This is a genomic window from Nocardia higoensis (genome assembly GCF_015477835.1).
In the GTDB taxonomy this organism is placed as follows: domain Bacteria; phylum Actinomycetota; class Actinomycetes; order Mycobacteriales; family Mycobacteriaceae; genus Nocardia; species Nocardia higoensis_A.
Map to the genome: position 1 here is coordinate 169820 of NZ_JADLQN010000005.1, position 55753 is coordinate 225572.

The 55753-nt window shown below is 69.7% G+C and carries 59 protein-coding genes (2 of these 59 cut by a window edge); 34 read left to right on the forward strand and 25 right to left on the reverse strand.

Annotated features, from left to right (window positions below):
* Positions 1-604: the 3' portion of an AAA family ATPase gene (locus IU449_RS23425; protein WP_195004302.1), read on the forward strand. The gene continues 8 nt to the left of window position 1, outside the view; 604 of the gene's 612 nt are visible here — the last part of the coding sequence; its start codon lies beyond the left edge, outside the window; the stop codon is at positions 602-604.
* Between the two features lie 138 nt (positions 605-742).
* Here the strand turns inward: IU449_RS23425 and IU449_RS23430 are convergent, their stop codons facing one another.
* Positions 743-1882 (reverse strand): lipase family protein, encoded by a 1140-nt coding sequence (locus tag IU449_RS23430; RefSeq protein ID WP_195004303.1) that lies wholly within the window; start codon positions 1880-1882, stop codon positions 743-745.
* Between the two features lie 480 nt (positions 1883-2362).
* On the opposite strand from IU449_RS23430, the gene aceA reads away from it, so the two are divergent.
* From aceA to metE, 3 genes are all read left to right on the forward strand, one after another.
* On the forward strand, positions 2363-3652 hold the full coding sequence (gene aceA, locus IU449_RS23435) for an isocitrate lyase (RefSeq protein ID WP_195004304.1): 1290 nt from the start codon (positions 2363-2365) through the stop codon (positions 3650-3652).
* Positions 3653-3858: 206 nt separating this feature from the next.
* Complete coding sequence (locus IU449_RS23440; protein WP_195004305.1) at positions 3859-4728, forward strand: 3-hydroxybutyryl-CoA dehydrogenase; 870 nt, start codon at positions 3859-3861, stop codon at positions 4726-4728.
* Positions 4729-4916: 188 nt separating this feature from the next.
* Positions 4917-7226: a 5-methyltetrahydropteroyltriglutamate--homocysteine S-methyltransferase gene (gene metE / locus IU449_RS23445; RefSeq protein ID WP_195004306.1), complete on the forward strand. Its 2310-nt coding sequence runs from the start codon at positions 4917-4919 to the stop codon at positions 7224-7226.
* Between the two features lie 95 nt (positions 7227-7321).
* Here metE and IU449_RS23450 read toward each other — a convergent pair whose 3' ends face one another.
* Both IU449_RS23450 and IU449_RS23455 read right to left on the reverse strand, forming a co-directional pair.
* The gene (locus IU449_RS23450; RefSeq protein ID WP_324188397.1) at positions 7322-8728 is read right to left on the reverse strand and encodes an AI-2E family transporter; all 1407 of its coding nucleotides are present in this window, start codon (positions 8726-8728) and stop codon (positions 7322-7324) included.
* A gap of 81 nt (positions 8729-8809) precedes the next feature.
* Complete coding sequence (locus IU449_RS23455; RefSeq protein WP_195004307.1) at positions 8810-9865, reverse strand: NAD(P)-dependent alcohol dehydrogenase; 1056 nt, start codon at positions 9863-9865, stop codon at positions 8810-8812.
* A gap of 106 nt (positions 9866-9971) precedes the next feature.
* On the opposite strand from IU449_RS23455, the gene IU449_RS23460 reads away from it, so the two are divergent.
* Entirely contained in the window at positions 9972-11126 is a 1155-nt protein-coding gene (locus IU449_RS23460; protein WP_195004308.1) for a S1C family serine protease, read from the forward strand.
* An 85-nt stretch (positions 11127-11211) separates the two neighbouring features.
* On the opposite strand, the gene IU449_RS23465 is transcribed toward IU449_RS23460, so the two are convergent.
* Together IU449_RS23465 and IU449_RS23470 are read right to left on the reverse strand one after the other, a co-directional pair.
* Positions 11212-11778 carry a vitamin K epoxide reductase family protein gene (locus tag IU449_RS23465; protein ID WP_195004309.1) on the reverse strand — a complete coding sequence of 189 codons (567 nt, stop codon included), beginning with the start codon at positions 11776-11778 and terminating at the stop codon, positions 11212-11214.
* Positions 11775-12524 carry a DsbA family protein gene (locus tag IU449_RS23470; protein ID WP_195004310.1) on the reverse strand — a complete coding sequence of 250 codons (750 nt, stop codon included), beginning with the start codon at positions 12522-12524 and terminating at the stop codon, positions 11775-11777. Before IU449_RS23470 ends, IU449_RS23465 begins: the two co-directional genes overlap by 4 nt.
* Positions 12525-12816: 292 nt before the next feature.
* Between IU449_RS23470 and lexA the strand changes: the two genes are divergently transcribed.
* Complete coding sequence (gene lexA, locus IU449_RS23475) at positions 12817-13470, forward strand: transcriptional repressor LexA (RefSeq protein ID WP_195004311.1); 654 nt, start codon at positions 12817-12819, stop codon at positions 13468-13470.
* A 46-nt stretch (positions 13471-13516) separates the two neighbouring features.
* Here the strand turns inward: lexA and IU449_RS23480 are convergent, their stop codons facing one another.
* The 8 genes from IU449_RS23480 to IU449_RS23510 form a co-directional block, all read right to left on the reverse strand.
* Positions 13517-14362, reverse strand: coding sequence for a PPK2 family polyphosphate kinase (locus tag IU449_RS23480; RefSeq protein ID WP_195004312.1), 846 nt, complete (start codon positions 14360-14362; stop codon positions 13517-13519).
* Positions 14363-14401: 39 nt separating this feature from the next.
* Positions 14402-15115 (reverse strand): ESX secretion-associated protein EspG, encoded by a 714-nt coding sequence (locus IU449_RS23485; protein WP_195004313.1) that lies wholly within the window; start codon positions 15113-15115, stop codon positions 14402-14404.
* Positions 15112-15759, reverse strand: a complete 648-nt coding sequence (locus tag IU449_RS23490; protein WP_228805579.1) for a hypothetical protein — start codon at positions 15757-15759, stop codon at positions 15112-15114. The genes IU449_RS23485 and IU449_RS23490 overlap by 4 nt, the downstream gene beginning before the upstream one ends.
* A 4-nt stretch (positions 15760-15763) precedes the next feature.
* Positions 15764-15946: a hypothetical protein gene (locus IU449_RS29225; RefSeq protein WP_228805580.1), complete on the reverse strand. Its 183-nt coding sequence runs from the start codon at positions 15944-15946 to the stop codon at positions 15764-15766.
* A complete protein-coding gene (locus IU449_RS23495) occupies positions 15943-16332 on the reverse strand; it encodes a hypothetical protein (protein ID WP_195004314.1) in 390 nt (129 codons plus the stop codon). Before IU449_RS23495 ends, IU449_RS29225 begins: the two co-directional genes overlap by 4 nt.
* 142 nt (positions 16333-16474) lie before the next feature.
* Positions 16475-17755, reverse strand: coding sequence for a saccharopine dehydrogenase family protein (locus tag IU449_RS23500; protein WP_228805581.1), 1281 nt, complete (start codon positions 17753-17755; stop codon positions 16475-16477).
* A gap of 23 nt (positions 17756-17778) precedes the next feature.
* On the reverse strand, positions 17779-19197 hold the full coding sequence (locus IU449_RS23505; RefSeq protein WP_195004315.1) for an ABC1 kinase family protein: 1419 nt from the start codon (positions 19195-19197) through the stop codon (positions 17779-17781).
* Positions 19198-19330: 133 nt separating this feature from the next.
* Positions 19331-19996, reverse strand: coding sequence for a TetR/AcrR family transcriptional regulator (locus IU449_RS23510; RefSeq protein ID WP_324188398.1), 666 nt, complete (start codon positions 19994-19996; stop codon positions 19331-19333).
* A gap of 145 nt (positions 19997-20141) precedes the next feature.
* On the opposite strand from IU449_RS23510, the gene IU449_RS23515 reads away from it, so the two are divergent.
* From IU449_RS23515 to IU449_RS23535, 5 genes are all read left to right on the forward strand, one after another.
* Positions 20142-21488, forward strand: a complete 1347-nt coding sequence (locus IU449_RS23515; protein WP_195004316.1) for a DUF445 domain-containing protein — start codon at positions 20142-20144, stop codon at positions 21486-21488.
* 110 nt (positions 21489-21598) lie between these two features.
* Entirely contained in the window at positions 21599-22042 is a 444-nt protein-coding gene (locus IU449_RS23520; protein WP_195004317.1) for a helix-turn-helix domain-containing protein, read from the forward strand.
* Positions 22039-22737, forward strand: a complete 699-nt coding sequence (locus tag IU449_RS23525; RefSeq protein WP_195004318.1) for a heparin-binding hemagglutinin — start codon at positions 22039-22041, stop codon at positions 22735-22737. The genes IU449_RS23520 and IU449_RS23525 overlap by 4 nt, the downstream gene beginning before the upstream one ends.
* 90 nt (positions 22738-22827) lie before the next feature.
* Positions 22828-23124 (forward strand): DUF2516 family protein, encoded by a 297-nt coding sequence (locus tag IU449_RS23530; RefSeq protein WP_067861605.1) that lies wholly within the window; start codon positions 22828-22830, stop codon positions 23122-23124.
* A gap of 93 nt (positions 23125-23217) precedes the next feature.
* Positions 23218-24270 carry an alpha/beta fold hydrolase gene (locus IU449_RS23535; protein ID WP_195004319.1) on the forward strand — a complete coding sequence of 351 codons (1053 nt, stop codon included), beginning with the start codon at positions 23218-23220 and terminating at the stop codon, positions 24268-24270.
* A gap of 24 nt (positions 24271-24294) precedes the next feature.
* Here IU449_RS23535 and purU read toward each other — a convergent pair whose 3' ends face one another.
* Together purU and IU449_RS23545 are read right to left on the reverse strand one after the other, a co-directional pair.
* A complete protein-coding gene (gene purU / locus IU449_RS23540; protein ID WP_195004320.1) occupies positions 24295-25185 on the reverse strand; it encodes a formyltetrahydrofolate deformylase in 891 nt (296 codons plus the stop codon).
* 69 nt (positions 25186-25254) lie between these two features.
* Positions 25255-25824, reverse strand: coding sequence for a GNAT family N-acetyltransferase (locus IU449_RS23545; RefSeq protein ID WP_195004321.1), 570 nt, complete (start codon positions 25822-25824; stop codon positions 25255-25257).
* 146 nt (positions 25825-25970) lie between these two features.
* Here IU449_RS23545 and deoC point away from each other — a divergent pair, with 146 nt between their 5' ends.
* Positions 25971-26639 (forward strand): deoxyribose-phosphate aldolase, encoded by a 669-nt coding sequence (gene deoC / locus IU449_RS23550; protein ID WP_195004322.1) that lies wholly within the window; start codon positions 25971-25973, stop codon positions 26637-26639.
* A gap of 8 nt (positions 26640-26647) precedes the next feature.
* Here deoC and IU449_RS23555 read toward each other — a convergent pair whose 3' ends face one another.
* Positions 26648-27367, reverse strand: coding sequence for a DUF2993 domain-containing protein (locus tag IU449_RS23555; protein WP_195004323.1), 720 nt, complete (start codon positions 27365-27367; stop codon positions 26648-26650).
* A gap of 98 nt (positions 27368-27465) precedes the next feature.
* Between IU449_RS23555 and IU449_RS23560 the strand changes: the two genes are divergently transcribed.
* Positions 27466-28074, forward strand: a complete 609-nt coding sequence (locus tag IU449_RS23560) for a type IV toxin-antitoxin system AbiEi family antitoxin domain-containing protein (protein WP_195004324.1) — start codon at positions 27466-27468, stop codon at positions 28072-28074.
* 34 nt (positions 28075-28108) lie between these two features.
* On the opposite strand, the gene IU449_RS23565 is transcribed toward IU449_RS23560, so the two are convergent.
* The 3 genes from IU449_RS23565 to IU449_RS23575 are packed head-to-tail and all read right to left on the reverse strand — an operon-like array spanning position 28109 to position 29937.
* Positions 28109-28912, reverse strand: coding sequence for a class I SAM-dependent methyltransferase (locus IU449_RS23565; protein WP_324188399.1), 804 nt, complete (start codon positions 28910-28912; stop codon positions 28109-28111).
* Positions 28882-29403 (reverse strand): DUF2505 domain-containing protein, encoded by a 522-nt coding sequence (locus tag IU449_RS23570; RefSeq protein WP_195004325.1) that lies wholly within the window; start codon positions 29401-29403, stop codon positions 28882-28884. The genes IU449_RS23565 and IU449_RS23570 overlap by 31 nt, the downstream gene beginning before the upstream one ends.
* Before the next feature lie 48 nt (positions 29404-29451).
* The gene (locus IU449_RS23575; RefSeq protein ID WP_195004326.1) at positions 29452-29937 is read right to left on the reverse strand and encodes a DUF2505 domain-containing protein; all 486 of its coding nucleotides are present in this window, start codon (positions 29935-29937) and stop codon (positions 29452-29454) included.
* Positions 29938-29962: 25 nt separating this feature from the next.
* Between IU449_RS23575 and IU449_RS23580 the strand changes: the two genes are divergently transcribed.
* Positions 29963-31303 carry a UDP-N-acetylmuramate dehydrogenase gene (locus IU449_RS23580; RefSeq protein ID WP_416382231.1) on the forward strand — a complete coding sequence of 447 codons (1341 nt, stop codon included), beginning with the start codon at positions 29963-29965 and terminating at the stop codon, positions 31301-31303.
* 108 nt (positions 31304-31411) lie between these two features.
* Here IU449_RS23580 and IU449_RS23585 read toward each other — a convergent pair whose 3' ends face one another.
* Positions 31412-32146, reverse strand: a complete 735-nt coding sequence (locus IU449_RS23585; protein ID WP_195004327.1) for an SDR family NAD(P)-dependent oxidoreductase — start codon at positions 32144-32146, stop codon at positions 31412-31414.
* A 72-nt stretch (positions 32147-32218) separates the two neighbouring features.
* On the opposite strand from IU449_RS23585, the gene IU449_RS23590 reads away from it, so the two are divergent.
* The 8 genes from IU449_RS23590 (at position 32219) to IU449_RS23625 (ending at position 41571) form a co-directional block, all read left to right on the forward strand.
* On the forward strand, positions 32219-33040 hold the full coding sequence (locus tag IU449_RS23590; RefSeq protein WP_195004328.1) for an alpha/beta fold hydrolase: 822 nt from the start codon (positions 32219-32221) through the stop codon (positions 33038-33040).
* A 388-nt stretch (positions 33041-33428) separates the two neighbouring features.
* The gene (gene mshA, locus IU449_RS23595) at positions 33429-34793 is read left to right on the forward strand and encodes a D-inositol-3-phosphate glycosyltransferase (RefSeq protein WP_195004409.1); all 1365 of its coding nucleotides are present in this window, start codon (positions 33429-33431) and stop codon (positions 34791-34793) included.
* Positions 34790-35329: a YbjN domain-containing protein gene (locus tag IU449_RS23600; RefSeq protein ID WP_195004329.1), complete on the forward strand. Its 540-nt coding sequence runs from the start codon at positions 34790-34792 to the stop codon at positions 35327-35329. The genes mshA and IU449_RS23600 overlap by 4 nt, the downstream gene beginning before the upstream one ends.
* Before the next feature lie 187 nt (positions 35330-35516).
* A complete protein-coding gene (locus IU449_RS23605) occupies positions 35517-36410 on the forward strand; it encodes an ROK family protein (protein ID WP_195004330.1) in 894 nt (297 codons plus the stop codon).
* Positions 36411-36458: 48 nt separating this feature from the next.
* Positions 36459-37196, forward strand: coding sequence for a phosphoglyceromutase (locus tag IU449_RS23610; RefSeq protein ID WP_195004331.1), 738 nt, complete (start codon positions 36459-36461; stop codon positions 37194-37196).
* 256 nt (positions 37197-37452) lie between these two features.
* Entirely contained in the window at positions 37453-39507 is a 2055-nt protein-coding gene (locus IU449_RS23615; protein ID WP_195004332.1) for a CocE/NonD family hydrolase, read from the forward strand.
* Between the two features lie 142 nt (positions 39508-39649).
* The gene (locus tag IU449_RS23620) at positions 39650-40885 is read left to right on the forward strand and encodes a sensor histidine kinase (protein ID WP_195004333.1); all 1236 of its coding nucleotides are present in this window, start codon (positions 39650-39652) and stop codon (positions 40883-40885) included.
* The gene (locus IU449_RS23625; RefSeq protein ID WP_195004334.1) at positions 40882-41571 is read left to right on the forward strand and encodes a response regulator transcription factor; all 690 of its coding nucleotides are present in this window, start codon (positions 40882-40884) and stop codon (positions 41569-41571) included. Before IU449_RS23620 ends, IU449_RS23625 begins: the two co-directional genes overlap by 4 nt.
* Positions 41572-41647: 76 nt before the next feature.
* Here the strand turns inward: IU449_RS23625 and IU449_RS23630 are convergent, their stop codons facing one another.
* The 4 genes from IU449_RS23630 to IU449_RS23645 form a co-directional block, all read right to left on the reverse strand.
* Positions 41648-41983 (reverse strand): hypothetical protein, encoded by a 336-nt coding sequence (locus IU449_RS23630; RefSeq protein ID WP_228805582.1) that lies wholly within the window; start codon positions 41981-41983, stop codon positions 41648-41650.
* Positions 41984-42078: 95 nt separating this feature from the next.
* Positions 42079-42516: a hypothetical protein gene (locus IU449_RS23635; RefSeq protein ID WP_195004336.1), complete on the reverse strand. Its 438-nt coding sequence runs from the start codon at positions 42514-42516 to the stop codon at positions 42079-42081.
* Between the two features lie 9 nt (positions 42517-42525).
* Positions 42526-43008 carry a hypothetical protein gene (locus tag IU449_RS23640; RefSeq protein WP_195004337.1) on the reverse strand — a complete coding sequence of 161 codons (483 nt, stop codon included), beginning with the start codon at positions 43006-43008 and terminating at the stop codon, positions 42526-42528.
* 125 nt (positions 43009-43133) lie between these two features.
* Entirely contained in the window at positions 43134-43994 is an 861-nt protein-coding gene (locus IU449_RS23645) for a hypothetical protein (protein ID WP_195004338.1), read from the reverse strand.
* Positions 43995-44060: 66 nt separating this feature from the next.
* Between IU449_RS23645 and IU449_RS23650 the strand changes: the two genes are divergently transcribed.
* The 9 genes from IU449_RS23650 (at position 44061) to IU449_RS23690 (ending at position 52967) form a co-directional block, all read left to right on the forward strand.
* A complete protein-coding gene (locus IU449_RS23650) occupies positions 44061-45086 on the forward strand; it encodes a Ppx/GppA phosphatase family protein (protein ID WP_195004339.1) in 1026 nt (341 codons plus the stop codon).
* Complete coding sequence (locus tag IU449_RS29230) at positions 45086-46879, forward strand: hypothetical protein (RefSeq protein ID WP_228805645.1); 1794 nt, start codon at positions 45086-45088, stop codon at positions 46877-46879. Before IU449_RS23650 ends, IU449_RS29230 begins: the two co-directional genes overlap by 1 nt.
* A 106-nt stretch (positions 46880-46985) precedes the next feature.
* Positions 46986-47906 (forward strand): sugar phosphate isomerase/epimerase family protein, encoded by a 921-nt coding sequence (locus IU449_RS23660; RefSeq protein ID WP_228805630.1) that lies wholly within the window; start codon positions 46986-46988, stop codon positions 47904-47906.
* 123 nt (positions 47907-48029) lie between these two features.
* On the forward strand, positions 48030-48950 hold the full coding sequence (locus IU449_RS23665; RefSeq protein ID WP_195004340.1) for a thioesterase family protein: 921 nt from the start codon (positions 48030-48032) through the stop codon (positions 48948-48950).
* A gap of 44 nt (positions 48951-48994) precedes the next feature.
* Positions 48995-49816 carry a pyrroline-5-carboxylate reductase gene (gene proC, locus IU449_RS23670; RefSeq protein ID WP_195004341.1) on the forward strand — a complete coding sequence of 274 codons (822 nt, stop codon included), beginning with the start codon at positions 48995-48997 and terminating at the stop codon, positions 49814-49816.
* A 275-nt stretch (positions 49817-50091) separates the two neighbouring features.
* Positions 50092-50382 carry a helix-turn-helix domain-containing protein gene (locus tag IU449_RS23675; protein ID WP_228805631.1) on the forward strand — a complete coding sequence of 97 codons (291 nt, stop codon included), beginning with the start codon at positions 50092-50094 and terminating at the stop codon, positions 50380-50382.
* Between the two features lie 180 nt (positions 50383-50562).
* Positions 50563-50664 carry a 30S ribosomal protein bS22 gene (locus tag IU449_RS23680; RefSeq protein WP_003402602.1) on the forward strand — a complete coding sequence of 34 codons (102 nt, stop codon included), beginning with the start codon at positions 50563-50565 and terminating at the stop codon, positions 50662-50664.
* Positions 50665-50883: 219 nt separating this feature from the next.
* Positions 50884-51945 carry an NAD-dependent epimerase/dehydratase family protein gene (locus IU449_RS23685; RefSeq protein ID WP_228805583.1) on the forward strand — a complete coding sequence of 354 codons (1062 nt, stop codon included), beginning with the start codon at positions 50884-50886 and terminating at the stop codon, positions 51943-51945.
* Entirely contained in the window at positions 51942-52967 is a 1026-nt protein-coding gene (locus IU449_RS23690; protein WP_195004344.1) for a lysophospholipid acyltransferase family protein, read from the forward strand. The genes IU449_RS23685 and IU449_RS23690 overlap by 4 nt, the downstream gene beginning before the upstream one ends.
* Positions 52968-52989: 22 nt before the next feature.
* Here IU449_RS23690 and IU449_RS23695 read toward each other — a convergent pair whose 3' ends face one another.
* The gene (locus IU449_RS23695) at positions 52990-54012 is read right to left on the reverse strand and encodes an HAD family hydrolase (RefSeq protein WP_416382232.1); all 1023 of its coding nucleotides are present in this window, start codon (positions 54010-54012) and stop codon (positions 52990-52992) included.
* Between the two features lie 88 nt (positions 54013-54100).
* On the opposite strand from IU449_RS23695, the gene IU449_RS23700 reads away from it, so the two are divergent.
* The 3 genes from IU449_RS23700 to IU449_RS23710 form a co-directional block, all read left to right on the forward strand.
* Positions 54101-54385: a glutaredoxin family protein gene (locus tag IU449_RS23700; protein WP_195004412.1), complete on the forward strand. Its 285-nt coding sequence runs from the start codon at positions 54101-54103 to the stop codon at positions 54383-54385.
* A 242-nt stretch (positions 54386-54627) separates the two neighbouring features.
* Positions 54628-55491: a redox-sensing transcriptional repressor Rex gene (locus IU449_RS23705; protein WP_195004345.1), complete on the forward strand. Its 864-nt coding sequence runs from the start codon at positions 54628-54630 to the stop codon at positions 55489-55491.
* A protein-coding gene (locus IU449_RS23710; protein WP_195004346.1) for a glutamyl-tRNA reductase crosses the window boundary here: on the forward strand, positions 55488-55753 show its 5' end (the start). Its footprint extends 1168 nt past the window's final position; only the first 266 of its 1434 coding nucleotides appear in the window; it begins with the start codon at positions 55488-55490; its stop codon lies beyond the right edge, outside the window. Before IU449_RS23705 ends, IU449_RS23710 begins: the two co-directional genes overlap by 4 nt.

Consider the following 55753-nt stretch of genomic DNA (forward strand, 5'->3'; position numbering starts at 1 on the left):
GTACGCCGATCCGTTGCCCGCGCGCCCGGAACGTGTGCTGGTGGCCGGGGTGTCGGGGGTGGGCAAAACCACTCTCGCGGCCAGGATCGCCGAGATCACCGGTGGCGCGCACACCGAGATCGACGGGCTCTTCCACGGCCCGGGATGGACACCGCGCGGCGCTTTCCTCGACGACGTGCGCGCCCTCGTGGCCGCGCCCGCGTGGACCACCGAGTGGCAATACGGCATCGCCCGGCCGATCCTCGCCGGCCGCGCCGACCTGCTGGTCTGGCTCGACCTGCCTTTCTACCGGGTGACCCTGCCCGGCGTGGTGCGGCGGACACTGCGCCGCAGGCTGCGGCGCGAAGAGCTGTGGAACGGCAATGTCGAAGGGCCGCTGCGTCATTTCTTCACCGACCCCGAACACATCGTGCGCTGGGCGTACCGGACGCGGAACAAGTACGCCGAACTGGTGCCGTCGCTGGCGCGGACTCACCCTCGGCTCGCGGTCGTGCGGCTGCGCAGTCGAGGCGAGGTCGACACCTGGGTCACGGGCCCGCTCTCCCGAGCCTGCTGCCGCACCCCCGGCCCGGACGTCACTGATCCGGCGGACCCGACGAGCTGAACCGGGCCCGCCGCCGAACCCCGTTCGACCGCCGCGATCTCCTGCTGGAGCCGACCGCGACCCGCGCCGCCCGAAGCCGTGCACGGTCCGCGCCGGATCGGCTGTCGTCGAGCCCGCGTCGATACGCCGTCGCGGTGCTCAGCCGAAGAGAGCCCGCACGAACGGGATCGAGTCGACGAGCGAGGCGTTCACCGCGCTGCTGTGGTCCTCGTCGTAGACCTTCACCGTGACCGGCTCGCCGCGCGCCATCAGGGTGGCGGCGAAGCGCAGGGTCTGCGGAGTGAGCACGTCGGTGTCGCGCAGGCCGTGACCGAGGAACAGCGGGCGGTCGTAGCCGGATTCGGGCAGGCCCAGGTAGCGCGCGAGCAGGCCGTGCGCATCGGGCAAGGAGTTCAGCGGGCGGGCGAACAGGGTGCCGAGCACGACGTTGTTCGCGCTGAGTTCGTTGCCGAAGTCCTCGAGGCACACGCTGCGCCCGCGCTCGACCCAGTCGCGGCCCGCATCGGTCAGCAGGGTCTCGATGCCCAGCTCGGGATGGGCGGTCTGCAGGCCGGCGAGCAGATACAGCACATAGGCGCTCAGATGCGGGCCGAGTTCGATCGGCGGCACATTCGGGCCGAGGAATTGCAGCGCGTCTTCGATGTAGGCGGGCACCCCGGTGCCGACCGCCCCCCGATAGTCCAGGTCCGAACCGCCGAGCTCGGTGGCGTGGCGCGCGGTGAACACCGCTGCCGCACCACCCTGCGACTGACCGACCACGACCCACTTGCGCGACAGGGACGGGTACTGGGTGGTGGCCGCGCGGACGGCGTCGACGATGTTGTGCGCCTCGACCATGCCGTCGAGGTAGGGGTGCTCGCCCGGCGTGCCGAGCCCGGCGTAGTCGGCGGCCACCACCGCGTAGCCCTGGTCGAGCCAGGCGCCGAGGTAGGCCCAGTCGCGTTCCCGTGCGCCCGGCCCGGCGAGGCTGTAGGCGCAGTCGTCGCCGATGCCCACGGTGCCGTGCGCCCAGGCGATCACCGGCCAGCCACCGGCGGGCGGTTCGCCCTGCGGGAAGTAGACCGCCGCGCTCGCGGTGGTGGGGGTGTCCCCGACGGTCGTCGAGCCGTACAGCAGGCGGGCGCCCGCCCCGGCCGCGGGCGGGGTCGCGATCGCGGCGAGCGGCTGGACCGACTCGACGGCTCCGGGCGGCGGCGCGGCCTGCGCCACGATGGGCGCGACGAGCGGGGGGATGGCGCAGCCTGCGGCGACGGCCGCGGCGGCGAGGAATCTGCGCATCGGGGTGTCTCCTGTCGGAGCGGAGTCTCGGCGGGCCGCTCGAGCCCGCACGACCAGTCTCGCGCATCCGGCTACCCGCGCGCGGCAGGCTCGAGCCGGTGGCACGGGCCACAGGGGAGGCAGCCGCCCGCCCTTGTGAAACGACTCACAACATCGCTACTACGGGTCGTCGTGCGGGGTCCCCCGCGTGAAGCCAAAACAGTACGGGCGTTATGGTAAAACCGCACGTCAGGGCTACCTGTGGGTAGTATTCACGCCTGCTATCCGCAGGCAAATTTTGCAAAGTTAGCAATGGGGCCCGCAAAGCTAGCTGGATTTCACACAAAGAACAGGTAGACGGCTATTTCTTCGTATGCCATCGTTTGTGAGTACACCCCGAAGGCATAGCAAGCCTGCAAAGCGCCGCCCTAGCAGTTCGAGCGTGAAGCTCGGTCTCACAGCGGCCGACCTACCGACCTACCGAAGGAAGTGGAGTCAGGAATGTCGACCACCGGCACCCCGAAGACCGCCGAGGAAATCCAGAAGGATTGGGACACCAACCCGCGCTGGAAGGGCGTCACCCGCAACTACACCGCCGAGCAGGTTGTCAAGCTCCAGGGCAGCGTCGTCGAGGAGCACACCCTCGCCCGCCGCGGCTCGGAGATCCTGTGGGACCTGGTGAACAACGAGGACTACATCAACTCCCTCGGCGCCCTCACCGGCAACCAGGCCGTGCAGCAGGTCCGCGCCGGCCTGAAGGCCATCTACCTGTCGGGCTGGCAGGTCGCCGGTGACGCGAACCTCTCCGGTCACACCTACCCCGACCAGAGCCTGTACCCGGCCAACTCGGTGCCGCAGGTCGTGCGTCGCATCAACAACGCGCTGCTGCGCGCCGACGAGATCGCCAAGGTCGAGGGCGACACCTCGGTCGAGAACTGGCTGGCCCCGATCGTGGCCGACGGCGAAGCCGGCTTCGGTGGCGCGCTGAACGTCTACGAGCTGCAGAAGGCCATGATCGCCGCCGGTGTCGCCGGTTCGCACTGGGAAGACCAGCTGGCCTCGGAGAAGAAGTGCGGCCACCTCGGTGGCAAGGTGCTCATCCCCACCCAGCAGCACATCCGCACCCTGACCTCCGCGCGTCTGGCCGCCGACGTCGCCGGCGTGCCGACCGTGGTCATCGCCCGCACCGATGCCGAGGCCGCCACCCTGCTGACCTCCGATGTCGACGAGCGCGACCGCGAGTTCCTGGACGGCACCCGCACCGCCGAGGGCTTCTACGGCGTGAAGAACGGCATCGAGCCCTGCATCGCCCGTGCCAAGGCCTACGCCCCCTACGCCGACCTCATCTGGATGGAGACCGGCGTGCCGGATCTCGAGGTCGCCAAGAAGTTCGCCGAGTCCGTCCGCAGCGAATTCCCCGACCAGCTGCTGGCCTACAACTGCTCGCCGTCCTTCAACTGGAAGGCGCACCTGGACGACTCGACCATCGCGAAGTTCCAGAAGGAACTGGGCGCCATGGGCTTCAAGTTCCAGTTCATCACTCTGGCCGGCTTCCACTCGCTCAACTACGGCATGTTCGACCTGGCGCACGGCTACGCCCGCGAGGGCATGACCGCCTTCGTCGACCTGCAGGAGCGCGAGTTCAAGGCCGCCAAGGAGCGTGGCTTCACCGCCGTCAAGCACCAGCGTGAGGTCGGCGCCGGCTACTTCGACACCATCGCCACCACCGTCGACCCGAACACCTCGACGGCCGCGCTGAAGGGCTCCACCGAAGAGGGTCAGTTCCACTGAGCCGAAACGGCCGGTGACAACTCCGGTTTCGTGACGGGACCACCCATGCCCCGTCCGCGGACCAGTCGTCCTCTACGCCAGTAGGGGTGTACTGCCCTCCCTCGCTGAACAGCCCCAGCGAGGGAGGGCATCCCTATACCTTGGGACCAGCCAGACCAGCCCAGCAAGACCAGACCCCAGCCACACCAGACCAGCAGGAGCGGGACGTGAGCAGCGAGAAGATTCAGCGTGTCGGAGTCATCGGCGCCGGACAGATGGGTGCCGGAATCGCGGAAGTGTGCGCCCGTGCGCACGTGGACGTGCTCGTCTACGAACAGACCAGGGAACTGGCCGCAGCGGGCCGCGCCCGCATCCTGCGTTCGCTGGATCGCGGCGTCAGCAGTGGCAAGATCACCGAACGCGAACGTGAGCAGGCCGCCTGGCGGCTGCGTTTCACCTCCGATCTCGCCGACTTCGCCGATCGTCAGCTGGTCGTCGAGGCCGTGCTGGAGAACGAAGAGGTGAAGACCTCGATCTTCGCCGAACTCGACAAGGTCGTCACCGATCCCGACGCGGTGCTGGCCTCCAACACCTCCTCCATCCCGATCATGAAGGTCGCCGTCGCCACCGCCAACCCCGAGCGGGTGATCGGCATGCACTTCTTCAACCCGGTGCCGGTGCTGCCGCTGGTCGAGCTGGTCACCACCCTCAAGACCAGCGCGGCCGTGTCCGCGCGCGCGGAAGCCTTCGCGAGCGAGGTGCTGGGCAAGCAGGTCGTGCGCTCGGCCGACCGCTCCGGTTTCGTCGTCAACGCGCTGCTGGTGCCCTACCTGCTCTCGGCCATCCGCATGGTCGAGTCCGGCTTCGCCACCAAGGAAGACGTCGACAAGGCGATGGTGCTCGGCTGTGCGCACCCCATGGGTCCGCTGGCGCTGACCGACCTGGTCGGCCTGGACACCGTCAAGTCCATCGCCGACTCCATGTACGCCGAGTTCAAGGAGCCGCTGTACTCGGCCCCGCCGCTGCTCATGCGTATGGTCGAGGCCGGTCTGCTCGGCAAGAAGTCCGGCGCGGGCTTCTACCAGTACAACAAGTAACCACCCAGGTCTGCCGCGGGTTCGTGACGCACCCCGTTACCGCCGCGTGCGGTAGCGGGGTGTAGCGCACCTCGGCGCTTCGCGGTGCTTCCCGCGGCGGCCGACATAAGCTGCAAGGACGAGAGCGCAACGCTGTGCGTCGCCGTTCGGCGGTTCACGCGCAGCCGATCGAAAGAAGGTTCCCGCGCATGGTCAACGTCACCGAGGGCTACGGATCGAGCATCCTGGGCTACCCCAGGATCGGACCGCACCGGGAACTCAAGCGGGCGCTGGAGTCCTACTGGCACGGCACGCTCAGCCGCGAGGAACTGCTCGAGGTCGGGCGCGACATCCAGGACCGCCAGTTCCGCGAGCTGGCCGCGACCGGTCTCACCCAGGTCCCCGGCAACACCTTCTCCTTCTACGATCACATCCTGGACAACGCGCTGCTCTTCGGCGCGGTCCCGCAGCGCTTCCGGGCCCACCAGGACGGGATGGACCCGCTGGACTTCTACTTCCTGATGGCGCGCGGCCGCCCCGATCTACCGCCGCTGGAGCTGGTGCGCTTCATCGACACCAACTACCACTACCGTCAGCCCGAACTCGAGCCCGACACCGAGTTCTCCCTGCACCCCGAGGCGCTGCTCGACGAGTTCGACCGCGCGATGGCCGCGGGCATCGAGCTGCGCCCGGTGATCGTCGGTCCCGCCTCGCTGCTGCTGTTGTCCAAGGCCGGCGCCCAGCCCGGTGAGGCCGGCTTCGACACCCTGAGCCTGCTCGACAAGCTGCTGCCGTACTACGAGGAGCTGTTCGAGATCCTCGCCAAGCGCGGCGCCACCTGCGTGCAGCTCGACGAGCCCGCCTTCACCAGCGAACGCACCGAAGCCGAACTCGCCGCCTTCGAGCGCGCCTACCAGCGGCTGTCCAAGGCCCCGCTGCGTCCGCGCATCCTGGTCACCGGCCAGTACGGCGATTTCCGCCCCGCGCTGGACATCCTGGCGGCCACCGGCGTCGAGGCCATCGGCCTGGATCTGGCCAGCTACCGCATCGACCCCGACGAGCTGGCGAAGGTGCCCGGCATCCGCCGCAAGCGGCTCTACGCGGGCGTCATCAGCGGCCGCAACGTCTGGCGCGCCGACCGCTACGTGACGCTGGAATACCTCAACGCGCTGACCAAGGTCTGCCCGGATCTGGTGGTCTCCACCGGCAGCACCCTGCTGCACGTGCCCTACGACCTGCTCGTCGAATACGACATCGACGGCAATGTCGCCGACCGGCTCGCCTTCGCCAAGCAGAAGGTCGGCGAGGTCGTCTCGCTGGCCAAGGCGCTCACCGAGGGCCCGTCGGACAAGTGGCGCAAGCGCCCGCGCGAGGTGCACTTCAAGCAGAAGCACGCCGTGCGCCAGCGCGTCTACGCCGTCACCCCGGAGATGCGTTCGCGCGAGCCCTACGAAGAGCGTCGCGCCGCCCAGCAGGCCAGGCTGAACCTGCCCCCGGTCCCGGCCACCACACTCGGCTCGTTCCCGCAGACCGATCGCATCCGTCAGGCCCGCTACGACCTCGGCGAGGGACGGCTGTCCTACGAGGAGTACCGCAAGCGCATCGAGGCCGAGATCGAGGCCACCATCCGCCTGCAGGAGGACATCGGCCTCGACGTGCTCGTGCACGGCGAGCACGAGCGCAACGACATGATCCAGTACTTCGCCGAACTGCTGGACGGTTTCGCCACCACCCACTTCGGCTGGGTGCAGGTCTACGGCTCGCGGTGCGTGCGCCCGCCGATCATCTACGGCGACGTCTCGCGTCCCGCGGCGATGACGGTGGACTGGATCAGCTACGCCCAGTCGCTGACCGACAAGCCGGTCAAGGGCATCGTGACCGGCCCGGTCACGATGATCGCGCGGTCGTTCGTGCGCCAGGACCAGCCGCTCTACGAGACCGCCGACCAGGTGGCGCTGGCCATCCGCGACGAGGTCGCGGACCTGGAGAAGGCGGGCATCGCCATCATCCAGGTCGACGAGCCCGCAATTCGCGAGATGCTGCCGCTGCACGACCGCGGCCGTGCCGAGTACCTGCGCTGGGCGGTCGGCGCGTTCCGCCTGGCGACCTCGGGCGTGCGGGCCGACACCCAGATCCACACCCACATCGGCTACTCCGGCCGCACCGAGATCGTCGACGCCATCGAGGAACTCGACGCCGACGTCACCGCCATCGTGGCCACCCGCTCCACCGAATGGGTGCTCAAGGCGCTGAAGGAGGATGCCGCGGGCGGTCACGGCCTCAGCCACGGCGTCGGCCCCGGCGTCTACGAGAGCCGGTCGGCGCGCATCCCGGACATCGACGAACTCGACGAGCTGCTCTCGGCCGCCGCCGAAGCCGTCACCCCGGAACGGTTGTGGGCCAACCCCGACGGCGGTCTCAAGACCCGCCACTACTGGCAGCTCGAGCCGTCGCTGCGCAATATGGTCGCCGCCGCTCGGCGCGTCCGGCGCAGGGCAGCCGCCGCCGCGGACCGATGAGCCCGCACCGGGTTCACCGGTGCTACTCGAGTATCACAACGGATCGTCAGTGCTACTTTTCAGGCGGAAAGTAGCACTGATATCCCGAGACGTCGTCAGCTGTTCCTTTTCGGAGGTCGCTTGCCCAGAGTGTCCGCGGGGCGCCCCGCCGAGGGGAGGAAGCGCGTCCAGCGCTTCTTGCGGGCGGGTTTCGCGCCGGGCTCGGGTGTGCCGGTGTCCTCGGCCTGGACTTCGTAGGTGCGGATGTAGGCGCCCGCGAAGGCTTGGACGGTGGCGGTGACGGGGATGGCGAGCAACGCGCCTGTCGGGCCGAGCAACGCGGCGCCCGCGAGGACGGCGCCGAAGGCGACGGCGGGGTGCATGTCCAGGGTGGTGGCGGTGATGCGCGGCTGCAAGATGTAGTTCTCGAACTGCTGGTAGACGACGATGAAGCCGAGGATCCACAGGGCCGAGCGCGGGTTGTCCACGAGGGCCACGATGACGGGGACGGCGCCGGCGAGATAGGTGCCCACGGTGGGGATGAACTGGGACATGACGCCGACCCACAGGGCCAGGGCCAGCGCGGAGGGGATGTCGAGGACGCGCAGGGCGGCGTAGTGGGCGACGGCCGAGCAGAGCGCGAGCAGGCCGCGGGAGTAGATGTAGCCGCCGGTCTTGTCGACGGCGATATCCCAGGCACGCCGCACGTGCACCTGCTTCTGGGGCGGCAGCAGGGAGCAGACCGCATTGCGGAAACGCGGGCCGTCGGCGGCGAAGTAGAAGGTGAACAGCAGGATGCCGAGAATCTGGAACAGCGCGCCCACGGCGGCGGTGCCGATGCCCCAGGCGTTCTCGGCGAAGCCGACGAGATAGCCCTCGAGCTGGCCGCTCCACTCCGTCGCGTACTCGCGGATGTCGTCGGCGGACAGCTCGGTACCGAAGGTGCCGTTGACCCAGTCGACGACCTGCACGGCATTGGTCGGCGCGTTCTGCACCAGGGAGGTGATCTGGTCGACCAACAGGGTGCCGAGCGCGCCGAAGAAGGTGACTACGATGGCGATCAGTCCGAGGAACACCAGCCCGGTGGCCAGACCGCGCCGCATGCCGCGCCTGGCCAGCTGGTTAACCGCGGGCTCGATCGCGAACGCCAGGAAGAGCGAGACCAGCAGAATGGTGAGCAGGCCCCGCAGGCGTTCGAGCATCCACAGGCCGACCAGTAGACCGCAGATGGTCGCCGCGCCGAGAAGGAACACGCGCAACAGCCACGGCGGCGCCGCGATGTCGACCTCGGTGCGCATGGCTCTCCTCGCCCGCGCCGAAGCCCCGGCCGCCGGGGAACCCGGCCGGTCCGTGGCTTCGTCGGCGGGCGCAGGACCGGCGGTGATCTCGCTGGGTGCGGTGCCGACGGGAATGCCGCCGGGCGCAGGACCGGCGGTGATCTCGCCGGGAGCATCCGCTCCGGGAGAAGCCGTGCCAGAAGATTTCTCCTGGGCGGCGTTCGAGTCGGTCTCGTTGTCGGCCACAGCACAAACGTAGCGATCGGGCCGGACCCGCGCTCACCCCGTGCCGGGCCCGGTCATGTTGCGGCGGCTACCTGGTGGCGCCTACATCGTGGCGGCGTCGATGACGAAGCGATAGCGCACGTCGCTGTCGACCACCCGGTCGTAGGCGTTGTCGATCTCGTCGGCGGAGATGACCTCGATCTCGGCGCCGATCCCGTGCTGGGCGCAGAAGTCCAGCATCTCCTGGGTCTGGGCGATGCCACCGATCATGGAACCGGCCAGCGAGCGCCGCAAGGCGGCCAGGTGGAAGCTGCGCAGCGTGGTCGGGTTCTCCGGCATTCCGAGTTGGACGAAGGTGCCGTCGAGGCGGAGCAGCCGCAGGTACTTCTCGACGGGCAGGTCGGCGGAGACGGTGTTGAGGATGAGATCGAAGCGGTTGCGAAGATCGCGGAAGGTCTGGTCGTCGCTGGTGGCGTGGTAGTGGTGGGCACCGAATCGCTTGCCGTCCTCCTGCTTGCTCAGCGAATGGCTCAGCACGGTCACCTCCGCGCCCATCGCCGCGGCCAGCTTCACGCCGATATGGCCGAGACCGCCCATGCCGACGATCGCGACCCGCTTGCCGGGGCCCGCGTTCCAGTGCCGCAGCGGGGAGAACAGGGTGATGCCCGCGCACAGCAGCGGCGCGGCCACATCCAGGCCGATGCCGTCGGGGATGCGCAGCACGAAATTCTCCGTGACGACGATCTGCGTGGAGTAGCCGCCGAGGGTGTAGCCACCCGGCTGCACGGACTCGGCGACCGGGTGGTTGTAGGTCATGACCGAGCCGCGCAGGCAGTACTGCTCCTCGTCGGCGACGCAGTTCTCGCACTTGCCGCAGGAGTCGACCAGACAGCCGACACCGACCCGGTCCCCCGCGGCGAACCCGGTGACCGCGCTGCCGACCGCGGCGACGATGCCCGCGATCTCGTGACCGGGCACGCACGGATAGTGCGCGCTGCCCCACTCGTTGCGGGCGGTGTGGATGTCGGAATGGCAGATCCCCGCGTACTTCACGTCGATGAGCACGTCGTGCGGGCCCAGTTCGCGGCGTTCGATGGTGATCTTCTGGAACGCGCCCTCCGGCGAGGGCAGGGCGTATGCGGCGGCAGCGGTGCTCATGCGTACATGCCTACCGGCGCATGCACCGGTTTGCCAACCGATCGGCGCGGTCGACCTCCACAATGGGACGGGTTCCGGTCGTCGGACCGGGGGAGGCGGAGGGCGCATGCACGACGATCGGCGTGGCGGCGGCGGCGCGACCGCTGTACTCGTGATCGTCGCCGTGGTCGTGACCGCGTTCCTCGGGTTCGGCGGCGGGTGGCCGTTGCGGGAATCCGGCACCACGACCGCGACAAGCACCAGGCCGCCCGCGCCGCCGCTGGATCAGGCCGAGGTCGCCGCCGCGCTGAGCCCGGCGATGGTCCACATCACCACCCGCACCCGCGCCTTCGGACAGGGCACGGCGGGCTCGGGGATCGTGCTCACCGCCGACGGGCAGGTGCTGACGAGTCATCACGTGATCAAAGGAGCCGAACAGGTCAGCGTCGTCTCGGTCGCGACCGGCGAGGAGTTCGAGGCCACGGTGCTCGGTTACGACTCGACCGCCGACATCGCGCTGCTGGCGCTGACCGGCGCCGAGGATCTGCCGACCGCTCGGCTGGGTGATTCCTCCGGGTTGCGGGTGCGCGACGAGGTGCTCGCGCTCGGGAACGCGGGGGGCGCGGGCGGCACACCGACCGCGACGCCGGGGCGGATCACCGCGCTCAACAGCACGATCGTGGCGCTCGATGCCGCCGACTTCTCACGCAAAGCCCTGCGCGGCATGGTCGAGATCGAGGCGCCGGTGAGTGCGGGCCAGTCCGGTGGCGCGCTCGCCGACTGGCAGGCCATGGTGGTGGGCGTGGTGACCGCCTCGTCCGGGGAGGCAGGCCAGGAATCCGGGCCCACCGCGCCCGCGAGTACCCCACCGCGGCGGCCGATCCCCGCACCGTCGAGCACCCGGTCCGCACCGACGCGGGCGGGCGGGTACGCGGTGCCGATCGACACCGCCATGAGGGTCGTCGAGCAGATCCGGTCGGGCATCCCCAGCGACAGCGTGCACGTCGGGCAGACCGCCACGCTGGGCGTGCTGATCTCCGACGCCCGGCCGAGCGGCGCCCGCGTCGACGTCGCGCTCTACGGAATGCCCGCCTACGGCGCCGGGATCAGGGACGGGGAGACCATCGTCTCGCTGGACGGGCGGGCGATCGGCACCTCGCGCGCGTTGCGCACCGCCATCGACAAGCGGCGTCCCCGGGAGACGGTGCGGATCGGCGTGGTCGGCACGGACGGGGTCGAGCGCATGGTCAGCGTCGAACTGGGGCTCGGCACGCCGAACTGACACCCGCCGCGCCACCGGGGCTCGTCGGGCCGGGGCCGCCGTCCACGGCCGGACGCTCGCCGGTGCCGGAACTCCCCGTCCCAGGTCAGGCGAGGCTCAGCCAGTAGTCCTGGAAGCGCAGGAAGACCAGCAGCAGCACCACCGCGAAGAACACCGCGACGATGGTCCAGCGCCATTCGGCCAGGATCCCCAGCGGGCCGCCGGTCCGGCCCCACAGCAGGTCGGTGAGCACCGCCAGCAGCGGGGTGACGACCGCCCACACCACCATGCAGTACGGGCACAGCGCGCCGATCCGGTAGAGGCTCTGGAAGATCAGCCAGCAGACGAAGACGACACCGAGCAGCATGCCCACCCACAGCCCGCCCCAGATCCAGCGCGGCATCCCGACATGGGCGACGGCGAGCACGCCGAGGGTCACCACCACCGAGAAGCCGACGATGCCCATCAGCGGGTTGGGGAACCCGAAGACGGCGGCCTGCTCGGTCACCATCACCGAACCGCAGGACAGCACCGGGTTCAGGCTGCACGTCGGGGTGTAGGCGGGGTCCTTGAAGATCATGAATCGCTCGATGGTGAGAGTCACCGAGGCGATCCAGCCCGCCAGGCCGAGCAACAGGATCAGCCAGGCGGAACGGGCGGGCGCGGCGATCACTGTCCGGCCGCCGCCTCGGCGATGGCCTGCTCGAGCTCGGTCGGCGTGATCTTCTTGCCGTCGACGAACACCGTCGGCGTCGAGTTGACGCCTTCGCCGAACACGGCCTGGGTCTTGTCGGACACGAACGTCGCATAGGTGCGGTCTTCGATGCAGCCCGCGACGGCGTCGGTGTAACCGGCCTCCACGGCGATCGCGACGAGCTGCTCGTCGGTGTGGCCGGGACCGCCCTCGGCGGGTTGCTGGGCGTACATGCGGCCCAGCCAGCCCTGGAACTTCGCCGGATCCTGCTCGGCGACGCAGTAGGCGGCATTGGCCGCGCGGCTCGAGTACTCGTTGGTGGAGGCGCGGTCGAGGAAGGAGATGACGTTGTACTCGACGGCCGCGACGCCGCTGTTCACGGCGTCCTCGAGGACCTTGCCGTAGGCCGCCTCGAAGTTCTTGCACGCCGGGCACTGCAGGTCGGCGACCACCCGGACGGTGACACGGGCGTTGTCCTTGCCCACGCGCACGGCACCGCTGTCGGTGATCGAGCCGGTCACCGCACCCGCGACGGGATCGCTCGGAGCCGGAATGGTCGGGGTGGCGGCCGGACCGTCGTCGCCGCGCATGGCGATACTGATGCCGATCGCCGCGATGAGGGCGATCAGCACTACGGCCACACCCGCTTGGATGGCGATCTTGCGCCTGCGGTCGGCTCGGTCGGCCTCGTGCAAGAGATTGCGCCGTCCCGGATTGTTGCTCACCGTGCGTTCACCACGCCTTTCGCTTGCCTGACGATGGGGCCTGCTCCGACGATGCTAATGGCGTGCGCGTCGCCGGGCGGTCGGGCACGGCCCATCATGGTCGGTGAACCTGAGAGAACACGAAACGAGACGCGGGTCGGTGGCCTTCGTCGGTGTCCGCCCGTGGCCGAGGTCTGCGCTCGCCGTGGCCTTGGTCTGTATCGGGTAGGTCCGTTCGGCCCGGATCTGCCGGTCGGTCTGTGCCGAGGCTCACTCCGCTCCGGCCTGCTGGGCGAGGGCCTACCATGCCCCGGTGACCGACTACGACTCCGAACATCTGGATACCTCGACCTTGCCCGAGCGGCAGCGCCGCATTCTGGAAGTGATCCGGGACCGGGTGGTCGAGCACGGGTACGCGCCGAGCACGAGGCAGATCGGCGAGGCCGTCGGGCTGCGCTCCACCTCGACGGTGACCCGGCATCTGCGCGCGCTCGAGGAGCGGGGCTTCCTGCGCCGTGGGACGGCGGTGGCCCGGCCGATCGACGTGCGGCTGTTCCTGCGGGCCGAGCCCGGCGCGGCGAGCGGCGAGAACACGGTGACCGTGCCGGTGGTCGGCGACATCGCCGCGGGCACGCCGATCCTGGCCGAGGAGCACTGCGACGACACCCTCACCCTGCCACGCGAACTGGTGGGCCGGGGAACGGTGTTCGCGCTGCGGGTGCGTGGCGACTCGATGATCGACGCGGCCATCTGTGACGGTGACACGGTGGTGGTGCGTAGTCAGCAGGAGGCGCAGTCCGGGGACATCGTCGCGGCGATGATCGGCGAGGAGGCCACCGTCAAGGTGCTGCGCCGCCGGGGCGGGCACACGCTGCTCGAGCCGCGCAATCCGGCCTACCCGGTCATCGACGGCGACGAAGCGGTGATCCTCGGCAAAGTCGTCTCGGTCATGCGCCGGATCGGGTAATCGTCGCGGCGACACGGCAGGCCGCGACGACGCGGCGCCGAACCGGTCAGGAGGCTTCGAGGCGGCGCTTCTCGGCTTCGATATCGAACCGGGCATCGGGCCAGTCCAGATCCAGACCCGACAGGGTGTGGATGAGCAGCTCGTTCACGGCCAGGCGGGAGTACCACTTGCGGTCGGACGGGATGACGAACCAGGGGGCGTGCTCGGTGCTGGTACGGTCCAGCATGTCCTGGTAGGCCTCGCGGTATTCCGGCCAGAACGCGCGTTCGTCGATGTCGGAGGGGTTGAACTTCCAGTACTTGTCGCGGCGTTCCAGGCGTTCGCGCAGACGGCGCTTCTGCTCGTCGAGGGAGACGAACATCGCCACCTTCACCAGGGTGATGTCCTCGTCGCGCAGTTCCTCCTCGAAGTGGTTGATCTCGTCGTAGCGGCGCTCCCATTCCCGGATCGGCACCAGCTCGCGCACCCGGGCGACCAGCACCTCTTCGTAGTGCGACCGGTCGAACACGCCGAGCTGGCCCGCGCGCGGCAGCGCCTTGTGGATGCGCCACAGGTAGTGGTGGCGCTTCTCCTCGGGGGTCGGCACGCCGAAGGCCGCGTGGTCGACGCCCTGCGGGTCCACCGCGCCGATCACCGAGCGCACGATGCCGCCCTTGCCCGCGGTGTCCATGCCCTGCAGCACCAGCAATACGCTGCGCGGGTCGCCGGACCTGCCGTTGGCGAACAGCTTCGACTGCAGATCCGACAGCACGGCGGAGCGTTCGGTGAACAGTTCCATCCCCTCGACCTTGGTCCCGTCGAAACCCGGGGTGGCCGATGTGTCCAGGTCGGCGACCCGTACGCCGTCGGCGCGCAGCAGTTCGGCGACCTTCCCGGACCAGTTGTTCGGCATCGTCCACAGGTACCACAGAAACGCGGCCCGTCAGGCCGATCAACGGATGTGCGCGAGCCTCAGCAGATGCTGGGCGAAATCCTCGTCGGAGGCGGGGGTGAGGATCAGGTCGTGCGAGGTGGTGAGCAGGTAGCGGCCGTCGCCGGCGACGTCGAGCCAGCTGCAGTGCCGGGTCGGCGGCGACATCGGGTTCTCCGGATCGACGGTGACGGTGATGAAACCGCGCCCGTCCAGCGGCTTGCGCAGGGTGTTGCGGAATCGCTCGGGGCCGTCGCCGGGCGGCGCGCCCTTGGTCAGCTCGCCGAGCACCATGTCGCGCGGCTCCCGCATGGTGCCGAGCCTGCCCGGCTGGGCCGAGCCGATCGCCTGCACCAGGCGCGCGCCCAGCGTGCGGGCGTGGCACATGAGCACCGTCATCTTCTCGGGGCTCGCGATCAGGATGCTCGCGTGGTGGTGGACCACGGCGGCGAAGATCAGCACACGGTTCTCGCCGCTGCCGTTGCGTCCGGGGAAGGTCCGTTCGCCGGAGACGGTGACGGTGGTGGCGTCGTTGCGGGCGCACAACATCAGCGCGGCCGCGAGGTCGGGATCGGCCTGCCGGGCGAAACGCTGCGGCAGCCGCAGCGCCGCGTGCTCGGCCTCCGTGCGCACCAGCGAGGCGGGCATCATGTTCACCGGATACGGCCTGCGGTCCAGGTTCGTTTCGCTTTCCCAGACGTGGGTGAACTCGTCCGGAGTGAGGACCCATCTCACCGTGCGGCGCTCCCACCCGCCGGGCCTGGATCGGGTGGTCCGAACCGGGGCACCCGGTCACCGGTGGCGGGCATGGTGGGCGAGTAGACGTAGGTCATGATGTCGCGCACGTCGGCCTCGACCTCGGCGGCGGCGCGTTCGTGCTGCATCCGCCGCCGTCCGCCCAGCACGACCTCGGCCACCGGATCGGCGAGCGGGACGTAGCGGGCGGGCGGCGGGATGGCGGCCCGGATGGTCTGTGCCACATCGCGATCGAGCTCGATCAACCGTTGCACCGTGCGGCACACCTCGTGCGCCTGGGTGCCGAGGGTGACGAACGAGCGGGTCGCCCGGCTCGCGGCCTCGGCGGAACTGCCCGACCAGCGGGCGAATTCGCGGGCGGTGGCATCGGCGAAGGTCTGGAACGCCTCGGCGAGGGTGTCGGCGCCGGTGCGCCATGCCTCGGCGGTCTCGCCCAGGGCGGCGGGGTCGAGGGCCTCGCGCACCTGCTGCCAGATCTCGGCGTGGGTGTAGGCGGCGAACCGCTCGCGCTCCGGAGCGTAGGCGGGTTCTGTTCCCGCGCCCGAGGTCTCGGCGGCGTCGGCCAGCGCGCGGCCACGCGCGAGAATCTCTTCGGCGGCGGCTCTGGCGTCGGGGTCGGCCATCGGATCACCGCGCCGTCGAGAGGCGTCGCGCGCCGATCGCCGCGTACCCGGCGTTCGTGGCCGCGTCGCTGTGGTCCGGCGCGAGGGTGTGGTCTGCCGAGACACCCGCGCGACGGGTGGCGCGTTCGCGACCGGTGGCGCGGTGACGGTACGGCGCCGATCGCACGGCCGCGGGCGCGCGGTTCATCGCTGGTCCAGATAGTCGGCGACCGCCAGCAGGGCGTCGCGATGGGCGGCTTCGGCTTCGGCCAGGCGCTGGCCCGCGGCGAGATAGGCGGCCTTGAACAGCAGGGCTGTCTCCTGGAAGGCCGCGACGGTGGCGCGTAACTGGGTGCCCTTGTGCGCGAAGCCCGCGCTGAGCGCACGGCCGGTGGGCAGATCGGGGAAGCCGGTCACCGTGCTCGCGGCATCGCCCGCGGTGAGCGCGGCGCCGAGATCCTCGACCAGCTTGTCGCAGGCGGCGGCGAGATTCACCGCGACATCCGGGGCGAGTTCGAAACGCTCACTTCCGGTTCCGCTCACCGCCGCCGCGTACAGCCCCCTGGCCAGCCCTTGTCCGGTATCCGGCACCATCCGCCTCGCCCCCCTCGCCTCGGGTCCAACCGCCTACCGGTGGGGACTCTAGCGGCGGGCGCGGGTGGTGCGGGGCAGGTCCAGGGGCGATTGTGAGCGGACGCACGCGAATTCGCGCTCGCCCGCGCACCCCGATGCGGTCTCAGGCGGGTTCGACTTCGATGGTCATGCCCGCCGCGCGCAGCCGGTCGGTGAGCGCGTCACCGACGGCGGCGGCCGGGGTGAGCACGCCCGCGATCTGCGGCAGGTCGTCGAAGGCCAGCGCCAGGCCGGTCTCGCCGATCATGACGGCGGTGGCCTGATAGCCGGGGTCGCCCGTGCCCGCGAAGGTGGCCAGGTACGTCGCCCCGGAGGTGGTGTGCGCGACGGTCTTCATGCTGAACCAGCCGGTGCGCCTGGTCTGCTCGCTGGGGCCGGTACCCGGTGCGGGCAGCACCTTGTCGAGCAGCTTGCGCCCGAGCGACACCCGCGACAGCGACGCGAGAACGCCGACACCGACCAGCGAGCCGCCGCTGATCGCACCCGCGATGACCGGCGCCAGCGTCGAGGAGCCCGCGCTCATCACCTCGCGGTAGCGGAAATTCTTGCCGTACACCCAGCCCAGCAGGCCGTTGCTCCGCCGCACGATCCTGGTGTTGTGGGCGGCCATCACGAAGGTGCCGACCCAGCCGTCCAGACTGGGATGGATGTCGCTCGCGCGCCCGAGCGCCTGATCGGACAGCTTGCCGACCTCGGGCTCACGGGCCCGATCCGGGCTCAGACCGTACGGATCGCCGAGCACCTTCATCTTCGAAGGGTCCTGCGCCACCGCTTCCATCACCGCACGCATGGAATCGATGGTGCCGCCGCTGACGCCGCCCTTGGCCGCGGCCACCAGGGTGACGTCGGTGAGCTCGCCCGTATTGTCGGCGACGGAGCGGCGGTAGAGCTGGTAGACGCTCAGATCCGAGGGCACCGAGTCGTAGCCGCAGGAGGTCAGGATCTTCGCTCCGGTCCTGGCGGCGGTGTCGTGCCAGGTGTCGATGGCCTCGCGGATGAACAGCGGCTCACCGGTCAGGTCGGCGTAGTGGGTGCCCGTCTTGGCGCACGCCTCGACCATCGGCATGCCGTAGCGCAGGTACGGCCCGACCGTGGTGATGACGGCCTTGGTGCGCGCGGCCAGGGCGTCGAGCGCGGCCTGGTCGGCGATATCGGCCACCACCAGCGCCCAGTCCTTCGCACCGGGGCCGAGTTCTTCCTTGACCAGCGCGAGCTTGGCCGCCGAGCGGCCCGCCAGCGCGATCCGGGCGCCGGCGGGAGCCGCGCCGAGCAGATACTCGGCGATGATCTTGCCGACGTATCCGGTGGCGCCGAACACCGTGACATCGAATTCGCGGGGCGGTGTCGATTCCGGGATCTGTGTCATGTCCGGGGTCTGTGTCATGACTGCCTGCCACTCCTGATTGATCATCGTCGGGGCGCGTGGCCTGCCGACGCTTGTCGTTTCTGCGGTGAAAGGTGTTCTTCGCGCCAGCGGCGGTGGGCTCTGCCCAGATCGGTCACCGGCTCTTCGTCGTAGAGCCATTCCCTGGCGATGCGATGCCAATTCGCGGTGGTGCGCAATTGGCCGAGCATGCCGAAGGTGAGGAAATCCGCGCGCCGGGAGAACAGATGCTCCGGCGGCAGATTCTGTTGTTTCATGCCCGCGAATTCGCTCGCGCGCGGATCGACGGCGAGCAGGAAAGCGCCACTGGCCAATTCGGGGGTGATGGTGAGCTCTTCGTCCACCAGACACCATTCCGACGCCGACAGCACGTATTCCAGACTCTCCTCGGCCCCGATCTCCTCGGGGGAATCGATCACACCGTGCTGGATCATCAGCTCGCGCAGATCCTCGGCGCGCTCCTCGGCGGCCGCGCGCAGGCAGGTGATCTCGAAATCGACGTGCGCGCGATCCATCCGGTTGTAGAGACCGAAGTCGAGGAAGCCGACGCGTCCGTCGTCGAGGACGAGCACATTGCCCGGATGCGGGTCACCGCAGAATTCGGCGAATTCGAACAGCGAGCCGACGTAGAAGCGATAGATGATCTCGCCGATCCGGTCGCGTTCGGCCGCGGGCAGGTTCCTGGCCTCCTCGAAGGAGCGGCCGGGCAGGTACTCCGAGACCAGCACGCGGGTGGTGCAGTGCTCGACCAGGGTGCGCGGCACCACGATGAACGGGTGGTCGGCGTAGAGCCGCGCCAGCTGGGCCTGGGTGGCGGCCTCGGCGCTGTAGTCGAGCTCGCTCTCGATGTTCAGCCGCAGCTCGTCGAGCACCGCGGGGGTGACCCACGGCATCGCCGACTGCAGCACCTTGCGGAACATGGCGAGGTTCTTCAGATCCGCGCGCACCGCGACGTCGATGCCGGGGTACTGGACCTTCACCGCGACCTGCCTGCCGTCGTGCAGCCGGGCGCGATAGACCTGGCCGATGGAGGCCGCCGCGATCGGCTCGGGCTCGAACTCGGCGAACACGCTCTCCAGCGGCGCGCCGAAATCCTCCTCGACCACCTGGCGCATCCCGGCGAACGGCACGCTCGGCGCGGCATTGCGCAGAACGGCCAGGCGCTGCTGGAAGCGATCGCGATGGGTATCGGGTACCAGGTCCAGATCCAGCACCGACATCATCTGGCCCAGCTTCATGGCCACGCCCTTCATGGTGCCCAGCACCACGACCACCTGCTCGATGGTCCGCAGCATGGACTCCTCGGCCATCTTCGCCCGCACCGCTTCCGAGCGGCCGCGCATGGACAACCGGGTGCGCTGATTGCGCAACACCGTGCCCGCGGCCACCGCGCCCAGTTTGGTGCCGCGGGCCAGTCGCGAGGTCGGCACGTGCTTCGCCATCGAGGTACCTCCATTGGTGCCGCCGAGATCGGGGGTGATCCTGCCCACCCCGCCGTCGCCGAGGACGGGCGCACCACCGCGTTCAGCCTAACGGCAGGCGATGTGATGTGGACCGCATGGGAACCGGTCGATATCAGACCGTCGGATCGATCTCCGGGACCGGCAGCACGTGCTGTTGCTTGTTGAATTCCGCCCGGGAGCCGCCGGTGCGGGCCATGCCCTCGATCGCGCTCCACACCATCATCGTGAGGTAGTCGATGACTTCCTCGCGGGTCAGCGACTTGTCGGTGGTCCACCAGTGCGTCGCCAGCTGGATGCCGCCGACCAGCACATACGACCACAGCTGGGAGCCGGTGGTGTCGATGCCGCGCGAGCCCGCGCGCTCGCTGAGCACCACGGAGACGACATCGGCGAACAGCTTCTCGAACTCCGCCAGCGAGGAGGAGTCGGAGCCGTTGCCCATGATGAAGCGGTAGACCTCGGGGTCCTCGTCCACGGTCACCACGTAGGCCGTCAGCGCCGAGCGGGTCAGCTGGTATTCGTCGGCGTCCAGGCTGATCGCGCCGTACACGCGCGGCATCAGGGTCTGCTCGATGAACCGCTGCATGGTCGCGTGGACCAGGTCGTTCTTGTCGGCGAAGTAGCGGTAGAGGACGGTTTTCGAGACGCCGATCTGGGTGGCGATCTCGTCCATGCCCGCGGACGCGCCGCGGGCGCGTACCGCCGCGAGCGTGCCGTCGACCAGCTCTTCGCGACGATCGATCTTGTGCTGGCGCCACCGGCGTTTGCGACCGTCCACCCGGCCGGAGCGCGCGGCCGCCGGTCGATCGGCGCGTTCACCGACGTCGACAAGGTCTTCGGTGGACAGGGTCGGCTCCCTCGTTCGGTTCGGTGGTGGGTCCGGTGGGTCGGTCTACAGCTTATGGCACAGCAGAATGGAAGACATGGAGAAAGCTCCCGGCAACCTCACCGCCCCCGAGATCGAGGTCCTACGGCCCGCTCCCGCGGTGAATCCGGCCGCGCCGACGGGATTCTTCGTCGACGAGGCGGCCAAGAAGCGCGATCTGCGCCGGATGAAAGTGCTGGCGACCGGCCTGCTCGCCCTGGCGTCGGTGATCTACCTGTGTTGCCGATGGCTGGAATCACGCGGGGCGGGCGGTGAGTGGGTGGGCTATGTGCGCGCCGCGTCCGAGGCGGGCATGGTCGGCGCGCTGGCGGACTGGTTCGCGGTCACCGCGTTGTTCCGGCATCCGCTCGGTCTGCCCATCCCGCACACCGCCATCATCCGCAAGAAGAAGGACCAGCTCGGCGCCAGCCTGGGTAGCTTCGTCGGCACCAACTTCCTGGCGCCGGAGGTGGTGTCGGAGAAGGTGAGCTCGGCGCAGGTCTCGCTGCGGGTCGGGCGGTGGATGGCCGATCGAGGTCATGCCGCACGGGTGGCGCAGGAGAGTTCGACGATCCTTCGCGCGGTGGTCGGGGCGGTCCGTGACGAGGACGTCGAGCAGATCATCGACCACACCATCGTCAAACGGATCGCCGATCCGCTGTGGGGTCCGCCGATCGGGCGGGTGCTGGCCGAGCTGCTGGCCGACAACCGCCAGGTCGCGCTGATCGATCTGCTGGCCGAGCGCGCGCACCAGTGGGCGCTGGCCAGTCAGGAGACCGTCGACAAGGTGATCCTGGAACAGGCGCCGCAGTGGGCGCCGAAGTTCGTCAACATCATGCTGTCCGAGAAGATCTACCGCGAGCTGGTGGAATTCACCTGGAAGGTGCGCGCGGAACCCGATCACGAGGTGCGTCTGGCGGCGAACCGCTTCCTCGAGGAATTCGCCCACGACCTGCAGCACGACGAGGCGATGATCAAGAAGGCCGAGCGGGTCAAGTCGCAGGTGATGGGCCGCGAGGAGATCACCGGCCTGGCCGAGGCGACCTGGCGCGCGGCCAAGCGGCTCATCCTGGAATCGGCCGACGACCCGGACAGCACGCTGCGGCGCAAGGTCGCCGAGAACGTGCAGCAGCTCGGCGAGCGCTTGCGCGACGACGACGAGATGCGCACCAAGGTGGACAGCTGGCTCGACCGCGGCGTGCGGTATCTGGTGAGCAACTACGCCGCGGAGATCACCACGCTGGTCACCGACACGGTGGCCAAGTGGGATGCCGAGGAGGCGAGCAAGAAGATCGAACTGCAGGTGGGGCGGGATCTGCAGTTCATCCGCATCAACGGCACGGTGGTCGGCTCGCTGGCCGGCCTGGCGATCTACACCATTTCGCACCTGCTGTTCCAGGGCTGAACGACACTTGCCTCGACAGTCCGAGGCGCCGACACACTGCTAACAGAGTGCTTGCAACTGTTAGCACTCTCTCCTAGACTCGACCACGTACAACCGCCAGAAGGTGAGTGATGGCAGACCATCCCGAGCGGCGCGTAGCGCACGCGGCGCACGACATCGGAGGTTTCATCAGGGCGCAGCGGGAAGCCGCGCAGGTCTCGTTGCGTCAGCTGGCCGCGCTGGCGGGGGTGAGCAATCCCTATCTCAGTCAGATCGAGCGGGGATTGCGCAATCCGTCCGCGGAGGTGCTCACGCAGATCGCGAAAGCGCTGCGGGTGTCCTCGGAGGTCTTGTACGTACGGGCCGGCTATCTCGAGGAGCGGCCGCACAGTCCGGTTCGGGACGCGCTGCTGGGCGACACCTCCATCACGGAGCGTCAGAAGCAGGTCCTGCTGGACATCTACGAATCGTTCCGCCGTGAGAACGGCGCGGACGAGAAGCAGGGGGAATGGGACATCGACGTTCCGAGCCCGACACCAAGAGACACTCCGCCACGCCAGGAGAGCCGATCATGACCGAGAAGACCGTAACCGTGACCAAGCCGCTGCTCGCTGCCGTCGGCGCCGGGGACGCCGTATACGCGGCTGCCGTGGACGTCGTCACCCAGGTGCGCGAGAGGGCGGGCTCGACCGCCGACGTGACCGGCCGGGTCGGGGAGGCGCGCGAGCGCATCGCCCACGTACCCGCCGATGTCCAGGCCCAGTTCGAAGCGCTGCGCGAGCGGCTGTCGGGCCTGCCGGGCGAGCTGCCCGACGACCTGGCCGAGCTGCGCGAGAAGCTGACCCCCGAGGAGCTGCGCAAGCTGGCCGAGGAGTACTACGCCAAGGCGATGGACCTCTACGCCGAGCTGGCCGCCCGCGGCGAGGAGACTGTCGAGCGCCTGCGCGCCAACGACGTGGTGGAGCAGCGCATCGGCCGGGTGGAGACCCTCTACAAGGACGCCGCCTCGCGCGCCGAGGACGTGGTCGGCAAGGTGAACGGCCTGCTCGGCCGTCCCGCCAGGACCGAGGAGGCCGCGCCGATCGTCGACGCCGAGCCGGTGGCGGCCGTGGTCGAGGCGGAAGTCGTGGACATCACCCCCGACGTCGCGCCTTCTCCTGACACCGCGCCCGCTCCCGAGGCCACCGCGGCCACGCCGAAGACCGCGGCCAAGAAGGCGCCCGCCGCCAAGAAGGCCGCGCCTCGCAAGACCGCGCCGAAGACCGTCTGATACCGCGCTCCCGGCCCCGGATCGACCGCCCGCACGCAGCCCGGCTGCGTGCGGGCGGTTGTCGTATCCGGGACTTCGTATCATGAACAGGTGGACACCGTGAACGGCCTGACCGGCCTGATTCTGCTCGTGCTGTGGCTCGCCGCGCTCGGCGCGACGATCTTCGCGCTGATTCACGCCGTGCGTCAGCGCGCCGACGCCTTCACCGCTGTGGACAAGCAGACCAAGCCGATCTGGCTGGCCATCCTGGGGGTGGCCACGTTGCTGTTGCTGTTGCAGCCCGGCGGCCTCGGTCTGCTGGCCTTCGTCTCGATCATCGCCACCGGCATCTACCTGGCCGATGTGCGGCCGAAGGTGGACGAGGTGCAGCGCGGACCCCGATGGTGACCGACCGCGCGTAGCCCTCGTCGGCACGTCTCACGCTGGCTTCGAACTCCGATCAGTATTACTGTTCCTAGCAGTAACACAAAGGAGTGTCCGATGCGTGCACAGCTGGCCGCCGTCCTGGCGCGGCTCCTGGCGTGGTTCTCAGCGTGGTTCCGAGCGTGGTCCACCGCGCATCGGGCGGAGCTGCGTTCGCGTCGCTACCCGACGGCGGCGTTCGACCCGCCCGGTGCGGCGTGCGATGTCCTACCGGTGACCACCGGCGACGGCGCGCGCCTGCGTGTGCACGCCTACGGCCCGGCCGAAGCGCCGATCGTCGTGCTGATCCACGGCTGGACCTGCGCCATCGAATACTGGAATGCCCAGATCAACGCCTTCGCCGCGGAGTACCGCGTCATCGCCTACGACGTGCGCGGTCACGGCGAGAGCGAACGCGGTGACGCGCCGCTGTCCATGGACCTGCTGGCCGACGACCTGGCCGCGGTACTCGATGCCGCCGTGCCCTCCGGTCGCCGGGCGGTGCTGGTCGCCCACAGCCTCGGCGGCATGACCGTGCAGGCCTGGGCGGCGCGCTATCCCCGCGATGTCGCCCGCCGGGCCGGTGCGGTGTTGCTGACCAACACCGCACCGCACGGTCTGGTCGCCACCACCACGGTGGTGCCGTTCTTCAACCGGCCGATGCCGTTCAAGCGCACCGGCATCTCGCTGCCCGCGACGGTCGGGCGGCTGGGGCTGGGCACGCCCATCGTGTTCCCGCCGATCGCTCCGGTGCGCTGGCTGTTCGCCCGCCAGATCATGTCCCTGGCCAGTCCGCGCGACCACGTCGATTTCGGCATGGCGATCGTTCGCTCGTGCCCGGCGGCGATCCGCGCCGAATTCGGCAGGCTGCTGGCCGCCATGGATGTGGGCGAGGCGGCGAAGCACCTGGTGGTGCCGACCACGATCCTGGCCGGTTCCCGCGACGACCTCACCCCACCGGTGCACGCCGAACTGATCGCCGAGATGCTCGAATCGGTGGGCAGTCTGGAACGCTACGAGGTGCTCCAGACCGGGCATCTCGGCAATGTCGAACAGTACGAGCGCTTCAACGCCGAACTCGCGCGGGTGCTGGACGCCGTGGGCGAGCGCCGGGCCGACGTCGCGGGCTGAGGCGCGGTCAGGAGAACACGACGGTCAGGAGAACACGACCGTGCGGCGGCCGTGGACGAGCACCCGGCCCTCCAGATGCCACCGCAGGCCCCTGGCCAGCACCACCCGTTCGATGTCCCGGCCCTGACGCACCATGTCGCGCACCGTGTCGGCGTGGTCGATGCGGATGACGTCCTGCTCGATGATCGGGCCCGCGTCCAGTTCCGGGGTCACGTAGTGACAGGTGGCGCCGATCAGCTTCACGCCCCGGGCGAAAGCCTGGTGATAGGGCCGGGCGCCGACGAACGAGGGCAGGAAGCTGTGGTGGATGTTGATCGCCTTGCCCGCCCAGTGCTCGCACAGCTCCGGCGGCAGCACCTGCATGAAGCGGGCCAGCACCACCGCGTCGGGATCGTGCGCGTCGACCAGCGACCTGACCTCCGCGAAGGCGGGGCCACGCTCGGCCGGGTCCTTGGGGAAGGGCACATGATGGAACTTCACCCCGTGCGCCTCGGTGATGCCCGCCAGATCGGGGTGGTTGCCGATGACGGCCTCGATGGTGGCGGGCAGTTCGCCGGAGGCCGCCCGGCCGAGCAGATCGTGCAGGCAGTGGCCGTCGCGGCTGACCAGCAGCACCGCGCGCCTGCGGGCCGCGGAATCGAGCACCTGCCAATCGGTCTCCGGGCCGAACGCGGCAGCGACCTCGCCGAAGCGGGCGCGCAGTTCCTCGATCGGGAACGGCACGGTAGCCGCGGTGATGGCCTGGCGAGTGAAGAACCAGCCGGTCTCGGCGTCGGAGTGATAACCGGCTTCGGAGATGGAACCGCCGAACTCGGCGATGAACGAGGTGATCCTGGCGATGATGCCGGGGCGGTCCGGGCATCCCAGGGTCAGCACGTAGCGGCGGGTTTCCAGGTCGGGCTGAGCGGGACTCATGAGCTCATTCTCACAGGCCCCGGCAACCGCGTTACCGGGTGTCGGCGGCCCCTCGTGGGCCCTCGCCGGTCACAGCTCGTAAAACGGCTCGGCATAGTGGAATTCGCCGGAGATCTGCGGTTCGAAAGCAGTCAGCGGCCGGACCTGGAAGTGCGAGACCCAACCGGGTTCGTCGGGGGTGATGCCCAGTCGCGCGGACGGCACGAAACCGAACCGCGGGTAGTACTCCAGGCTGCCCAGCAGGCCGATCAGCGGTTCGTCGAGCGCGTCGGCGGCTCCGATCGCCGCGTGCATCAACGCCGAGCCCACCCCGGCGCGCTGGTGGTCGGCATGCACCCCGAGCGGCCCCAGCGCGAGTGCGGGGAACGGGCCGACCGCGGCCCTGGTGAGGCAGACGTGCCCGACGACCTCGTCGACATGCATCGCGACCAGTGACAGGGTGGCGATCCACGCGGGGTCGCTGCGCAACCGTTCGACGAGCCCCACCTCGACCGGCTCGGGCCCGGGCTGCCCGTTGTGCGTGGGGTCGTTCTGTGTGTTCGTGCCCGCGCCGACCGTGCCGTGCACGGCGGCGAACGCGCTGGCATGCACCCGCGCTATGGCGGGGGCGTCGGCGGGCTGTTCGCGTCGGATCAGCATCGTGTCTCCTCCGGGAGGTGATGGGCCGTGCACACGATCCGCCGACCTGTCTGTTTTCAAGTCTGCTGGACGCACCGCCGACCTGGCAACGTCATTTCCCTGCCTCCGCGACGGCGGCGTGGCCGGTGTGTGCCAGACTGCGCCGCATGCCGGAGAATCCGTCGTGGACCAGGGCCGAGGTGGCCGACCGCATCGATCACACACTGCTCGCACCGGAGGCCACCGACGCCGATGTGGCGGCGCTGGTGGCCGAGGCGAGGGAACTGGGGGTGTACGCGATCTGCGTGTCGCCGTCGATGTTGCCGGTGCGGGCGCCGGGTCTGGCGGTGGCGACCGTCGCGGGGTTCCCCTCCGGCAAGCACCACTCGCTGGTGAAGGGCGCCGAGGCCAGGCTCGCGGTCGATCAGGGGGCCGCCGAGGTGGACATGGTCATCGACGTCGGCGCGGCGGTGGCCGGCGAGTACGGCGCGGTGCTCGCCGACATCCTGACCGTGCGCGAGGCGATCGCCGATCGGGCGGTGCTCAAGGTGATCATCGAGTCCGCGGCGCTGTCGGACGAGGCGATCGTCGAGGTGTGCCGGGCCGCCGAACGCGCGGGCGCCGATTTCGTGAAGACCTCGACAGGGTTCCACCCCGCGGGCGGAGCGAGCGTGCACGCGGTGCGGTTGATGGCCGAGACGGTCGGCGGACGCCTCGGCATCAAGGCCAGCGGCGGCATCCGCACCGCCGAGGCGGCGGCCGAACTGCTCGCGGCGGGGGCGACGCGCCTCGGGCTGTCGAAATCCCGTGCTGTCCTGGCCGGCTTCAGCGGTTGAGCTGAGCCTCAGCAGCGGACGTCGCCCTGACCGGTGCTCGGCAACTCGGTGCGTCCGCCCGCCAGGGTGACGTCGATGCCGTCGTCGGTGACGTCGATGTCGGTGGCCTTCAGACCCATCGGATAGCTCTGCAAGCTCTGGGTGAACACATCCACGATGCCGGCCACCAGATCGGTGGGCAGGCCGATGCCGAGCAGTTCGGCGGACATCGTCTGCACGTCGACCGCGCCGCCGGTGACCTGCGGGCGGACCTCGAGCTGAGCCAGCCCGCCGAGCACGTCCAGGGTGATCGTGTCGCTGGAAGCGGAGGCGTCCACGCCGCTGACCAGGCCGCCGAGAGTCTCGGAGATGCCCTCCTCGCTCCAGGTGACATCGGCCGAGGAACTGCCGACGGTGCCGCTGCCGTCCTCGTTCATCTCCAGATCCTCGAACGTGGCGTGCACGTCCATGCCGACAGCGGGACCGAACTTGTCGCCCTGGCTGTCGATGGTCACCGAGGAGACCTTGCCGTCGATCCAGGTGATCAACAGCGGCTTGGCACCGAAGTCGACATCGATCGTCGAGCCCATCTCCTGCTCGAACTGGTCGGCGATGCAGGACGAGATGCGTTGCCGTGCGTACAGCTCGGCGCCGACCAGGGCCGTGACCAGCAGCGTGGCCACCACGGCCAGGGCGATCACCAGTGTGCGCCTGCTGACCCGCGCGGTGACGGGGGGCTTGGTAGTCATGCCGACGATTCTTCCGCACATTTCTGTGCGCGCTCTGTGATGACAATGAGGGACCTGAATGTGACATCAGGCACAAATTCCCGGCGTAGCCTGTGATCATGGCTGGCGAAGCGGCGGGCCGCGCACCCGAATCCGTCGACCGACCGTGGCGTGTCCTACGGCGACTCGCCGGTAGACATGCCGGGTACTTCACCACCCGTCAGGTGCTGCGCACCGGGTGCGAGGCGCGGGTCCGCGACGCGCTGGCCGCGGGCACCGTCCGCCGGGCCGGGATCGGCATCCTGCGGCTGACCGAATGGCCGGACGGTCCACTCGACGAATTCGCCATGTGGTCGGCCTGGTTCGACGGCGCGGTCGCGGTCTCCCATCACAGCGCCGCCGATCTGCACGGTCTCGGGCGGTTGCGCCCACGCTTCCTGCATCTGTCGGTCGGCGCGGGACGCCCGCCGGTGACCTCGCATCTGGTGGTGCTGCGTCGCACGCTGCCCGGCTCGGATGTGGAATCGGCCGGGCCGTTCATGGTCACCACGCCGGTGCGGACCATCACCGATCTCGCCGAGACCGATATCGCCCAAGCCGCGCTCGACGAGGTGGTGCGCGACGCGGTGACCATCGGCCGGTGCCGGCCCGCCGAGATCGCCACCGTGGTGGCCGGGCTGCCGCAGCGCAGTGCCGTGCGCGTGCATCGCGCGCTCGACGCCGTGTGAGAGACCCGCGGCGCCGGATTTCGCGGCCGCCGGCTCAGGGATTGGGGGCAACCGCGGACCATGGTACGCAGAGCACGTTGTCGCGCATCCGCCTGCGATACTCGCGTACCGGGAAACCCTGCTCGCGCATCAACTGCGCGGCCGCCCGCCAGCGCACCCGCGGACCGAACGGCGCCATCGCCGCCGCGTGCGCCCACGCCCGGTCGGCCGCGCTCAGCAGGGCGTGCACCTTTTCGCCGGGCACATTGCGGTGGATGAGCACTTTCGGCAGGCGTTCGGCCAGATCCGACGGTGTTTCGACAGTGAACGGATCCCAGGCCAGTGTCAGCGAGACCGGTCCGGTGCGATCGAGCAGGACCCACGCGCACCGCCGACCCAGTTCGTCGCAGGTGCCGTCGACGAGCAATCCGTCCGGGGCGAGGTTGCCGGTGATCGTCGCCCACGCGCCCGCCACCTCGGCCTCCTGGTACTGGCGTAGCACATTGAACGCGCGCACCAGTACCGGGCGCAGGCCGGCCAGTTCGAAACCGCCGCGCGCGAACACCACGCCGTCACGGCCGGGGACCACGCGGGCCGGGTCGATCTCGAGGCCGACCACCCGCGTGTCCGGACGCGCGGCGCGCAATCGGGTCGCCAGTTCCAGCGTGGTCCACGGGCTCGCGCCGTAGCCCAGATCCACCACCAGCGGATCGGGGGCCGCGCGCAGCCGGGTGCGCACCAGTTCGTCGTGCACCAGCCACCGGTCGCTGCGGCGCAGCCGATTCACCCCGGTGGTGCCGCGGGTGATGGTGCCGATCGGGCGGGTGTTCAGCTGCTGGGCTTGCGCTCTTCCAGCCACTTCACGGTTTCCTCCGCCTCACCGCGGAACAGGTCGACCAGGTTGACCAGCATCAGCTGCTCCAGGCGTGGGCCCACCATCGGGATGAACACCTTCGCCTCGGAGGAGAACCGCATGGTGCAGCCGGTGTCGGTGGGGAACAGCGTGATGTCGCCGCGCAGGGTTCCCGGGCCGCCGGGGATGGACGCGGAGAACCGGCCCTCGGTCTCCTCGTGATCGAACCGGCTCCAGCTCTCCTTGCGGGTGATGACCATGTCCTTGCGGATCACCGTCTGCGCGATCTCCGGCAGCATCTCGCGCGGCAGGATGTGGTGCAGCACGATGTCGATCCCGGAATCGGTGACCTCGAGGCTGTGCACGTCGTTACCCGGCGTGAGCTCGCGCATCCTCTCCATCCGCGCCTCCCAGTAGTCGCGGGAGGACAGCGCCTCCCACAACTGCGCGGGGGTGTGCAACGGATAGCGAGCCGAGTAGTCCAGACGACGTGCCATGCTGCCTACGTTAGAAGGCCGCGACCCGATCGGCGGTCGCGGGGCCGGTCAGCGACCCGAAAGCCACGTGTTGGTGAACTCCTCTTCCGAGCGGAGCAACTCGACCAGACGCTCCCTGATCGCGGCTTCGATCTTGCTGCCGAACAGCGGGACCTTCACCTCGATGGAGCCGTCGACCACGGTGGTAGCGGCCGTGTCGTCACCGCTGAGCACGATGGTGCCCGACATCTTCGCGGGCGCGCCCTCGACCGTGGCATCGAAGGTCGCCGACATGCCGTTCCAGGTCTCGATGCGGGGGATGACCAGGTCGCCGGGGCGTACGGCGGTGATGGCGGGCGGCAGGAATTCTGCGGCGATGACCTCCACCACGTGGATCTGGACGGTGTCGCCCTGGGCGGTGACCGACTCCAGGCGCGCGTGCGGGCCGCCGACCTCGGCGATGCGGTCCGTCCAGTACTGCTCGTCGGAGAATGCCGCGCGGACGGCCGAAACGGGATGAGAGTAGGCGGCCGTGTACGCCAAGGGTGTTGCCATGGGTCGACACGCTACCGTCTGGGGCGTGCGAATCTCACCTGTGGTGTCGGGCGATGCGGTCCGCGACCTGCTGGCCGGAACGGGCGCGGTGGTGCGCGAGGGGGTCCGGCTGGCGGAGCTGACCACCCTGCGCGTCGGCGGTCCGGCGGTGCTCGCCGAATGCGCGAGCACCGAGGCGCTGGTGGCCACGGTGCGGACGCTGGACGCCGCCGGGATGCCGGTGCTGCTGATCGCGGGCGGATCCAATCTGCTGATCTGCGACGAGGGCTTCGACGGCGTGGTCGTGCGGATCGCGACCACCGGCGTTCGGATCGCCGGGGGAGCGTCGGCCGATGCCGATGCCGATGCCGATGCCGATGCCGATGCCGATGCCGATGCTGACGCTGATGCCGGTGGCGGTACGGATGCCACGGGTCTTGCCGGTGCCGCCGGCGTTGCCGCCCCGGCGAGTGCGGTCGGGGTCGGCTCGACCGATGCCGCGAGCGTTGCCGAAACGGCGGCCGGCGTCCGCGGAAATGCCTCAGGTGAGGTCGTAGGTGCCGAGGCAGACGCGGTGAGCGTGGTCGCCGAGGCGGGTGCGAGCTGGGACGGTGTGGTCGCCGCGACCGTCGCCGCCGGTTACGGCGGCCTCGAATGCCTCTCCGGCATCCCCGGTTCCGCGGGCGCGACCCCGGTGCAGAACGTGGGTGCCTACGGCGTGGAAGTGGCCGACCTGCTCCACCGGGTCCAGCTGCTCGACCGCCGCACCGGGGAGATCCGCTGGGCCGACCCCGCCGAACTCGGTTTCGGCTACCGCACCAGCGTGCTCAAGCACAGCGACGCCGCCCTGGTGCTCGCCGTCGAATTCGCCCTTCGCGCGGACGGACTCAGCGCGCCCCTGCGCTATCGCGAACTCGCTGCCGCGCTGGGCGCTGCCGAAGGCGAGCGCCGCCCGGCCGCCGATGTGCGCGCCGCCGTGCTGCGGTTGCGGGCGGGCAAGGGCATGGTGCTCGACGCGGCCGATCACGACACCTGGAGCGCGGGGTCGTTCTTCACCAATCCGGTGGTGCCGCAGGTCCGGGTCGAGCAGGTACGCGCGGCGATCACCGCGCGGTCGGGCGAGGTGGCGATCCCTACCTATCCCGCCCAGGACGGGGTGAAATTCTCGGCCGGCTGGCTGATCGAGCGCGCGGGCTTCGGCAAAGGCTTTCCCGGTCCGGAGGCGCCCGCCCGGCTGTCCACGAAGCACACTCTGGCACTGACCAACCGGGGAACGGCCCGTGCGGCCGACATCGCGGAACTGGCCCGCACGGTCCGCGACGGTGTCGCCGAGCGCTTCGGGATCATGTTGGAACCGGAACCGGTCACGGTGGGCCTGCGGCTCTAGCTCCGGCGGTCGCGGCGCCCGGCCCACGGCCGCTGTCGGTGTGGATCGACAGTGCTGCCGAAGGCCGTCGCGACCCGCCCGTGTCGATCGCCGAACGGGTGAGCAGACTCAGCCGCGGCGGGCGAAGCGGCTGGGCGCCGCCTGGTCGCGCGGGGCGACGACGATCTGATCGAGGTTGACGTGCGGCGGCCGCGACGCCACGAACCCGACGATCTCGGCGATGTCTTGGGCTACCAGCGGGTCGATGCCCTCGTAGACCTTGTCGGCGCGTTCCTGATCGCCGTCGAAGCGCACCAGGGAGAACTCGGTCTCCACCGCCCCGGGCGCGATCTCGGTGAGCCGGACCGGCTTGCCGAGCAGCTCCCCGCGCAGGGTGCGGTGCAACACGGCCTGGGCGTGCTTGGCCGAGGTGTAGCCGGAGCCGTTGTCGTAGGCGTGGAAGGCGGCGACGGAGGTAATGGTGACGATCAGGCCGTCGCCGGAGTCGATCAGCTTGGGCAGCAGCGCCTTGGTGACGCGCAGGGTGCCGAGCACGTTCGTCTCCCACATCCAGCGCCAGTCGTCGAGGTCGGCCTCGGTGACCGGCGCCAGGCCCTTCGCGCCGCCCGCGTTGTTGACCAGCACGTCGACGCGGGGGATCGCGTCGGTGAAGGCGCGCACCGAATCCTCGGAGGTGACGTCGAGTTCGAGTGCGGTGCCACCGATCTCGTCGGCGAGCGTGCGCAGCCGGTCGATCCGTCGGGCGCCGACGTAGACGTGGTAGCCCTGGCTCGCGAGGTGGCGCGCGGTGGCCTCCCCGATGCCCGAACTTGCTCCCGTGACGACCGCGGTGCGAGTGCTCATGGGCCTCGATCCTAGGCCGGTGACGCGGGCCACCCGGCGCGCGGTGGGTGAGCGGCACCTAGCATGCGGGGTATGGCTACACGGGACGCGGTCAGCGCGGATGGCACCAGGATCGTCTATCGGGTCAGCGGACCGGAAGGGGCCACGCCGCTGGTGCTCGTGCACGGCTGGTCGGCCAATCTGACCTGCTGGGGCGAGGCCGCCGAGCAGTTGGCGCGGCGGTTCCGGGTGATCGCGCTCGACCTGCGCGGCCACGGCTACTCCGACGCGCCCGCCGCCGGCTACGACGACCCGGCCAACTGGGCCGCCGACCTCGCCGCCGTGCTGGCCGCCGAGAACGTGACCGAGGACGCGATCCTGCTGGGCTGGTCCTACGGCGGCATCGTGATCAGCGACTACCTCACCGCGCACGGTACCGGCGCGGTCGGCGGCGTGATCTACGTCGGTTCGATGGCCAATATCGGCCGGGTGCCCGGCGCCGAGGTCGGCACAGCGCTCACGCAGGCCATGGCCGGGGTGTTCGAGGAGAGCCCTGGCAAGGCGATACGCGGTTTCATGGCCTTCGGCAACGCCAACACCGGCGACCGCAGCGACAAGGGCGTCGACGCCCAGCGTCTGTTCGGCATGAGCCTGGCCACCCCGCCCGCCGTGCGCAAGGCGCTGTTCTACCGGACCGCCGACAACACCGGGACTCTGCGCGAGCTCGACGTGCCCGTGCTGGTGCTGCACGGCACCGCCGATCCGGTGGTGCCCATCGCGAACGGCCGGTTCATCGCCGAGACCGCGCCCAAGGCTCGCGGCTCGTACTGGGAAGGTGCCCAGCACGGGCTGTTCATCGAGGACCCGGAGCGTTTCGTCGCCGAGGTCGGGCAGTTCGCCGACGAACTGGGGTAACAGGCGGCGCGCCTCGGCGCGTGGCTCGCCCACAGGGCAACACCGGCACCTGCGACCTGCACAGGTGTCCCTGGCCGGCGGAATCCAGTGCGGGAGGTCGATTTCTCGGTCACCGCCTGGGCGTGCCCCGGCCGGTGCGCCGACGAACCCGCGCGGGCTCACCCCGAAGTTGACCGACACCGACTCATCGGCCGCGCTCGAGCCGAGGGCCGGGATTCGCCCACGGCGGCTTGGACGTCTCGATATCGCGCCGGGCGCGGCCGGAACCGGGCAGTTCAGAGCGGGAATCGGCCGATTCCGGGTAAGGGCCGTAAGCGCTCGGCAACGGCTTGTGACAGGGGTCACTTGCGTGAGACCGGACGTTCGGGCCGCGGCGGACGCGTGCACACTGGGGTGTGTGAGTCATCGTGGGGACCGTCGGCCGAACCGCATCGCCGTACTATCTGTGCACACCTCCCCGCTCGCCCAGCCGGGTACCGGAGACGCGGGCGGGATGAATGTGTATGTGCTGCGTACGGCGGTCGAATTGGCGCAGCGGGGCACCGAGGTGGAGATCTTCACCCGGGCCACGTCCTCGCATGTCCCGCCGGTGCAGGAGGCCGCGCCCGGCGTGCTGGTGCGCAATGTGGTGGCCGGTCCGTTCGAGGGGCTGGACAAGCACGACCTGCCCACCCAGCTGTGCCCGTTCACCGCGGAGGTGTTGCGCCAGGAGGCCCGGCAACTTCCTGGCTACTACGATCTCGTGCACTCGCACTACTGGCTGTCCGGCCAGGTCGGCTGGCTGACCAGGGACCGCTGGCGGGTCCCGCTGGTGCACACCGCACACACTCTGGCCGCGGTGAAGAACGCCGCGCTCGCCGAGGGCGACGCCCCCGAACCGCTGGCCCGCGAGATCGGCGAGAAGCAGATCATCGCCGAGGCCGACCGGATGGTGGCCAACACCGACGAGGAAGCGCGTCAGCTCGTCGAGTTGTACGGCGCCGAGGACCAGCGGATCCACGTGGTGCCGCCCGGCGCCGACCTGAGCCTCTACCAACCCGGCGACCGTGCCGCCGCGCGCGCCGAGTTCGGCCTGTCTCCGCGCGAGCGAATCGTCGCCTTCGTCGGCCGCATCCAGCCGCTGAAAGCGCCCGACGTGCTGGTGCGCGCCGCCGCCGAACTGTTGCGCCGCGACGCCGAGCGCGTGGAGCCGGGACGCTCCCTGCGCGTGCTCGTCGTCGGCGGCCCGTCCGGCTCGGGGCTGCAACGCCCGGACGCGCTGATCGAACTGGCCGCCGAACTCGGCATCGGCGACCGGGTCACCTTCCTGCCGCCGCAGCCGCCGGAGAAGCTCGTGTCGGTCTACCGCGCAGCCGATCTGGTCGCGGTGCCCAGTTACAACGAATCCTTCGGCCTGGTCGCGCTCGAAGCGCAGGCCAGCGGCACCCCGGTGCTCGCCGCCGACGTAGGCGGGCTCGGCACCGCCGTGGTCGACGGGGTGACCGGCCTGCTGGTACGCGGGCATCGTATTCCGGACTGGGCCGACGCCCTGGCCTCGCTGCTCGACGATCCGGAACGGCTGCGCGTGATGGGCGTGCGCGCGGTCGAGCACGCCACCGGCTTCTCCTGGGCGCACACCGCGCAGGGACTGCTGGACAGCTACTCCGCGGCACTGCACGATTTCCACAGCGCGCGTCCCGGTCTCGGCCGGAGCGCGTCGTCCCCGACCAGAACGCGGGCGTCGCGACGGCGCCGGGTGGGAGTGTCCCGATGAGCGTGACCGGTGAGATCGCCCGGATCGCGGCGATCATCGACGAGACACTGCGCGAGCGCGAGATCGAATACACCCGTCCGTCCGACGACGTCTTCGTCGTGGTGCTGCCCGGTGAGCGCAAGCTGAAGACCACCGTGATGCTCAATGTCGGCACGCACGGGGTACGCGTGGAAGCCTTCGTCTGCCGAAAGCCGGACGAGAACTTCGAGGGCGTCTACAAGTTCCTGTTGCGTCGTAACCGCAGGCTCTACGCGGTGGCCTACACGCTGGACCGGGTCGGCGACATCTACCTGGTCGGCAGGCTGGCCGCGCACGCGATCACCCCCGACGAGCTGGACCGCGTCTTCGGTCAGGTGCTCGAGGCGGTCGACGCCGACTTCAACACGCTGCTGGAACTCGGCTTCGCGGAATCGATTCGCCGGGAATGGAAATGGCGGGTCTCGCGCGGCGAGTCGCTGGCGAATCTGCGGGCGTTCGAACACCTGGTGAACACCGGCGAAGACGGCTCCGCCCCCGCCCCCGGTGGCGATGCCTGACCGCCTTCGGCGGTGATGTCCGACCGCCTTCGGCGGCGATATCCGACAGCCCGCGGTACCGGTACCTGACGCCGGTCGCGCGGCGGCAACCACGTAGCGTTACCGCCCGAGACAAGCATGCGCGCACGCCGGCGCCGCTCCGCGCGGCGATCCGGTATGCGCGCCTGGCAATCGGGGGTTCCGGCTGATGACTGTTCTGGCACTCGACATAGGCGCCACCAAGATCGCCGTCGGACTGGTGGGGGCCGACGGAGTAACCCACGAGGTGGGGCGAATCACCGTGCCTCCCAGCGGAGTCTGGGAGGCCGTGCGCGGGCTGCTGCTCGCCGCGGCCAACGGCCACACCGTCTCGATCGTCGGGATCGGCGCCTGCGGGCCGGTGGACGCGACCGTGGGGGTGGTCGAGCCGCTCAACATTCCCGAATGGCGCGACGGCTTCGCGCTGGTGGACGCGGTGCGCGAGATCTTCCCCGGCGCGACGGTGCGGATGGCGATCGACGGCGTCTGTCTGGCATTGGCGGAGCGGCATTTCGGGGCGGCCCGCCAGACACCGGACGCGCTGGCCATGACGGTCTCCTCGGGCATCGGCGGCGGGATCATCGTCGGCGGCATGGTCGCGGTCGGGCACACCGGCAATGCCGGGCACATCGGGCACATGATCGTGCCCGGCTCCACCGATCCGTGCGCGTGCGGCGGCGTCGGCTGCGTGGAGGCGGTGGCCAGCGGTCCCTCCGCGGTGCGCTGGGCGCGCGAGCGCGGCTGGGAGGGCGCCACCGGAATGGAACTCGCGGCCGCCGCCGTGGCCGGTGACCGGATCGCCAAGGCGGCGCTGCGCCGCGCGGGAATCGCCCTGGGACAGGTCATCTCGTCGGCCGCGGCGCTGCTCGACGTGGATCTGGTGGTGGTCGGCGGCGGGTTCGCCCAGGCAGGCGAACCGTTGTGGCGGCCCTTGCAGGAGGCGCTCGGCGCGCACGCGCGCATCCCCTTCCTCGGCGATCTGCGGGTGGTGCCCAGCGAGCTCGGGGAGCACGCGACGCTGGTCGGGGCCGGTCTGCTGACCGCGCTCGGCGCGTCGGCCTGAGCAGACCGGCGCCACGATCGGGCTCGGCGCGTCGTTAGACTACGGGCCATGACGTACACCCTCGTGCTGCTGCGCCACGGCGAGAGCGAATGGAACGCCCTGAACCTGTTCACCGGCTGGGTGGACGTGCACCTCACCGACAAGGGCATCGCCGAGGGCAAGCGCGCCGGTGAACTGCTCGCCGAGCACGGCATCGCGCCCGACATCGTCTTCACCTCGTTGCTGCGCCGCGCCATCTCCACCGCGAACATCGCCCTGGACGCGGCCGACCGGCACTGGATCCCGGTGGTTCGCGACTGGCGGCTCAACGAGCGCCACTACGGCGAGCTGCAGGGCAAGAACAAGGCCCAGATCCGGGACAAGTACGGCGAGGAACAGTTCATGCTGTGGCGTCGCAGCTACGACACCCCGCCGCCGGCCATCGAGGCCGACAACGAATACAGCCAGGCGGGCGACCCGCGTTACGCCGGTATCGAGATCCCCGAGACCGAGTGCCTGCTCGACGTGGTGAACCGGATGGTGCCGTACTGGGAGTCCACCATCTCCAAGGAACTGCTGGCGGGCAAGACGGTACTGGTGGCCGCGCACGGCAATTCGCTGCGCGCGCTGGTCAAGCACCTGGACCAGATCTCCGACGAGGAGATCGCCGGGCTGAACATTCCGACGGGCATCCCGCTGCGCTACGAGCTCGACGAGAATCTGCGCCCGGTGCGCCCACGGGAATACCTGGACCCGGAGGCCGCCGCCGCGGGTGCGGCGGCGGTCGCGGGTCAGGGCGGCAGGTAGACCCGCTCGGCGCGCTCGCGTCGAAGAACAAGTGATTCGCTCCGAAAGGCCCGGCCGGAAACGGCCGGGCCTTTTTCGGCGCCGGGGCCCGGGTCGCATTGTCGCGCCGCGCCTTTACCGGTCCGTGTGAACCGCGGAGCGTGATTGTTCACAAGGCCCGACTTGTCCACACTGTCGGATATCCACGGTTCTTACTCCACGGTAAGTGTGGGAGAATTTCGCCGTCCCATTTCAGCGGAGAGGTGGACCACAGGCGATGAGAAAAGCGTTTCGGATCACAGTGGCCGGGGTAGCGGCCGCGCTGATCCTGCCGTTCCTCGGTGCGGGCGGTGCGACGGCCGGGCCGTTGCCGGCAGGTCCCGACGGCGGCGCCGCCGGGCAGGCATGGGCCGCCACCCACGACGGCCCACAGACCTACCCGAACATCCACATCACCTGGGATGTACCGATCACCATGAGTGACGGCACGGTCCTCAAAGCGAATCTCTACCGCCCCGCGGACTTTCTCGGCCTGCCCGCGCCGATCGCCACGCCGACGGTGGTCAACATGACCCCCTACACCAAGCTGGTCTCCAATCTCGCCGACCACGCGAGCGAGGTGCCCGGCCTGTCGGAGACGATGATCGGCCTTGCCCGCGAGATCGACATGACCGGCACACCGCTGGCGGGCCTCACCGATCTCACCAGAGCGCTCGGCGGCGGAGCGCTGCGCAACTTCTCGGTGGATCGCAGTCTCGTGCGCAGCGGCTACACGCAGCTGGTGGTCGATGTGCGTGGCACCGGGTTCTCCCAGGGCGAGTGGGACATGCTGCGCGACCGCGAGCAACGCGACACCGTCGAGGTGATCGACTGGGCCTCCCGCCAGCCGTGGTCCAACGGGCGGGTCGGCATGTCCGGCATCTCCTACTCCGCGATCAATCAGGTGCAGGCCGCGGAGAAGGCGCCGCCCGCGCTGCAGGCCATCTTCCCGATCGTGCCCGGCAGCGACCTGATCAACGACGTGCTCGCCCCCGGCGGCGGATTCGGCATGAACTTCATCCCGCTGTGGCTGACCGCGATCAATTCGCTCAAATGGATTCCGGATGTGCAGTCGCTGGTCACCGGCAATTTCGATCAGCAGTGGCTGACCGACCGGATGGACTCGCCGTTGACCTACATGGACGTGTTCCTCAACGCCTACAGCCAGACCCGCGTCGAGGATCTGGACCCGCGGGTGCGCAGCCTGCTCTCGGCCGACAGCCCCGAACGCACCGCCTGGCTGGGCGATCCGAGCCGGATCACCATCCCGACGTTCGTGGTCGGCGGCTGGCACGATCTGTTCACCTACTCGCAGTCCCAGATCTACAACCAGATCGCGGCCGAGCCCGGCCGGAAGCAATTGCTGATGGGCAACACCTACCACCTGAACTCCGGCGCCGAGTCGGGCAAGCCCGGCCTGCCGCCGCGGCTGGACGTGCTGCAGCGCGCCTGGTTCGACCGCTGGCTCAAGGACATCGACAACGGCATCGATCGCTACGGTCCGGTGACGCTGCGTGAGCAGGGCGGCGGCTGGATCACACGCGCGGGCTTCGGTGACTCCGCGCCCGCCGAGGAGGTCGCCGAGCATCGGCGGATGTATCTGTCGGGCACGCCGAGCGGCACCGCGCACAGCGTCTACGACGGCTCGCTGCTGGCGAGCGGGGACGGCAGCACCCAGCGGCTCACCGTCGCGCCGGGCCTCACCGGCTTGTGCTCCAACGACGCCGGGCAGGCCACCGCGGGCGTGCTCGCCGCCATCGACGCCTGCGGCGCGGACGCGCGCATCCACGAGACCAACGGGCTGACCTTCACCAGTGCTCCGGTGGCCGAGGAGACGGAGATATCCGGACCGGTGGCGATCCGGTTGAACACCGTGCACGACGCGGTCGACGGCTACTGGTCGGTGACGATCAACGATGTCGCCCCGGACGGTCGCTCCACGGTGCTGTCCTCGGGGCAGTTGGCCGCCTCGCTGAGCGAGATCGACGAGTCGCGCAGCAGCCGCTCGGCCAACGGCGACTACACCGACCCGCGGCCGGTGGCCTCGCTGGAGAGCCGCAAGCTGCTGACGCCGGGCGAGGCGGTCACGCTCGACATCGCGCTGCCCGCCACCCATGCGGTGCTGAAGCCGGGACACCGGTTGCGGGTGGACGTGTTCGCGGGCAATTTCCCCAAGGGCCTGCCGATCCTCACGATGCTGGCCGACACCGGGCTCAAACCCCAGCATCTGCAGCTGGATCCGACCCGGCCGAGCTTCGTCAACATCCCGGTGCGAGGCAACCCCGGTTGGTGATCGGAGTTCGCCGGGCGTGTCGTGACACGCCTGGCGAACAATGCGTTAACACCCGGCCAACGCGGCTGAAATCGGCTGTGACCTGCGTGGAACTTCGCGAACCCGGCGTTGTTCCCGCGGTCGGCGACCGTACGATTCAAGTGTGAGTGTCGCGCAGTCGGTTGTTCTGGCAGTCCTCGCGGCTGTCACTGGACTGGCCGTCGGCGGGCTGCTCGTGCCGTATGTCAACGCCAGGCTGGCGGCTCGCAGACAGGTCGACACCGGGCTGACCATGTCGCAGGTGCTCGACCTGATCGTGCTCGCCTCCGAGAGCGGCATCGCCGTCGTCGACCGCTACCGCGACGTGGTGCTGGTGAACCCGCGCGCGGAGGAACTCGGCCTGGTCCGCAACCGGTTGCTCGACGAGCGCGCCTGGGCGGCGGTGGAGAAGGTGCTCGCCACCAGCGAGCCCGCGGAGTTCGATCTCACCGCCAAGAACCCGCTGCCCGGCCGCAGCCGCATCGCCGTGCGCGGCGTCGCCAGGCAACTGTCCCAGGAGGAGACCGGCTTCATCGTCCTGTTCGCCGACGACGACTCCGAACAGGCCAGGATGGAAGCCACCCGGCGCGACTTCGTCGCCAATGTCAGCCATGAGCTCAAGACCCCGGTCGGGGCGATGAGCCTGCTGGCCGAGGCGATGCTGGAGTCGGCCGACGACCCCGAGGCGGTCCGGCACTTCGGCAAACGAGTGCTCGGCGAATCCCGCAGGCTCGGCAAGATGGTCACCGAGCTCATCGCGCTGTCGCGTCTGCAGGGCGCGGAGAAGCTGCCCGAACTCGAGGTCGTCGATGTCGACTCCGTCGTCATGCAGGCCGTGGACCGGTCACGCACCGCCGCCGAGGCCGCGGGTATCACCGTCAGCACCGACCGGCCCAGCGGGCTGGAAGTGCTCGGCGACGAGACGCTGTTGGTCACCGCGCTGTCCAATCTGGTCGAGAACGCGATCGCCTACTCGCCCAGCGGCTCGCACGTCTCGGTGAGCCGGGCGCTGCGCGGGCAGTACGTGGCCATGTCGGTCACCGACCGCGGCATCGGCATCGCCAAAGAAGACCAGGAAAGGGTGTTCGAACGGTTCTTCCGCTCCGACAAGGCGCGCTCTCGCTCGACCGGCGGCACGGGCCTCGGCCTGGCCATCGTCAAGCATGTGGCGGCCAATCACAACGGCGAGATCGCCCTGTGGAGCAAGCTGGGGACCGGTTCCACGTTCACCCTGCGGATACCCGCTCATCTCGAAGCCGGCCTCGACGAGGAAACCGACGGCGCCGAGGCGAGCACGAAGGAAAACGCGCCGCGTCCTCGAGGACCGGGCAGACCGAATGGTGTGGAGGCACGCAGATGACGAGAGTTCTGATCGTCGAGGATGAGGAGTCGCTGGCCGATCCGCTCGCGTTCCTGCTGCGCAAGGAGGGATTCGAGGTCACCGTGGCCGGTGACGGCCCCTCCGCGCTGGCCGAATTCGACCGCTCCGGTGCCGACATCGTGCTGCTCGACCTGATGCTGCCCGGCATGAGCGGCACCGACGTGTGCAAGCAGCTGCGCACCCGCAGCGGCGTGCCGGTCATCATGGTGACCGCGCGGGACAGCGAGATCGACAAGGTCGTCGGCCTGGAACTGGGCGCCGACGACTACGTCACCAAGCCGTACTCCGCGCGCGAGCTCATCGCCCGCATCCGCGCGGTGCTGCGCCGCGGCGCGGGCGATGAGCTCGAGGGCAACGGCGAGAGCGGCGTGCTGGAGGCGGGCCCGGTGCGCATGGATGTCGATCGGCACACCGTGCTGGTCAACGGCAGCCCCGTCACCCTGCCGCTCAAGGAGTTCGACCTCCTGGAGTACCTGCTGCGCAACTCCGGGCGGGTGCTCACCCGCGGCCAGCTGATCGACCGGGTCTGGGGCGCGGACTACGTGGGCGACACCAAGACCCTCGATGTGCACGTCAAGCGCCTGCGCTCGAAGATCGAGGCCGATCCGGCCAAGCCGGAGCACCTGGTCACGGTGCGCGGTCTGGGCTACAAGCTCGAAGCGTGAGCGGGTCAGCGGGTGTGATCCACGAAGGCCCCCGGTCCGCCGACCGGGGCTCCGTGTTGTCTGCCGTTCGCGTGGTTCAGGGCAGGTAGATCCAGGTGGGGCCGATGCCGGGAAGGTCGGTGAGGCGCAGCGTGATCCAGCCCAGGTCGTCTTCCTGCATGCAATCGTAGAGCGGCACGGTGGTGCCGTTGCCACGGCAGGCGATGGTGCGGCTGACGCCGTAGGGGCTCATGACGACGTTCTTGCCGTCCGCCTCGGCGGTGAGCGCCGCGGGGTCGGTCGCGGCCACGAAGGTGGCGGTGACGTCGGAGAACTGGGTGGGGTCGGCGGCGGGCTCGGCGTGTGCGAGGCCGGTGGTGCCGGCCAGCGCGGCGCCGATCAGCAGCGACGCGACGGTCAGGGCTTTCTTCATGCGGCAATCCAATCGCACGGTGGTGTCCGGGGGATTGCCGGGAGGTGTCCTGGTGCCTGCGCGGGTCACGGCATCGACCCGCGCAGGCCGCCGGTTCAGCTGCCGCCGCTGCTGCCGGACAGCAGGCCGCGCAGCAGTGCGCTGCCGGTGCCGGATCCGCCGCTGCCGCTGCCGCTGCCGCTGTCCGGGGACGCGGCCTCCTCGACCTCCACGACGATCGATTGGGTGCTGCCGCCCTGTTCGGCCGTCAGGATGTGCCTGCCCGGGGTGCTGGGCTGCCAGTCGATGGTCGCGCTGCCGGGCGGCCACGGCACCTTGGGCGCTCCGATGAACTCGCCGTTGTCGCTGAAGTAGACCAGCAGACCGCCGGAGGCGCCGCCGACCTCGGCCGTGAGGGTGTAGGTGCCGCCGACGACGTGGGTGCTGCCCTCGACCGCGAGCGACTGCACGGAGGCGTGCGCCGAGGGCGCCACCAGGACGGTCGCGGCCGCGGCGGCGAACAGCGCCGCGGCGGTGCGTGCGGTGTGTGTCATGTCCGCCTCCTAGCTGCTGCCCGCGAGGCCGCCGAGCAGGTCGCCGAGCCCGCCGGAGCCGGCGCTGCTGCCGGAGCCGGGATCGGTGCCGGGGTCGGTGCCGGGGTCGGGGTCGGGGTCGGGGGCGTTCGGATCGATGACGTTCACGACAACGGTCTTCGTGCTGCCGCCCTGGGAGGCGGTGATCAGGTGCTGGCCCGGGGTGGTCGGGGTCCACTCGATGGAGGATTCGCCGACCGGCCACGGCACCTTCGGCCCGCTGATGTCCTGCCCGTTGTCGGTCCAGTACACGAGCAGCCCGATGCTCGCGCCGCTCAGCTTCGCCTTCAGGGTGTAGCTCTGGCCGAGCTGGTGCGTCGCCCCCGACACGGTGACCGAGTCGACGGTGGCGTTGGCTTGGGGCGCGGCGAACACGACGATCGCCGTCGCGGCCGTGAGCCCGGCGACGGTCGAGCCGATCCGGCCGAGCCCGCGCTGTCTGGTGATGCTCATGATGTTCGTCTCCTGTGCTGCCCACGCAGGGGGTGGGCAAGCGCACAGTAAATGAGCGCCACTGTGAAATGTTGGCGTTTCGCAAAATCTCCCCGAAAGGCCTACGGCGGGGTGAAACTCTGGTATCAGCCGTGCTCGGCGGAGCGAGCGGCGTGCACGGTGGCCGGATGCACGGCGATCAGGCCGAGCCCTTCCCGCCTGCGGCAGTGTCTGGCCAGTTCCTCGTAGGCGGGCGCGCCGAGCAGTTCGGTGAGTTCCGGCGCGTAGGACTGCCAGACCGGCCGGGCGCCGATATGCGCGTCCGGGGATCCGGAGCAGTACCAGTCCAGATCCGCGCCGCCGGGCCCCCAGCCGCGGCGGTCGTACTCGGTGACGACAGTGCGCAGAATCTGCACGCCGTCGGGCCGGTCCACGTACTCCTGGGTGCGCCGGATCGGCAACTGCCAGCAGACATCCGGCTTCACCGTGTGCGGCGGCAGATCGCGGCGCAGTGCCATCGTGTGCAGCGCGCAGCCGACCCCGCCGTCGAATCCGGGGCGGTTGAGGAACACGCACGCGCCCTCGTAGCGGCGGGTGCGCAGGGCGGGTTCGTCGTCGAGTTCGTCGACTTCGAGGTAGCCCTTCCTGGTGATCTTGCCCTTGTCGTTACGGGCCTGATCCATCAGTTGCCAGTCCTGCGGTGTGAGCATTTTCACAGCGTCGCGCAGACGTTGCTGGTCCTCCTCGTCGGAGAGGAAGGCGCCGTGCGAGCAACAGCCGTCGTCGGGGCGGTCCGCCAGGATGCCCTGGCAGGCGGGTGTGCCGAAGACACAGGTCCAGCGCGACAGCAGCCAGGTCAGGTCGGCGACGATCAGATGCTCGTCGTCGGCGGGGTCGAGGAATTCGATCCATTCGCGCGGGAAATCCAGATCCACCTCGGGGGCCGGGGTGATCTTGTCCGCTGGTCGGGGCCGGGTCGGGCTGTCGGCCGATGCGCCTACCGTCACAGTCTGTGACGCTAACAGTTCCCCTCGCCCGCACGTAACTGCTGGTCGACCCAGTACCGTATTCGTGTGCGCCTAGGGGTACTCGACGTCGGAAGCAACACCGTCCACCTGCTCGTCGTGGACGCGCATCGCGGTGGCCACCCCATGCCGATGAGTTCGACGAAAGCCACGCTGCGGCTGTCGGAGAACATGGACGACGACGGTTGCCTGACCGATGCCGGCGCCGAGCGGCTGATCTCGACCGTGGCCGAATTCGCCAGCATCGCCGAGACTTCGCAGTGCGAAGAGCTCATGCCGTTCGCGACCTCGGCGCTGCGCGACGCGACCAACTCCGAGGAAGTGCTCGAACGGGTGCGTGTCGAGACCGGCGTGCGACTGCAGATCCTCAGCGGCGAGGACGAGGCGCGGCTGACCTTCCTCGCCGTCCGGCGCTGGTACGGCTGGAGCGCCGGGCGCATTCTCAACATCGACATCGGCGGCGGTTCGCTCGAGCTGACCAGCGGCGGCGACGAGGATCCCGATGTGGCGCTGTCGCTGCAACTCGGCGCGGGCAGGCTGACCAGGCAGTGGCTGCGCGAGGACCCGCCGGGCAAGCGCCGGATCGCGGTCCTGCGTGACTGGCTCGACGCCGAACTGGTGATGCCGAGCAAGCAGGTGATGGGCACGGGCCTGCCCGACCTGGCGGTGGGCACCTCGAAAACCTTCCGATCGCTGGCGAGGCTGACCGGCGCGGCTCCGTCGGGCGCCGGCCCCAGGGTGCGACGTACACTGACCAGTTCAGGCCTGCGTCAGTTGATCGCGTTCATCTCGCGGATGACCGCGTCGGACCGGGCGGAATTGGAAGGCGTGAGTGCGGATCGGTCGCAACAGTTGGTAGCTGGGGCGCTGGTCGCGGAGGCGAGTATGCGGGCGTTGTCGCTGGACAGCATCGAAATCTGTCCCTGGGCGATGCGCGAAGGGCTGATCCTGCGCAAACTGGATACCGATACCAACGGTGGCCCGGTGGTTGCGGTGCCCGGCGCGATGATCAACACGGTGCCACTGTCCGAGGGTGACAGCGCGAAATCGGGTCCGATCGAAACGGTGTCGTAATGAGCGAGGATTCCAAGCAGTTGTCGGTGGCCGAACTGCTGGCGCGCAACGGCCGGCAGGGGTCGTCCTCCGGCGGCGGCAGGCGAAGGCGCGGTGGTCGCGGTATCTCGGTGGCCGAACTGACCGGTGACCTACCGGTGATCCGCGACGGCGGTGCGCATTCGGCTCCGGACGGGGAGGCGGCGCAGGAAGAGGCCGAGTCGCCCGGCGATTCGCCGATGTCGGGTCCGATCACCCGCTACGACCCGCTGTCCCCGTCCGCCCCGGCGCCCGCCGCCAGGCACGGCGCCCCGGGATCGGACGACGACCCCGCCCCGGGACCGTCCACCGGTCGCGGGGGACGCAGGCGCAAGCTCGACCCCGACGACAACGCCACGGTCATCGTCGGGCGCCCGACCGCCGACGTCGGCCCGGCTTCCTTCGCGCCCTCGCCGCAGGCCTTCGCGCCCCCGACGCCACCGATCTCCGAGCCCGCGCGGCCCGAATTCCCGCCACCGGCACGGGCGTTCGAGCCACCGGCCCCGCCCGCGGCTGCCGCGCCCGCGCCGCCGCCGGCCGCTCCGCCACCGAGCGCCGACCATCCCGGCCCCGAGAGCGCCCGGCTCAGCCGTGCCGATCGCCGGCGCGCCGCCGAGGTCACCGAGATCTACCCCGTCCCCATCGCTCCCGCCGAGGAGCCGGGTCCGCCCGCCACCGGGTGGGCGCCGCCACCGCCGGACTTCGGCCCCGTGCCCCGGCCGCTGTCGCCGATGCCGCCCCGCCCCGGTCCGGACGAGCGCGCCCCCGAGCCGCCCGGGCGGGCGCGCGGCGGCCTGCCCGCGTGGTCGGCCCGCAGGCGTAACCCGGCCGCCGCACCCGGAAAACCCGCCGGACCGCCCGGACCGCCGGTGCCGCACGCGACGGCGGCGCCGGAATCCGGCGGCATTCCCACCCAGGCGTGGAACCTGGCCAGCCAGGACCAGCAACTGCTCTCCGGTCAGACCGTCGCGGGTGATCTGCTGCGCGACGGCGCGGAGCGGGCCGACGCGGCCCGCCGGGCCGGTCGCGAGCAGCAGCGACCCGCTGCGTTCGGTCCGCCGGCTCCCGGATTCGGTCCGCCCTCGTTCGGGAAGGACCGCCGCGACCGCGACGACGTCGACGACGTATCCGACGAGGACTACTCTGCCGAAGCTTTCGAGCGGGACTCCTTCGACGAGGACTACGACCGCGAGTACGACGAAGGGGAATTCGGCGACGACGGGGAGTTCGACACCGGCGAGCATCGTCGCGGCCCCTACGGCTACGACGAGGACTACACCGGCGAGGACTTCGAGCCGATCGACTACGACGACGAGCCGCGGGCGAAGGGCAAACGGTCGATCTCGGGCCTGGCCTCCCGGGTCAAGTCCGCCACACCCGCCCGACTCACCGGCGTCAAGGGGCTGGCCGGGGCCGCCGCCATGGTCGGCGCCAAGCGGGCGGGCGGCGACCGGCCGAAGGGAAACCGGCGTGGGACACCGGCCGCGGCGCAACGCGACGCCGATGCCGAGGCCAATCGCAGGCAGTGGATCATCCTCGGCGCGCAGAGCACCGGCGCCGCGATCGCCGGCATGCTGATGTTCAAGGGCTTCGAGCGGATGTGGGAGATGCTGCCCTGGGTCGCGCTGACCTTGGCGATGATCGTCATCCTCGGTCTGGTGGCGCTGGTGCGCATCCTGCGCCACACCGACGACATCCTGAGCACCGTCATCGCGGTCGTGGTCGGCATCTTCGTCACGCTCGGGCCGTTGGCGTTCCTGCTCAGTACGAACTGATTCATACGAATCGGTCATCGGAACCGATTTCGGGAAAGCGGTGGTTGTGGGGCACGTGGGGCACACCGACCAGGCGGGGCAGGGCGACTCCGGGGCCGCCGCACCGCTGAGCGATTCACCGGCGGCGGGGACGAACCTGCCCGCGCGCCGCGCGATTCGGGTCGGCCTGTCCACCGCGTCGGTCTACCCGGAGAACACCGAGGCGGCGTTCCGCTACGCCGCCGACCTGGGCTACGACGGCGTCGAGCTGATGGTGTGGGCCGAGACGGCCAGCCAGTCCGTCACGACCGTGCGGGGCTACGCGCGCCGCTACGGCGTGCCGGTACTGGCGGTACACGCGCCGTGCCTGTTGATCTCGCAGCGGGTGTGGGGTGCGGATCCGGTCACCAAACTGGAGCGCAGCGTGCATACCGCGGAGGCGCTCGGCGCCGATACCGTCGTGGTGCATCCGCCGTTCCGCTGGCAGCGCCGCTATGCCGAGGGTTTCGCCGCGCAGGTAGCCGCTCTCGAGGAGTCGAGCGAGGTGGTCGTCGCGGTGGAGAACATGTTCCCGATGCGCGCCGACACGCTGTTCGGCCGCGGCGAGAGAGCCGCCCAGCGGCTGGCACGCCGAGGTGGACCCGGGTGGGGACTGACCGCGTTCAGCCCGTCCTACGACCCGACCGACACCGGTTTCGAGCACTACACGCTGGATCTGTCGCACACCGCCACCGCGGGTGCCGATGCGCTGGCGCTGGCCGCGCGGATGGGGCCGAATCTGGCGCACCTGCACCTGGCCGACGGCAGGGGCGCGGCCCATGACGAACATCTGGTCCCCGGCGAGGGCTCCCAGCCCTGCACGCAGGTGTGCGCGCAGCTGGTGGCGGCCGGCTTCTCCGGGCACGCGGTGGCCGAGATCAACACCCAGAACGCGCGGGGGGCCGCGGCTCGCGCGGCGATGCTGGGTCGCACGCTCGCCTTCGCCCGTGAGCATCTCAACCAGTTGCCCGCGTCGAGCCCGTCCTCGGCCCGTGCCGGGTCCAACTGAGCGGTCGGCTGTTTCGGACACCCCCTGGGGGATGTCTCGTATTCTGGTCGGCTAACGTTCTTGTACGCTGTACGAACTCCCGCGGTCCCGGCTGGATCGCCGGGAGCGGACGAAGGAGTGCCCATGACCACGGACGTGTCCGCAGGCGCGGCGCCGTCGAGCGCCGGACAGGCCGCGCTCGACGCGCCGTTCGGCGAAGTCTGCGCGGTGTGGCGGATCGACGACGGTGAACTCGGGCCATCCGCGGCCGCCCGCGACGAGACCGCCCGCTACCGCGGTGTCATCGCCGATACCTGGACCGTAGGCCCCAAGGTGCACGGCGGCACGATGGTCGCCGGCAGCGCGGCCGCGGCCACCGCCTGGCTGCGGGCGAGCGATCCCGAGCGCGTGGGGATGGCCCCGATCGCCGCGAGTTCGGATTTCCTCGGCGCTCCCGAACCCGGCGAAGTGGACTACGAGGTGCACATCCGCAAAGTGGGACGCCAGATCTGCCTGGTCGACGTGACCCTCACCCAGGGCGGCAAGCCCCGGGTACGCAGTGCGTTCACCTTCGGTCATCTCGACGACGCCGAACCGATCTTCGCCCATGAGCACGACGACATGCCCGCCGAGCCGTCCACGGACGCGGTCGGCTATCGGGACACCCCGATGGGCAAGATCGTCAACGTGTCGGTGGGCGCCGACCTCGCCATGGACCGGCAGTGGGCGCCGTTCCTCGACGGCGAACAGGGCCTGCCCCGGCTGCGGCTGTGGATCCGCCCGTTCGACGGTGATCAGCGCGACCCCGAGGTCGCGGCGTACTTCGCCATGATGACCGCCGACATCAGTCCGCCGGTCCCGATGAACCTCGGCCGTTTCGGCTGGGCGCCGACCGTGCAGATGACGACCTACCTGCGCCGCAGGCCCGCCCCGGGCTGGCTGCGTGTCATCGCCACCACGCACGAAGTGGGCGGGCGGATGTTCGACTGCGATCAACTCGTGCTGGACAGCACCGGCGCGGTGGTCGCGCAGAGCAGGCAACTCGCCCTGCTGCCGCAGCGCTGACTCGCCGCGCCGGGTTGCTGCCGCCGCGTCTAGCCTTGACAGCCATGACGAGAATTGCGGTGATCGGTGGTGGCCGGATCGGGGAGGCGTTGATCGCCGGACTACTCGAATCCGGCCGGCTGGGCAAGGATCTGGTGGTCGTCGAGACCCATGCCGACCGGACCGAGCTGATCGCGAGCCGGTTCGGGGTGCGGGTGACCGACGATGTCGCCGACGGGGCCGTGGGCGCCGATCTGCTGGTGGTCGCGGTCAAGCCGGGGGATGTGGACGGCGTGCTGGTCGCGCTGGGCAAGGCCGAGCTGAACGTGGGCGGTCGCGACCAGGTGCTGGTGTCGCTGGCCGCGGGCGTGCCGACCGCGCGCCTGGAGGCCAAGATGCCCGCGGGTTTCCCGGTCGTGCGGGTCATGCCGAACACCCCGATGCTGGTCGGCCAGGGGATGAGCGTGCTGGCTCCGGGCCGCTACGTCAAGCCCGAGCAGCTCGAACTGGTGGCCGATGTGCTCTCCAGTGTGGGCAAGGTGGTCACGGTGCCCGAATCGCAGATGGACGCGGTGACCGCGGTGTCCGGGTCCGGCCCGGCCTATTTCTTCCTGGTGGTGGAGGCGATGGTGGATGCCGCCGTCGGGCTCGGTCTCACCCGTGAGGTCGCCACCCAGCTCGTCGTGCAGACGATGGTCGGTTCGGCCGCGCTGCTCGACGAAGCCGAGCAGAGCGCGGTGGAGCTGCGCGCCGCGGTCACCTCGCCCGCCGGCACCACTGCCGCCGCCCTTCGCGAACTCGAGCGAGCGGGAGTACGCTCGGCATTCCTGGAGGCGCTGCACGCGGCCAAACAGCGTTCGGTCGAACAGGGCGCCTCGTCGGAGTGATCAGGTCGCGGTGGCAGTGCCGGTTGCGCTGATGGCAATGCGACGGCGGCAATGCGATGGTGGCGATGCGATGGTGGCGTTGGAGCGGTGGTCTCGTGGCTTCGTTGTAACGGCGTAGTCATGATTCCGGCGTAAAGGGCGTATTTCTCACACCCGTCGCAGTAATCCCACTGGTCCCGCTAAGCTTCAAGGAGCACGTGCGTGTCTGTTCCGCCGGTGGGGAAGCCGGCGGCGCGGACGTGCCGGAGGTCGATGGTGCAATGATGTCTGACAAGATGTCTGGAAACAGTTCGGGATCGTCACCTGGAACGCCGGGCTCGACCGGCGGCCGCGGTGGTTCCCGCGCACAGAGCGGTCCCGGTGTGCCGGGGCAGTCCGTCCTCGGTGGTGGAACGCAATTCCTCACCGTCGCCGAGGTGGCGAATCTGATGCGGGTCTCGAAGATGACGGTCTACCGATTGGTGCATTCGGGCGAGTTGCCCGCGGTGCGGGTCGGCCGGTCCTTCCGCGTCCATGCCAAAGCCGTCCACGACTACTTGGAGACGTCCTACTTCGACGCCGGTTGATCGATCGTCCCCCCGGTCGGGCGCGAGCCGGGCGACCGGTAGGATGAATCCTCGGTTCGTGTCCGCCTGCCTGCGGCGCCAGTTCGTGGTGTCCGGTGGCCGCCGGCGGCCCGGGCGCCGAAACAAGCTAGGCGTACGCCACGGCGTACGCGCCGAGTAGAGAGAACGCGAGGACACCCTATGGGTTCTGTGATCAAGAAGCGCCGCAAGCGCATGTCGAAGAAGAAGCACCGCAAGCTGCTTCGCCGCACGCGTGTTCAGCGGCGCAAACTCGGCAAGTGAGCCTGCACGCTCAGCTCGAAGCGAGGCCCGTCACCTTCTCGGTGGCGGGCCTCGCTTTTTGAAATAATTCGGTTTGAAACCGGACGGTGTTTCCGGTGACTGAAGTCATCGTTAGGAGCTGGTTAATACTCTCGGCAACGGTGGTGTGGCGCCGCTACGCTTGACGCGAATACCGATACGGGGGCCTGGCAGGTGGGATTCGGCGCGATGGGTTCTGATATGAGAGACGAACACACCCCCGCGGTGGTGCTGGTCACCGGCGCCGGCCGATTCTTCGGCGGCAATGTCGTCGCCGAACTCGTCCAGGATCCGACGATCGAACGTATCATCGCGGTGGACACCGTGACGCCGAGCCGGGAGTTCCAGCGCCGTATGGGGCGCGCCGAATTCGTGCGCGCCGATATCCGCAATCCACTGATCCGCAAGGTGATCGGAGGAAACGAGGTGGACACTGTGGTGCATACCGCGGTGCTGTCCCGTCCGCCGTCACCGGGTGGTCGCGCGGTGATGAAAGATCTGAACGTGCTCGGCGCGATGCAGTTGTTCGCGGTCTGTCAGAAAACTCCGTCGGTTCGCCGAGTGGTCGTTCGCTCGAGTTCGGCGGTGTACGGCGCCAGCGCCAAGGACCCGGCGAAATTCACCGAGGAAATGAGCGCGCGAAAGCCACCGAGCGGTTGGTTCGCCCGCGATTGCATAGAAATCGAAGGTTTCGTCCGGAGTATGGCGCGCCGCCGTCCGGATATCGCCGCCGTGATTCTGCGGCTGGCGCCCACCGTCGGGCCGCGATTGGCTCGCCGGGGCGTGCAATACCTGCGTTGGCCGCTCACGCCCACGGTCTTCGGGCGCGACGCCCGTATGCAGTTGCTGCACGAGCAGGACGCGGTCGCCGCACTGGCGCACGCGGCCCGCGCCGGGCGCAGCGGCACGTTCAATGTGGCCGGCGACGGCGCGCTGACGCTCTCCCAAGCAGTCCGGCGGGCCGGTAGGCTGGAGCTACCGTTGCCGTTCGCACTGTTCCGTACCGCGGGACGGGCGCTGATGGAGAACGTGATGCGTGACTTCAGTGCCGAACAGCTCGACTATTTCCATTTCGGGTGCGGTCTGGACACGACCCGTATGCGCGCCGAACTGCGGTTCGAGCCACGGTGGACGACGGTTCAGGCGTTCGACGACTTCATAGGGGGCGCAGCGTTGCGGCCCGTCATCGATCCCCAATGGATCGATGCCGCAGAAAAAGGACTGCTCGGCCTCGTGAGGGCCGGTACGGGAGCACATACATGAACGACGTCGCGAAGATCATCCACCTGCGAGAAGCGACTATCGAGGCCAAGTCGCGTCCGCCCGCCCGTCGCTGGCCCGAATCGCCGGCCCGGACCGTCTCCGGCAGGGTGACTTCGCTGACCGACCGGCTGGCCGCCGCCGAACCGCCGCAGCCTCAATCGGTGAGTGAACTGGTGCGCGAGGGGCTGGCCAAGCGGATCAGCGGCGCCGCCGAGTTCGCCCGTCGTCGAATGGTGGGTGACTACCGGGTCGACGAATTCGGTTTCGACGCCGACCTGCTCGAGAACGTGATCCTGCCCACCCTGCGCCCGCTGTCGGATCACTGGTTCCGGGTGCAGGTCGAAGGCATCGACAACATCCCCGCGAAGGGAGGCGCCCTCATCGTGGCCAACCACGCGGGCACCATTCCGGTGGACGGGTTGATGCTCCAGCTGGCGGTGCACGACAACCATCCCGCCGAGCGGGCCCTGCGACTGCTCGCCGCCGACCTCGTCTTCGAGATGCCGATGCTGGGCATGCTGGCCCGCAAGGCCGGCCACACGCTGGCCTGCCGGGAGGACGCCGAACGGCTGCTACGTTCCGGGGAGCTGACCGGGGTGTTCCCCGAAGGCTTCAAGGGCGTGGGCAAGAGCTACACCGACAGGTACAAGCTGCAGCGGTTCGGCCGCGGCGGCTTCGTGGCGGCCGCGGTGCGCACCGGGGTGCCGATCATCCCGTGCTCGATCGTGGGTTCGGAGGAGATCTATCCGAAGCTGGCCGACCTCAAGCCGCTGGCTCGCCTGCTCGGCCTGCCGTACTTCCCGGTGACCCCGACCTTCCCGCTGCTCGGCCCGCTGGGCGCGGTCCCGCTGCCGTCGAAGTGGTACATCGAGTTCGGCGAGCCGATCCCGACCACCGGCTACGACCCCTCCGACGCCGAGGATCCGATGACCATGTTCGAGGTCACCGACCAGGTTCGCGAGACCATCCAGCACACCATCTACAAGCTGCTGACCAAGCGGCGCAACCCGTTCACGGGCTAGCGGTCCGCGGCGGGCCCGGGCGTCAGACGTGCTCGCGGCGGCGGGTGATCGCCGCCGCTACCGCGCCCCCCGCCACGCCGAGCGCCAGCGCGGTGGGCACACCGATCTTGGCGGCCTTGCGCCCGGTCCGGAAATCGCGGATCTCCCAGCCCCGGTTCTTGGCGACCTCGCGCAGGTCGGCATCGGGATTGATGGCGACCGCGGTGCCGACCAGCGAGAGCATCGGCACGTCGTTGTGGCTGTCGGAGTAGGCCGCGCAGCGCTTGAGGTTGAGTCCCTCCCGGATCGCCAGCGCGCGTACCGCGTGCGCTTTGCCCAGCCCGTGCAGGATGTCGCCGACCAGGCGGCCGGTGAACGTGCCGTCCACGCTCTCGGCGACCGTGCCCAGCGCGCCGGTGAGGCCGAGGCGCTTGGCGATCACCTGCGCCAGCTCCACCGGCGTCGCGGTCACCAGCCAGACCTGCTGACCGGCGTCGAGATGCATCTGCGCCAACGCCCTCGTGCCCGGCCAGATCTTGTCGGCGATGATCTCGTCGTAGATCTCCTCGCCGAGGGCGGCCAGCTCGGCGGTGGAGCGACCGGCGATGAACGCCAGGGCTTTCTCCTTGCCCGAGGCCATGTCCGTGCTGTTCTCCTTGCCGGTGACCCGGAACTTCACCTGCTTCCAGGCGACACCGACCAGGTCGGAGGTCTTGAAGTACTTGCGCGCGGCCAGGCCGCGGGCGAAATGCACGATCGAGGCGCCCTGCACCATCGTGTTGTCCACGTCGAAGAAGGCCGCGGCGGTCAGATCGCGCGGCACCTCGGGACGGTGGCCGCTCTCGGCGAGTTCGGATTCGTGCAGCGACAGCGCCGCGTCCGCACTGGCCTCACCCGCGACATTGGCCCGCAGCTCCTCCTCGCTCGGCCCGAACGGGCTGCGCGAGATGCGCGCCAGCTGCTCCTGCAGGTTCTGACCGAGCGGGCCCAGGCCCCACCGCACCGGCAGCTCACCGAACCGGCCCGCGACGAAACCCGTCCTGCCCACCTTCGATCGTTCCGGCACCACAACCTCCGCCCGTTCGCGCGAACCCTGTCCACACTAGTGTCGAACACTTGCCGCCCACGATTTAATAGCCGCCATGACAGATTCCATGGAAAACGGCGCGCACCGAGGCGGAAGGAGTTCGGCTCACACTGTGACATTGCTGACTCGGGCAGGCTGTCATATGTGTGTCACCGCACTCGCGCAACTGCGTGAGATCTGCGCGGATTTCGATATCGAACCCGCGACCGTGGACGTCGATGCAGTCGCCGCGACCGACCCCGGTCTGCGTGCCGAGTACGGTGACCGGCTGCCGGTCGTGCTGCTCGACGGGCGTGAGCACAGTTATTTCGATGTCGACGAGGCGCGCCTGCGCGCGGATCTCGCGCGCTGAGGAGCGTCGATCGTAGTCCGATTTCGCCGCCGTGCTGGTCGCACCGGAAAATGAGGCCAATTTCACCGACTTTGTGCATGGCTTCACAAGCGGTTACGGTGGTGGCACGCGACCCGCATGCCGAGGCTGCGGAGCCGCCGCGAAATCCGACAAAAATAGACCAGGGTACCGGCGTTCGCCCGGACCGGAGGTCGATGACGTACCGGGCCTGTGCGCAGGTTCGGCAGGCAGGAGCCGACGACGTGACAGAGCAGCACGAGACGCCCGGTGGCGTCTCCGGCGGGACTCTGCGCGCCGTGCAGAAGGACATTCCCCAGGCGACCGTCGCCCGGCTGGCCGCGTATCTGCGGGTGCTGACGATGCTCGCCGACGACGGTGTGGCCATCGTATCGAGTGAGGAACTCGCTGTCGCGGCGGGTGTCAATTCGGCCAAACTGCGCAAGGATCTGTCGTTCCTCGGCCCCAACGGCGTTCGGGGTGTCGGCTATGACGTGGCGAAGCTGCGGGCCAGGATCGAGGACGTGCTCGGTCTGTCCGAAGGACATCGCGTGATTCTGGTCGGTGCGGGCAACCTCGGCCGGGCCCTGGTCGGCTACGGCGGTTTCCGCAGACGCGGGTTCACCGTCGTCGGCATCTTCGACAACGATTCCGAGATGATCGGCCTGCCGGTGGCCGGACTCGAGGTCCGCGACGTGGCGGATCTCGCCGAGGCGGTCGCCGAGTTGCGCCCGACCATCGCGGTGCTCGCGGTCCCTGAGGACGCGGCCCAGCAGGCCTGCGATCAATTGGTCGCCGCGGGGCTGCAGTCGATCCTGAGCTTCGCCGCGCCCGGCCTGCGGGCCCCCGCCTCCGTCGATGTGCGCCGGGTGGATCTGGCCGTCGAGATGCAGCTGCTGTCGTTCGAGCGGGCGCGCAACGCCGAGAACGACGGTGACGCGCTCGCCGCCCTGCCCGAGGTCGCCGCCTCCGGCCGGGCCGGGCGCCCCACCGCCTCCGCCGCGCGCGCGGCGACGGTCCCCGCCGCCATAGCGCGCTCGGCGGGCCCTCGAGCAACCTCGCATCAGGCAATGGAGCCAACCAGCAAGGGATCGGTGGTCACACCATGAGCGTTCTTCTCGTCGGGGTCTCGCATCGCAGCGCCCCGGTCTCGGTTCTCGAGAAGGTGGCGATCACCGACGACGATCGGCCCAAGCTGATCGACACCATGCTGGCCTCCAGTCACATCTCCGAAGCCATGATCGTCTCGACCTGCAACCGGGTCGAGGTCTACGCGGTGGTCGACGCCTTCCACGGCGGCCTGGCCGAGGTCGGCGAACTGCTGTCCGAACATTCCGGCCTGCCGATGGCGGAACTGACCAGACACGCCTA

Coding starts and splice junctions, on each gene's coding strand:
- IU449_RS23615 (WP_195004332.1), top strand. CDS start 37,453: ATGAGAAAAGCGTTTCGGATCACAGTGGCCGGGGTAGCGGCCGCGCTG.
- IU449_RS23680 (WP_003402602.1), top strand. CDS start 50,563: ATGGGTTCTGTGATCAAGAAGCGCCGCAAGCGCATGTCGAAGAAGAAG.
- IU449_RS23575 (WP_195004326.1), bottom strand. CDS start 29,937: ATGGCAACACCCTTGGCGTACACGGCCGCCTACTCTCATCCCGTTTCG.
- IU449_RS23570 (WP_195004325.1), bottom strand. CDS start 29,403: ATGGCACGTCGTCTGGACTACTCGGCTCGCTATCCGTTGCACACCCCC.
- IU449_RS23555 (WP_195004323.1), bottom strand. CDS start 27,367: ATGACTACCAAGCCCCCCGTCACCGCGCGGGTCAGCAGGCGCACACTG.
- IU449_RS23490 (WP_228805579.1), bottom strand. CDS start 15,759: ATGGCCGACCCCGACGCCAGAGCCGCCGCCGAAGAGATTCTCGCGCGT.
- IU449_RS29225 (WP_228805580.1), bottom strand. CDS start 15,946: ATGAACCGCGCGCCCGCGGCCGTGCGATCGGCGCCGTACCGTCACCGC.
- IU449_RS23460 (WP_195004308.1), top strand. CDS start 9,972: ATGCACGACGATCGGCGTGGCGGCGGCGGCGCGACCGCTGTACTCGTG.
- IU449_RS23515 (WP_195004316.1), top strand. CDS start 20,142: ATGGAGAAAGCTCCCGGCAACCTCACCGCCCCCGAGATCGAGGTCCTA.
- IU449_RS23590 (WP_195004328.1), top strand. CDS start 32,219: ATGGCTACACGGGACGCGGTCAGCGCGGATGGCACCAGGATCGTCTAT.
- IU449_RS23455 (WP_195004307.1), bottom strand. CDS start 9,865: ATGAGCACCGCTGCCGCCGCATACGCCCTGCCCTCGCCGGAGGGCGCG.
- IU449_RS23630 (WP_228805582.1), bottom strand. CDS start 41,983: ATGAAGAAAGCCCTGACCGTCGCGTCGCTGCTGATCGGCGCCGCGCTG.
- IU449_RS23600 (WP_195004329.1), top strand. CDS start 34,790: ATGAGCGTGACCGGTGAGATCGCCCGGATCGCGGCGATCATCGACGAG.
- IU449_RS23480 (WP_195004312.1), bottom strand. CDS start 14,362: ATGCCGAACAACTGGTCCGGGAAGGTCGCCGAACTGCTGCGCGCCGAC.
- IU449_RS23665 (WP_195004340.1), top strand. CDS start 48,030: ATGACCACGGACGTGTCCGCAGGCGCGGCGCCGTCGAGCGCCGGACAG.
- IU449_RS23690 (WP_195004344.1), top strand. CDS start 51,942: ATGAACGACGTCGCGAAGATCATCCACCTGCGAGAAGCGACTATCGAG.
- IU449_RS23520 (WP_195004317.1), top strand. CDS start 21,599: ATGGCAGACCATCCCGAGCGGCGCGTAGCGCACGCGGCGCACGACATC.
- IU449_RS23625 (WP_195004334.1), top strand. CDS start 40,882: ATGACGAGAGTTCTGATCGTCGAGGATGAGGAGTCGCTGGCCGATCCG.
- IU449_RS23525 (WP_195004318.1), top strand. CDS start 22,039: ATGACCGAGAAGACCGTAACCGTGACCAAGCCGCTGCTCGCTGCCGTC.
- IU449_RS23430 (WP_195004303.1), bottom strand. CDS start 1,882: ATGCGCAGATTCCTCGCCGCCGCGGCCGTCGCCGCAGGCTGCGCCATC.
- IU449_RS29230 (WP_228805645.1), top strand. CDS start 45,086: ATGAGCGAGGATTCCAAGCAGTTGTCGGTGGCCGAACTGCTGGCGCGC.
- aceA (WP_195004304.1), top strand. CDS start 2,363: ATGTCGACCACCGGCACCCCGAAGACCGCCGAGGAAATCCAGAAGGAT.
- purU (WP_195004320.1), bottom strand. CDS start 25,185: ATGAGTCCCGCTCAGCCCGACCTGGAAACCCGCCGCTACGTGCTGACC.
- IU449_RS23535 (WP_195004319.1), top strand. CDS start 23,218: ATGCGTGCACAGCTGGCCGCCGTCCTGGCGCGGCTCCTGGCGTGGTTC.
- IU449_RS23605 (WP_195004330.1), top strand. CDS start 35,517: ATGACTGTTCTGGCACTCGACATAGGCGCCACCAAGATCGCCGTCGGA.
- IU449_RS23500 (WP_228805581.1), bottom strand. CDS start 17,755: ATGACACAGACCCCGGACATGACACAGATCCCGGAATCGACACCGCCC.
- deoC (WP_195004322.1), top strand. CDS start 25,971: ATGCCGGAGAATCCGTCGTGGACCAGGGCCGAGGTGGCCGACCGCATC.
- IU449_RS23545 (WP_195004321.1), bottom strand. CDS start 25,824: ATGCTGATCCGACGCGAACAGCCCGCCGACGCCCCCGCCATAGCGCGG.
- IU449_RS23635 (WP_195004336.1), bottom strand. CDS start 42,516: ATGACACACACCGCACGCACCGCCGCGGCGCTGTTCGCCGCCGCGGCC.
- metE (WP_195004306.1), top strand. CDS start 4,917: ATGGTCAACGTCACCGAGGGCTACGGATCGAGCATCCTGGGCTACCCC.
- IU449_RS23610 (WP_195004331.1), top strand. CDS start 36,459: ATGACGTACACCCTCGTGCTGCTGCGCCACGGCGAGAGCGAATGGAAC.
- proC (WP_195004341.1), top strand. CDS start 48,995: ATGACGAGAATTGCGGTGATCGGTGGTGGCCGGATCGGGGAGGCGTTG.
- IU449_RS23560 (WP_195004324.1), top strand. CDS start 27,466: ATGGCTGGCGAAGCGGCGGGCCGCGCACCCGAATCCGTCGACCGACCG.
- IU449_RS23685 (WP_228805583.1), top strand. CDS start 50,884: ATGAGAGACGAACACACCCCCGCGGTGGTGCTGGTCACCGGCGCCGGC.
- IU449_RS23495 (WP_195004314.1), bottom strand. CDS start 16,332: ATGGTGCCGGATACCGGACAAGGGCTGGCCAGGGGGCTGTACGCGGCG.
- IU449_RS23675 (WP_228805631.1), top strand. CDS start 50,092: ATGTCTGGAAACAGTTCGGGATCGTCACCTGGAACGCCGGGCTCGACC.
- IU449_RS23640 (WP_195004337.1), bottom strand. CDS start 43,008: ATGAGCATCACCAGACAGCGCGGGCTCGGCCGGATCGGCTCGACCGTC.
- IU449_RS23585 (WP_195004327.1), bottom strand. CDS start 32,146: ATGAGCACTCGCACCGCGGTCGTCACGGGAGCAAGTTCGGGCATCGGG.
- IU449_RS23700 (WP_195004412.1), top strand. CDS start 54,101: ATGGAAAACGGCGCGCACCGAGGCGGAAGGAGTTCGGCTCACACTGTG.
- IU449_RS23505 (WP_195004315.1), bottom strand. CDS start 19,197: ATGGCGAAGCACGTGCCGACCTCGCGACTGGCCCGCGGCACCAAACTG.